At 73.3% G+C, this 46,769-nt stretch carries 37 protein-coding genes and 3 pseudogenes; 20 read left to right on the top strand and 20 right to left on the bottom strand.

The features are described 5' to 3' along the window. Window positions 1-183: 183 nt before the first annotated feature. On the top strand, window positions 184-1,473 hold the full coding sequence (gene tyrS / locus FRAQA3DRAFT_RS25600; RefSeq protein ID WP_035923508.1) for a tyrosine--tRNA ligase: 1,290 nt from the start codon (window positions 184-186) through the stop codon (window positions 1,471-1,473). 97 nt (window positions 1,474-1,570) lie between these two features. Here tyrS and FRAQA3DRAFT_RS25595 read toward each other — a convergent pair whose 3' ends face one another. Continuing rightward, the gene (locus FRAQA3DRAFT_RS25595; RefSeq protein ID WP_009741950.1) at window positions 1,571-2,482 is read right to left on the bottom strand and encodes a glycosyltransferase family 2 protein; all 912 of its coding nucleotides are present in this window, start codon (window positions 2,480-2,482) and stop codon (window positions 1,571-1,573) included. Between the two features lie 90 nt (window positions 2,483-2,572). Continuing rightward, window positions 2,573-3,796, bottom strand: coding sequence for a glycosyltransferase family 2 protein (locus tag FRAQA3DRAFT_RS25590; protein WP_035921499.1), 1,224 nt, complete (start codon window positions 3,794-3,796; stop codon window positions 2,573-2,575). 289 nt (window positions 3,797-4,085) lie between these two features. On the opposite strand from FRAQA3DRAFT_RS25590, the gene FRAQA3DRAFT_RS25585 reads away from it, so the two are divergent. Further along, window positions 4,086-5,294 carry a glycosyltransferase gene (locus FRAQA3DRAFT_RS25585; RefSeq protein WP_009741948.1) on the top strand — a complete coding sequence of 403 codons (1,209 nt, stop codon included), beginning with the start codon at window positions 4,086-4,088 and terminating at the stop codon, window positions 5,292-5,294. A gap of 73 nt (window positions 5,295-5,367) precedes the next feature. Here FRAQA3DRAFT_RS25585 and FRAQA3DRAFT_RS25580 read toward each other — a convergent pair whose 3' ends face one another. From FRAQA3DRAFT_RS25580 to FRAQA3DRAFT_RS25535, 9 genes are all read right to left on the bottom strand, one after another. Further along, complete coding sequence (locus tag FRAQA3DRAFT_RS25580) at window positions 5,368-6,018, bottom strand: PIG-L deacetylase family protein (protein WP_035921498.1); 651 nt, start codon at window positions 6,016-6,018, stop codon at window positions 5,368-5,370. A 351-nt stretch (window positions 6,019-6,369) separates the two neighbouring features. Then, the gene (gene pth, locus FRAQA3DRAFT_RS25575) at window positions 6,370-6,963 is read right to left on the bottom strand and encodes an aminoacyl-tRNA hydrolase (protein WP_009741946.1); all 594 of its coding nucleotides are present in this window, start codon (window positions 6,961-6,963) and stop codon (window positions 6,370-6,372) included. A gap of 66 nt (window positions 6,964-7,029) precedes the next feature. Beyond that, window positions 7,030-7,653: a 50S ribosomal protein L25/general stress protein Ctc gene (locus tag FRAQA3DRAFT_RS25570; RefSeq protein ID WP_009741945.1), complete on the bottom strand. Its 624-nt coding sequence runs from the start codon at window positions 7,651-7,653 to the stop codon at window positions 7,030-7,032. Window positions 7,654-7,833: 180 nt separating this feature from the next. Continuing rightward, on the bottom strand, window positions 7,834-8,427 hold the full coding sequence (locus tag FRAQA3DRAFT_RS25565; RefSeq protein ID WP_009741944.1) for an alkaline shock response membrane anchor protein AmaP: 594 nt from the start codon (window positions 8,425-8,427) through the stop codon (window positions 7,834-7,836). Further along, entirely contained in the window at window positions 8,424-9,242 is an 819-nt protein-coding gene (locus tag FRAQA3DRAFT_RS25560; protein WP_009741943.1) for a DUF6286 domain-containing protein, read from the bottom strand. Before FRAQA3DRAFT_RS25560 ends, FRAQA3DRAFT_RS25565 begins: the two co-directional genes overlap by 4 nt. A 161-nt stretch (window positions 9,243-9,403) precedes the next feature. Beyond that, on the bottom strand, window positions 9,404-9,814 hold the full coding sequence (locus FRAQA3DRAFT_RS25555) for an Asp23/Gls24 family envelope stress response protein (RefSeq protein WP_009741942.1): 411 nt from the start codon (window positions 9,812-9,814) through the stop codon (window positions 9,404-9,406). After that, on the bottom strand, window positions 9,811-9,999 hold the full coding sequence (locus FRAQA3DRAFT_RS25550) for a DUF2273 domain-containing protein (protein WP_009741941.1): 189 nt from the start codon (window positions 9,997-9,999) through the stop codon (window positions 9,811-9,813). Before FRAQA3DRAFT_RS25550 ends, FRAQA3DRAFT_RS25555 begins: the two co-directional genes overlap by 4 nt. Before the next feature lie 571 nt (window positions 10,000-10,570). Beyond that, window positions 10,571-11,251, bottom strand: coding sequence for a hypothetical protein (locus tag FRAQA3DRAFT_RS25540; RefSeq protein ID WP_009741939.1), 681 nt, complete (start codon window positions 11,249-11,251; stop codon window positions 10,571-10,573). Next, entirely contained in the window at window positions 11,248-11,775 is a 528-nt protein-coding gene (locus FRAQA3DRAFT_RS25535) for an Asp23/Gls24 family envelope stress response protein (protein ID WP_009741938.1), read from the bottom strand. Before FRAQA3DRAFT_RS25535 ends, FRAQA3DRAFT_RS25540 begins: the two co-directional genes overlap by 4 nt. A gap of 648 nt (window positions 11,776-12,423) precedes the next feature. On the opposite strand from FRAQA3DRAFT_RS25535, the gene FRAQA3DRAFT_RS25530 reads away from it, so the two are divergent. Beyond that, complete coding sequence (locus tag FRAQA3DRAFT_RS25530) at window positions 12,424-13,539, top strand: 4-(cytidine 5'-diphospho)-2-C-methyl-D-erythritol kinase (RefSeq protein WP_232291766.1); 1,116 nt, start codon at window positions 12,424-12,426, stop codon at window positions 13,537-13,539. Beyond that, entirely contained in the window at window positions 13,536-15,416 is a 1,881-nt protein-coding gene (locus tag FRAQA3DRAFT_RS25525; RefSeq protein WP_009741936.1) for an ABC-F family ATP-binding cassette domain-containing protein, read from the top strand. Before FRAQA3DRAFT_RS25530 ends, FRAQA3DRAFT_RS25525 begins: the two co-directional genes overlap by 4 nt. A 142-nt stretch (window positions 15,417-15,558) precedes the next feature. On the opposite strand, the gene FRAQA3DRAFT_RS25520 is transcribed toward FRAQA3DRAFT_RS25525, so the two are convergent. Further along, window positions 15,559-16,446: an acyl-CoA desaturase gene (locus tag FRAQA3DRAFT_RS25520; RefSeq protein ID WP_009741935.1), complete on the bottom strand. Its 888-nt coding sequence runs from the start codon at window positions 16,444-16,446 to the stop codon at window positions 15,559-15,561. Window positions 16,447-17,447: 1,001 nt separating this feature from the next. Between FRAQA3DRAFT_RS25520 and glmU the strand changes: the two genes are divergently transcribed. The 3 genes from glmU (at window position 17,448) to FRAQA3DRAFT_RS25500 (ending at window position 21,540) form a co-directional block, all read left to right on the top strand. Further along, window positions 17,448-19,049, top strand: a complete 1,602-nt coding sequence (gene glmU, locus FRAQA3DRAFT_RS25510; protein ID WP_083873679.1) for a bifunctional UDP-N-acetylglucosamine diphosphorylase/glucosamine-1-phosphate N-acetyltransferase GlmU — start codon at window positions 17,448-17,450, stop codon at window positions 19,047-19,049. Window positions 19,050-19,442: 393 nt separating this feature from the next. Further along, window positions 19,443-20,417 carry a ribose-phosphate diphosphokinase gene (locus FRAQA3DRAFT_RS25505; protein WP_009741933.1) on the top strand — a complete coding sequence of 325 codons (975 nt, stop codon included), beginning with the start codon at window positions 19,443-19,445 and terminating at the stop codon, window positions 20,415-20,417. Between the two features lie 97 nt (window positions 20,418-20,514). Next, a complete protein-coding gene (locus FRAQA3DRAFT_RS25500) occupies window positions 20,515-21,540 on the top strand; it encodes a tryptophan--tRNA ligase (protein ID WP_009741932.1) in 1,026 nt (341 codons plus the stop codon). A gap of 112 nt (window positions 21,541-21,652) precedes the next feature. Here the strand turns inward: FRAQA3DRAFT_RS25500 and rsmA are convergent, their stop codons facing one another. Both rsmA and FRAQA3DRAFT_RS25490 read right to left on the bottom strand, forming a co-directional pair. Next, window positions 21,653-22,465, bottom strand: a complete 813-nt coding sequence (rsmA, locus tag FRAQA3DRAFT_RS25495; RefSeq protein ID WP_009741931.1) for a 16S rRNA (adenine(1518)-N(6)/adenine(1519)-N(6))-dimethyltransferase RsmA — start codon at window positions 22,463-22,465, stop codon at window positions 21,653-21,655. A 107-nt stretch (window positions 22,466-22,572) separates the two neighbouring features. Beyond that, the gene (locus FRAQA3DRAFT_RS25490) at window positions 22,573-23,397 is read right to left on the bottom strand and encodes a TatD family hydrolase (RefSeq protein WP_009741930.1); all 825 of its coding nucleotides are present in this window, start codon (window positions 23,395-23,397) and stop codon (window positions 22,573-22,575) included. A 114-nt stretch (window positions 23,398-23,511) separates the two neighbouring features. On the opposite strand from FRAQA3DRAFT_RS25490, the gene FRAQA3DRAFT_RS25485 reads away from it, so the two are divergent. Next, window positions 23,512-24,636 carry an ABC transporter substrate-binding protein gene (locus tag FRAQA3DRAFT_RS25485; protein ID WP_009741929.1) on the top strand — a complete coding sequence of 375 codons (1,125 nt, stop codon included), beginning with the start codon at window positions 23,512-23,514 and terminating at the stop codon, window positions 24,634-24,636. A 200-nt stretch (window positions 24,637-24,836) separates the two neighbouring features. Beyond that, window positions 24,837-25,391 carry a YdcF family protein gene (locus tag FRAQA3DRAFT_RS25480; RefSeq protein WP_009741928.1) on the top strand — a complete coding sequence of 185 codons (555 nt, stop codon included), beginning with the start codon at window positions 24,837-24,839 and terminating at the stop codon, window positions 25,389-25,391. Window positions 25,392-25,409: 18 nt separating this feature from the next. Here FRAQA3DRAFT_RS25480 and FRAQA3DRAFT_RS37705 read toward each other — a convergent pair whose 3' ends face one another. Together FRAQA3DRAFT_RS37705 and FRAQA3DRAFT_RS37700 are read right to left on the bottom strand one after the other, a co-directional pair. Further along, the gene (locus FRAQA3DRAFT_RS37705; RefSeq protein ID WP_232292193.1) at window positions 25,410-25,688 is read right to left on the bottom strand and encodes a hypothetical protein; all 279 of its coding nucleotides are present in this window, start codon (window positions 25,686-25,688) and stop codon (window positions 25,410-25,412) included. A gap of 133 nt (window positions 25,689-25,821) precedes the next feature. Further along, window positions 25,822-26,430: pseudogene (locus tag FRAQA3DRAFT_RS37700) on the bottom strand (16S rRNA (cytidine(1402)-2'-O)-methyltransferase); the annotation flags it as partial. Between the two features lie 115 nt (window positions 26,431-26,545). Here FRAQA3DRAFT_RS37700 and FRAQA3DRAFT_RS25470 point away from each other — a divergent pair. Both FRAQA3DRAFT_RS25470 and FRAQA3DRAFT_RS25465 read left to right on the top strand, forming a co-directional pair. Then, on the top strand, window positions 26,546-28,198 hold the full coding sequence (locus FRAQA3DRAFT_RS25470) for a dolichyl-phosphate-mannose--protein mannosyltransferase (RefSeq protein ID WP_369809378.1): 1,653 nt from the start codon (window positions 26,546-26,548) through the stop codon (window positions 28,196-28,198). 375 nt (window positions 28,199-28,573) lie between these two features. Then, entirely contained in the window at window positions 28,574-28,774 is a 201-nt protein-coding gene (locus tag FRAQA3DRAFT_RS25465; RefSeq protein ID WP_009741926.1) for a hypothetical protein, read from the top strand. A 110-nt stretch (window positions 28,775-28,884) separates the two neighbouring features. Here FRAQA3DRAFT_RS25465 and FRAQA3DRAFT_RS25460 read toward each other — a convergent pair whose 3' ends face one another. Continuing rightward, window positions 28,885-29,448: a hypothetical protein gene (locus FRAQA3DRAFT_RS25460; RefSeq protein ID WP_035923504.1), complete on the bottom strand. Its 564-nt coding sequence runs from the start codon at window positions 29,446-29,448 to the stop codon at window positions 28,885-28,887. Between the two features lie 414 nt (window positions 29,449-29,862). Between FRAQA3DRAFT_RS25460 and FRAQA3DRAFT_RS25455 the strand changes: the two genes are divergently transcribed. From FRAQA3DRAFT_RS25455 to FRAQA3DRAFT_RS25430, 6 genes are all read left to right on the top strand, one after another. Then, a complete protein-coding gene (locus tag FRAQA3DRAFT_RS25455; protein ID WP_009741924.1) occupies window positions 29,863-31,647 on the top strand; it encodes a glycoside hydrolase family 15 protein in 1,785 nt (594 codons plus the stop codon). A 234-nt stretch (window positions 31,648-31,881) separates the two neighbouring features. Next, window positions 31,882-33,372: an FHA domain-containing protein gene (locus FRAQA3DRAFT_RS25450; protein WP_035921493.1), complete on the top strand. Its 1,491-nt coding sequence runs from the start codon at window positions 31,882-31,884 to the stop codon at window positions 33,370-33,372. Window positions 33,373-33,564: 192 nt separating this feature from the next. Then, window positions 33,565-34,560 carry a DUF305 domain-containing protein gene (locus tag FRAQA3DRAFT_RS25445; protein ID WP_009741922.1) on the top strand — a complete coding sequence of 332 codons (996 nt, stop codon included), beginning with the start codon at window positions 33,565-33,567 and terminating at the stop codon, window positions 34,558-34,560. A 336-nt stretch (window positions 34,561-34,896) separates the two neighbouring features. Further along, window positions 34,897-36,483, top strand: a complete 1,587-nt coding sequence (locus FRAQA3DRAFT_RS25440) for a SulP family inorganic anion transporter (protein ID WP_009741921.1) — start codon at window positions 34,897-34,899, stop codon at window positions 36,481-36,483. A gap of 264 nt (window positions 36,484-36,747) precedes the next feature. Next, on the top strand, window positions 36,748-38,028 hold the full coding sequence (locus FRAQA3DRAFT_RS25435) for a family 43 glycosylhydrolase (protein ID WP_009741920.1): 1,281 nt from the start codon (window positions 36,748-36,750) through the stop codon (window positions 38,026-38,028). Window positions 38,029-38,132: 104 nt separating this feature from the next. Beyond that, window positions 38,133-38,882, top strand: coding sequence for a YceI family protein (locus tag FRAQA3DRAFT_RS25430; RefSeq protein WP_009741919.1), 750 nt, complete (start codon window positions 38,133-38,135; stop codon window positions 38,880-38,882). Window positions 38,883-39,044: 162 nt separating this feature from the next. Here FRAQA3DRAFT_RS25430 and FRAQA3DRAFT_RS25425 read toward each other — a convergent pair whose 3' ends face one another. After that, the gene (locus FRAQA3DRAFT_RS25425; protein WP_009741918.1) at window positions 39,045-40,823 is read right to left on the bottom strand and encodes a permease; all 1,779 of its coding nucleotides are present in this window, start codon (window positions 40,821-40,823) and stop codon (window positions 39,045-39,047) included. Between the two features lie 162 nt (window positions 40,824-40,985). Beyond that, window positions 40,986-41,693, bottom strand: a pseudogene (locus FRAQA3DRAFT_RS25420) (cysteine hydrolase family protein); the annotation flags it as partial. A gap of 590 nt (window positions 41,694-42,283) precedes the next feature. Here FRAQA3DRAFT_RS25420 and FRAQA3DRAFT_RS25415 point away from each other — a divergent pair. After that, entirely contained in the window at window positions 42,284-43,075 is a 792-nt protein-coding gene (locus tag FRAQA3DRAFT_RS25415; RefSeq protein ID WP_232291765.1) for an acyl-CoA thioesterase II, read from the top strand. 113 nt (window positions 43,076-43,188) lie between these two features. Here FRAQA3DRAFT_RS25415 and FRAQA3DRAFT_RS25410 read toward each other — a convergent pair whose 3' ends face one another. Then, a complete protein-coding gene (locus FRAQA3DRAFT_RS25410; RefSeq protein WP_009741915.1) occupies window positions 43,189-44,802 on the bottom strand; it encodes an MFS transporter in 1,614 nt (537 codons plus the stop codon). 120 nt (window positions 44,803-44,922) lie between these two features. On the opposite strand from FRAQA3DRAFT_RS25410, the gene FRAQA3DRAFT_RS25405 reads away from it, so the two are divergent. Then, window positions 44,923-45,768, top strand: a complete 846-nt coding sequence (locus FRAQA3DRAFT_RS25405; RefSeq protein WP_009741914.1) for a TetR/AcrR family transcriptional regulator — start codon at window positions 44,923-44,925, stop codon at window positions 45,766-45,768. A gap of 87 nt (window positions 45,769-45,855) precedes the next feature. After that, window positions 45,856-46,769: pseudogene (locus FRAQA3DRAFT_RS36340) on the top strand (hypothetical protein); the annotation flags it as partial.

The raw sequence follows: 46,769 nt of genomic DNA, 5'->3' as shown, positions 1-46,769 counted from the left end.
CGCGCACCTGCTGTCCGCCCGCCTCGGCCGCGCACGCCCGCGCGGTCCCGGGCGGACCCGGCGGACCTGGCGGACCCGGCGGACCCGGCGCCTGCCCGTCCATCCCCGCCCGCCCCTCGGCTGACCCGCCCCGCGAACCACGACGCCGGGGAGGGCAGCCCGGCCACTCCTAACATGGCCTACATGACACACGCGCTCCTGGACGAGCTGTCCTGGCGTGGACTCATCCACGACAGCACCGATCCCGCCGAGCTACGGGACCACCTCGACAGCGGCGGGCGGCGTTGCTACATCGGTTTCGACCCGACCGCCCCGTCGCTGACCATCGGCAACCTGCTGCCGATCACGCTGCTGATCCGGGCCGCCAGGGCCGGGATCGGTGCCGTAACCCTGTTCGGCGGCGGCACCGGCCTGATCGGCGACCCGTCCGGCAAGTCCGCCGAGCGCACCCTGCTCACCGTCGAGGACGTGCGGGCCAACGTGGCCCGGCACCGCGAGATCATGGAGACGATCTTCGGGCGGGTGCTGGCCGCCGACCAGATCCCGGCCTTCGTCGACAACGGCGACTGGCTGGGCGGGCTCGGCCTGATCGAGTTCCTGCGGGACGTCGGCAAGCACTTCCCCGTCACCGAGATGATCAGACGGGACTCGGTGCGCCGCCGCCTCGACGACCCCGACATCGGCCTGACCTACACCGAGTTCAGCTACTCGCTGCTGCAGGCGTACGACTACCGCCGACTGTGCGAGGACCACGGCGTGACGCTCCAGATGGGGGCGTCGGACCAGTGGGGCAACATCGTCGCCGGGATCGACTACGTGCGCCGGGTGCTGCGCACCCAGGTCCACGGGCTGACCTGCCCGCTGCTGCTGCGCGCGGACGGCACGAAGTTCGGCAAGTCGGAGAAGGGCGCGGTGTGGCTGACGGCCGACCGCACCTCGCCGTACACGCTGTACCAGTTCCTGATCAATCTGTCGGATGACGAGGCGCGACGGTTCGCGCTGTTCTTCTCGCTCACCGACCGCGAGCCGCTGGAGCGGCTGTTCGCCGAGCATGCCGAGACGCCGGGCCGCCGCGCGCTGCAGCGCCATCTCGCCCGGGAGATGACCGCGCTCATGCACGGCCAGCCCGCCGTCGACGCCGCCGAGGCCGCGTCCGCGGCGCTGTTCAGCGGTGATGTGAAGGCGATCGGGGCGGACCTGCTCTCGGACGTGTTCGCCGACGTGCCGACGGTCACCGAGCCGCTGGCCCGGCTCGCGGCCGACGGCGGCTGGCCCGTCGTCGACCTCCTGCTCGCCACCGGCCTGGCCAGCAGCCGCCGCGACGCGCGCGAGCACCTCGGCAACCGCGCCGTGCTGGTCAACGGGGATCGGATCGACGCCGAGGCCACCGTGACCGAGAAGGACCTGCTGCACGGCTCGGTGATCCTCATCCGCCGCGGGCGCCGCGAGTGGCGGGTCGCCCGCTTCACCTGAGCGCCGCACCCCACCCGCCGGCCCCAACCCCGCCCGGCACCGGCACGCCGGGCGGGGTTGGGCGGCCGGGCCGGGACCGGCCGGGCGGTGCCTCGCCTCAGGGGGCGGGCGGCCCGACGAGCAGCCCCTTGATGTAGGCGGCGTGCTCGTCGGCCGCCGCCTTCTTGCCGCGGGCGCGGGAGAGCACCGTGCGCCCGGCGTACCCGGCGACGAGCATCGAGCGCATCACGTTCACCCTCGCCGGGGCGTTGTGCTTGCGCAGATAGCGGACCATGGACGCGCCGCGCATCTGGAGCATCCAGGTCTTGCCCGCGCCGCTGCCGCCGGCACCGTGCGGCACCAGCAGGTCGGTGTGCAGCTTCTGGCGCAGGCCGGCCTCGCGGATCGCCCGGCCGAGCGCCATATCCTCGTTGTAGACGTAGAACGTCTCGTCGAAGCCGCCCAGTTCCAGGAACGTGGAGCGGCGCACGGCCATGCAGGCGCCGGTCAGCCACTCGGGGTTCATCGGCCGGCCGGGGGTCGGGCGCGCGAACAGCGCCGAGGTCGGCGCCACCTTGTGCGCGCCGAGGACGTGCAGCAGCACCCGGCGGGGCGTCGGCTCCCACCCGCCGTTGCCGAGCTCGGGCTTGTCGTCGTGACCCTTCATCGTCGCCGCGCTGGTGACCAGCTCCGGGTCGGCGATGAGGTCGTCGACGAGGACGTCGATGACGTCGACGGTGGGCCGGCTGTCCGGGTTGCCGAGGACGATGTAGTCGTACCTGGACGAGCGGATGCCCATGTTCGCGGCCTTCGCGAAGCCCTTGCCGCCGCCGGAGTCGAGATAGCGGGTGTTCGGCCGGTCCACGAGCAGCTCGTCGACCCGGTCGGCACCGTTGGCGTTGTCGATGACCACCACCGGCATGTCCAGCGGCAGCGTGGCGAACAGCCCTTCGAGCTGTTCCCTGCTGTGGTAGCTGACCAGCACAAGCTCGTACTGCCACGTGGACCGCTTGGGTTGCTCGACCGACACGGCGGCACGCTCCTCACTACGTGTGTTCACGCGAACTTCCGATGTACCGTGCGGCCCGGCTGCCGACGGCGCTGGCCTGCGGTCCTCGGCTCAGCTGCCGGCCGAGGTCAGCTCGCTGGACGAGCTGGACGAGCTCACCGGGTCGGCTCCGTCCAGCGCGTCGGCGCCGGGCGGCGGGGCGACCGGCTGACGATCCGGCTTCGGCCACACGGCCGGGCGGTCCCGGGCCGCGAAGCGGCGCACCCCGCCGAGCGCGACGGCCTGCAGGAAGAAGACCTGTGCGACCAGCCGGCTGGGCCCCGGCGGCGTCCGCCCGGTCATCAGCGCGGCGGTGCTCGCGGCGCCGGCGGCGTTGCCGGCCAGGAACACCCGGGCGGCCCAGCTGTGCCGGGCGGCCGGGACGGCCAGGGCGACGAGGACGACGTGCGCCATCGGCCCGAACGACGAGCGGACCAGCCGGTGCCCCCACAACTGCGGGGTGACCGGCAACGCGCCCGGCACCAGCGCCGCCCGGCGGCGCCAGAGCATGTCCAGGTTGCCGGCGACGATCCGGGTCCGCCGCTCCCACTCACCGGTGTAGTCGGGGGCCGCCGACTCGATCGAGTACGCCTCGGGCTCGTAGACGACCCGCAGCCCGCCTTCGAGGATGTCCAGGGCGAGCCAGGCGTCGTCGACCGCCGTGTCGGCGGGCAGCGGCCGGAACGCCTTCCGGCGGAAGGCCAGCATCTCGCCGACGACGCCGATCGTCGCGCCGGTCGCCGACTCGCAGCGCTTCAGCCACGACTCGAACTTCCAGTAGAAGCCCTGGGCGCCGTCGGGGTCGTCGACCTGCTTCTCCCCCGCGACCGCGCCGATGGTCTCGTCGGTGAAGTGGCGGGCGGCGGCGCGCAGCGCGCCGGGGGCGAGCACCGCGTTGGCGTCGGTGAGCACGACGATCTCGTGGGAGGCGGCGGCGACGCCGCGGTTGACCGCGCGGGCCTTGCCCAGCCGCTCCCCGGACGACAGCACCCGCACGCCGGGCCGGCGCGACGCCTCCGCGGTCTCCGGGTCGTCCGCGACGACGATGACCTCCATCGGCCCGGGATAGTCCGTGCCGGCCAGTTCATCCAGTTTCGTACCGATAACCGCTGATTCCCGGTAGGCGGAGACGACGACACTCAGGCCCGGCCAGATCTCGGGGTCCGGCGGTGTCGTCGGTTCCAGGCCACGGCTGCGCAGTCCGATATAAACCGGATACAGAACGTGACCGTAAACAGTTGCGGCTCCGAGCGCCGCGACGGCGGCTCCTCGACCGATGGTCCGGACACCTGTCATGACAGTAACCGTAGCGTTCCGCCGGAACGCCACGGCGAACGGCTCCACCCCGGTCCGAACACGCGATTGACCCCATGACGCTGCGCGGCCGTGATGTGCGGCCGGACCACGGCGGCGGCGTTGTGCGGCCACAACCACGCGCCGGCTTTCGGCTGACATACGAAACCATCCGGTTTATTCACCCGGGGCGACGCCATCGTGACCAGGCGGCCACGCGTCGGATTCCACGGCGGACGACCGCGCGGACCCTCCCCCATGTGGGTGAACCCGGGTCGTTACAGTGGGACCGGTGAGCGACTCCACGCGCTGGATCGTCGTTGTCGAGGAACCGTTTCTCCCGGCGGACGCCGGCGGCCGGGTGGAGACATTCAGCTTCCTCACCGCGGCCTCCGCGGCCGGTATTCGGATGCAGATCCTGGTTCCCTCGCGGGAGGATCTGGACATCGCCGCGTACGAGGAGGCAGTTCCCGGTTCGGCGGTCATCCGGCTGCCCCGGGACGACAGCCCGCGCGCCCATCTGACGTCGAGGCCGTTCATGCACGCCTCCCGGCCGGTCGGGCCGCTGCGCCGCGCGTTGGAGTCCACACCCCCGCGCGCCGACGCCGTGATCAGTTACAGCTGCCGATCGTCGCATCTCGGCGAGGAGATCGCCCGGATCTGGAAGCTGCCGCACCTTGTGCGCGCGCACAACGTCGACTCGGAGTTCTTCCGGGTGCTGGCCCGCAGCAGCTCTGGCCCCCGGGCCGTGGCCTACGAGCTGGAGTACCACAAGCTACGCCTCGCCGAGCTCGCGATGCACCACTCCCCGCTGGTCACCTGCATCGCGGACATCTCGCTGGAAGACCACGAGTGGCGGCGCACCCGGGCCAGCGTGCCCACGTTCCACCTGCCGCCGTTCCTGCCCGTCGGTGCGCTGCGGGCGGCGGCTTCCGCCGAACCGGCCGCGGCGGCCGGCGCGACCGTGGCCGGCGACCAGCGGCTGATCTTCGTCGGTTCGCTGGACACCCCGACGAACATCGAGGCGCTGCGGTGGTTCCTCGGGGGATGCTGGCCGATGATCCGGGTCCGCCATCCGAAGGCGACCTTCCAGGTGGTGGGACGGCGACCGGAGGACGGCCTGGCCGCGTGGCTCGGCGGTTTCGACGGCGTCGAGCTGCACACCGACGTGCCGAGCGTCGCCGGCTACCTCACCGCGGCGACGCTGTCGGTGAACCCGATGCGCTCCGGCTCCGGTGTGAACATCAAGGCCATCGAGGCGATGGCGACCGGCACCCCGGTGGTCAGCACCCCGACCGGCAGCCGCGGACTGGGTTGGACCGCCGGCACCGACCTGCTGGTCGCCGAGGAGCCGGGCGCCTTCGCCGCCGCCGCGTGCGAGCTGCTGGACAACCCGGTGCGGGCGGTCGAGATCGGCTTCGCCGGCCGGACCTTCGTCCGCCGCGAGCTCGACCACGCGGCGCTGATCGGCCGTATCCAGGAACACCTGAAGCCGTCCTGACCCGCCAGCCCTGCCCACCCCGCGGCGGTTCGCCGGCCCGCGCCGGCCGCCAGCCGCGGGGCTGAGCAGGTGATCAGAAGGTGAGCGTCAGGCTGCGGGCGTCGAACGCCTCGGCGTAGCGGGTCCCGCACTCGACGCCGCGCAGCCGCATGCTGGCCCGCACGATCTCGTCGAAGCCGTCGACCTCCCCCCAGCCGCGCGAGTGCCGCTTGAGATGGTCGAGCTTCGCCCCCACGGTGTCCGCGGGAACGGGGACGTACAGGCTCGGCGCCAGCCGCTCGCCCGGCCCGGCCGGCAGCTCATAGCCGAGGACGAGGGCCTCGCGGAAGACCTGCCAGGCCAGCTCGCCGAGCACCCGGTGGTCACCGCGGGCCTGCGCCGGCGTCGGGGCGAACACGACGTCCGGGCGAACCCGGCGGCCGATCTGGAGCAGGACCTCCTTCACGCCGCTCCACTCCCGCGGCAGGAACCCGGCCCGGACCTCGTGCAGGTGCAACGAGCCGAGGCAGGCCCCGAGCAGCTCCCGGGCGCTGTCCTCGGTCTGCGGACCGCGCTCCCCGTCGCTGGCGAAGACCATCCAGTGCACGGCCGCGTCGGGATGCGCGGTCAGCAGCTGCATGATCGTGGCTCCGGCGCCGATCTCCACATCGTCAGCCTGGGCCCCGAGCGCCACGACACGGTACGGCCGACCGTCCCGCGGCAGCCCGGCCATCAACGCCATCATCCGCCACTCCTCCGTCTCCCTGGCCGCACGACCGATCGACGCCGGCCGCCCGCAGACCCGCGCCGTCCCGCGCGGCCCGGCCACGCGAGCCTCGCGCCGACTGCGCACGCGACGCAGCGGATCGCCGACGTCCCGTCAGGGAACGTCGCGATCAACGGCCGGCGTTCCACCGGTGCCAAGCCAAGGACAGGAAGGTGATCAGAAAGGTGATGTGGACCCGGGCCATCCGGCCCATCGCGAGACGGAAGGGCGGCCACAGCATGACGGGATGACCACAGCATGACGGGATGACCACAGCGTGGTGGAGTGACCGCTGGGCGGGAGGATGGCGCGCGGCGGGAGGCGGGAGGCTCAGAGCAGGGCGTGGTAACGGTTCTGCGTGGGCTCCAGGCCGTCGGTGATCAGCATCTCGACCGAGTCGGCGGCATGCTCCAGCAACAGGGGCAGTTCGCGCCGCTCGGCCGTGCCGAAGTCCCGCAGCACGAAGTCGGCCGGGTCCAGCCGGCCGGGCGGGCGGCCGATGCCGACCCGGACCCGCAGGTAGTCGCGGGTGCCGAGGGCAGAGGAGATCGATCGCAGCCCGTTGTGGCCGTTGTCTCCGCCGCCGCGCTTGAGCCGGACGGCCCCGAACGGGATGTCCAGCTCGTCATGCACGACGATGACCCGAGCCGGGTCGATCTTGTAAAAGGTGCGCACCGCCGAGACGGGCCCACCGGAGAGGTTCATGAAGGACAGCGGACGGGCGAGGACCGCACGCTCGCCAGCGAGGCGGACCTCGGCGACATCCGCCCGGGACCGGTGCGACTTCAGCCGCGACCCGGCCCGCTCGGCGAGCAGATCGACGACCATGAAGCCGGCATTGTGCCGGTTGCCGGCGTAGCCCGGACCCGGATTGCCCAGTCCGACGACGAGCCACGGCCCGTCGTCGGTCGGCATGTTCGTCATCGACAGCTCATCCGCAGATCATCGGCAGGTGAGTCGACGAGGGGGTCGACGGGGAGAGCCGTCCGCCTAGGCGGACGCGCTCGCCGCGCCGGCCTCCTGGGCCACCTCGGCCGTCTCGCCGAGCTCGGCCTCGACCTGGGCGACGGTCCGCTTGGCCAGGCACTGCACGACGACCAGTTCGGGGTCGGCGTCGAGCTCGGTGCCCTCGGGCAGCGGCAGCTGACGGGCGAACACGGCGGTGCCCGCCTCCAGGCCGGTGACGTCCACCTCGATCCCGTCCGGCAGGCGCGACGCGTCGGCCTTCACCGCAATCGAGGTGACCTGCTGGTCGACCAGCGTGTCGGGGTGAGCCTCCCCGACGACCTGCACGGGGATGTCGGCGACGACCTTCTCGCCCCGGTTCACGAGAACCAGGTCGAGATGCTCGAAGCTGCCCCTGATCGGGTGGCGCTGGACGTCCTTCGCGAGCGCGAGCTCGGTGCCGTCCGCGAGCTCGAGCGTCAGCAGGACGTTCGTGCCGGCGTTGGTCTTGAAGGCGTGCATCAGGTCGTGCGCGGGCAGGGCGATGTGGCGCGGCGGCTTGCCGTGACCGTAGAGAACAGCGGGTACCTTGCCGGCGCGGCGGGTGCGACGAGCACCGCCCTTGCCGAACTCGGTGCGCGGCTCCGCGGCGATGCGGACCTCGGACATGGCGACGCTCATCCTTTCGAGAACATGGGATTCCATCGCCGGAGGGCGGGAGAACCACCGCGGCGCGGTCCTTCACAGTACCGGACGCTTCGCGGGAGGGGGACGACCACCCCGATCTGTCAAGACCCCGCGCGCAGGCAAGCCGTGGCAGCGGCACCGGTCGCGGCGGTGCGGGCGGCGTCAGCGGATGGGGAACCGACGCCGGCCGGTGCCGGCGGGTCGGATGTCCACCTGAGCCGGCAGGTCGGGACGGCCGAGCGCGCGCCGGGCCCGTCCCAGCACCGGACCGCACACCTCGCCGAGCACGCCGGGCACGTCGGTGCCCCGGGTCACCCTCACCGCGATCTCAAGCGATGGTTCGCGCCGGCCGCGCAGCTCGGCCCGGGCCCCTTCGACGCCCGCGATCCCGGCCACGTCGTCCACGACGGCGTCGGTCAGCGCGGTCGCCGGCAGGTGCACGTCGCCGAGCGCATCGTGGGTCACGTCCAGCCCGTGGGAGCGATCGGTGCGAAACTGCTGGGCCAACCAGACCAGCGCCAGCAGGGCGATCAGCCCGCAGCCGACCGCGACAACCGGCCAGAACCAACCGTGGTCCGCGGCGAAATCACGGACATTTGGGTCGAGTATCGGCCGGTCTGCCCGGCCGTCCCCGAACACGCCGACCCCGACGAGCAGCGCCACCACGCCGGCCGCGGTGAGCAGCAGGCCCAGGGCGGCCAGGACGACCCGGTTGCGCCGGTCGGTCTGCGGCGAGTGAGGCCCGGGCCCGGTCACGGCGCTTCGCCTCCTCGCCGAGCCGCGGCGCCGACCCGGGAGCCGCCCGGACCGCCGCACCCGCCGGGACCGTCGGACCTGGCCCGACCGTCATCCCCGGCCGGGGGGCCGTCACCTCCGGTCGGGCCATCCCACTCGGCCGGCCCCTCTGGTTCGGGCCCGACCGGACCGCCGGGCCCGGCCCGACCGTCATGTTCGGAGGGCCCGGCGTACCCGCCCGGACCGCCCCGCTCGGCCGGACCGTCATGCCTAGCCGGCCCGTCGCCACCGGCCAGTTTGTGCCGTCGACCGGCCGTCGGCGTGGCCGCCCGGACGATCAGATCGGACGGCTCGACCAACGCGAAGGCGTCGAGCTCCTGGCGCAGCAGGGCGCCCACCCGCTGCGGGGCACCGCCCGCGGTGCGGGGACGCAGGCGCAACCGGACGTCCGCGACCCGCCGGTCCACCCGGACCCGGGCCCGCTCCACCCCGTCGACGGCGAGTGCCGTGGCCCGCAGGTCCCGGGCCAGCCCGCGCCGGTTCACGAACACCCCGGCCCGCGGGCAGTCCCAGCGGGTACGCAGCCGGGCGGGCGTGCCGCGCCGAAGCGAGGTCCCGATCAGCAGCAACCCGACCAGCGCGACGAACCCGGCGGCCAGCAACGCCGGCCCCTCCGACCGGGCGGTGTCGCTCAGGCCGTCCGCCCAGCTCCGCCAGTCGACCAGGACGTGACCACCGCCCGCGGCTGCAGCGATGATCTCGATGACGGCGATGACACCGGCAGCCGCGATCAGCGCGGCGAGCAGCCCGGCGACGATCCGGCGTCCAATCCGCACGATGTCCACCCCCCCACCGAGTCCACCCCTATCCACTACTCGTGCCCAGTTGAGTACGAACAGACACTGCCCCTCCGCCTCCCCGCCTTTCCACAGGGACGAAACGGATACGGAAGCCTGCGGAAAGACATGGGCGTGAGGCCGTGGGCAGCCGTCGGGGATCAGCCGTCCGGTTCGCCGCCGAGGCTCAGGGAGGGCACCTCGATGTCGAGGTGGGCGACCCGCACACCGGCGAGCGCCGCGACCCGCTCCCGCACCTCGCCCCGTACCCGCTCGGCGGTCTCGCCGACGGGGTTCGGGTACCGCACGGAGAACGTCATGGTCAGCCGGGCCGTGCTCCCCTCGACCCGGGCGTCTACCCGGGGTCGGCGGGCATGCCCGCGCCGCCGGGCACCGCCGTGGCGCGAGAGCCGCCGCGGCGGCCCGGTGACCCCGGCCACCTCCGCGGCGGCCATCGCGGCGATCTTCTCCACGACCCGGTCGGCGACGCGGAGCGAACCCGTCCCGGCCGCGCCCCCGCGCCGGGTGCCGGCCGGCTCGGTGGTGTCGTCGGGCCGGGACGGCGTCGTCACCGCCGACTCCGGCGCCGGTCTCCGCCCACGTAGCGGGTGATGTCGAGATCGCCGTCGACCACCTTGCCGACGACCAGCCCGATCGCCCCGAAGACCAGGACGATCAGGAACTCGCTGAACCCGCCGAAGGCGAGGGCGAGCCCGGCGATCAGGCCGGCGATCAGACCGAGTGCTGCTGCTCGCATAATGACGTCCCTTTCCGGTCCACGACCCGTCCAGTCGGGTGGTACGTCCGGCGTGCCCCTCGAACGGGCCAGAAAGGGGCCATGGGCGCGATCGTCACATGCGGTGAGGCGCCGGCAACGTTCCCTGCGGGGGTGTTGCGTCACCGGACCCGAGAACCACGCTGTGCTCTCGGAGCGTCTCGCCGGTGCACCCATCGGACACCGAGCCGATGGGCCCACTGCTCCCCCAGGCCCGGCCATCGCTCCCCCAGGCCCGGCCATCGCTCCCCGAGGCCCGGCCACCGCCGCCGTGCGGCGCCGCACCAGCCCCGGCCGCGGTCCGCCATCCAGCCGACCAGGTGCTCGGGCACGGTGCGCCGGCGGTAGGCCGTGGGCCGTGAGGCGGCCCCGGTCGACGAGCCCGTGGCCGACGAGCCGCGCAGCGCCCGCAGGCCCTCGGCGAAAGCGTGCGGATCCCCACCGCGGTCCGGGTGGTGCGCCCGGACGAACGCCCGGATCTCCGCCCGGCGTCGGGCCGCATCGGCGTCACACCGGGCCTCCGGAGGGGCGGAGTCCCTCACCTCCCGGGAGGTCATGGGGGCCACACCCATGGCTCCTCGCCGTCCCCCGCCTGCGCCAGCCGAGAATCTCCCGTGCCCCGGGCGGGCGGCCGCACAACCGGCGCCTGCCCCCCGACCGGGGCCCACCCTCCGACCGGGGTGCGCGCACCGGCTGAGGTTCGCGCACCGGCTGAGGTCTGCGCACCGGCTGAGGCCGGCCCGTCCGGAGGGTCGAGATCGCGGATGACCACGTCCACCCGGGGGCAGTCGGGCGCCACGCAGAGCACCGCGGCCCGGATCCGACCGGCGAGGTCGGACAGCGGCTCGCCGTAGCGGCAGTCGACCTGGACGAGGATCTGGTCAGCCCGCACCCGCACCCCCTCGACCCGGCGGCCAGGCAGGTACGTCGCCACCTCAGCCACCTCGAGCCCCTCCCGCGCCGCGTCCGCCCGAGCGTCCTCGGCCGCGTCCGCCACGGCAGAACCGGAAGCCGCCGAGGCCGCATCGGAAATCGCCGCCGCCTCGCCGGAAGAGGCTGGCGCATCGGGGCCGGCGCAGGGCGGCGCGCCGAGGCGGGCGGGGATGATCAGGGGCGCGAGCGTCGGGGCGGCGGCGAGCCGCGCGACCCCGGGGCAGGCGAGTACCGCTGCCGCCACCCGGTCGGGGTCCCAGCGGAACCAGGCGGACGCATCCCCCGTCCCGACCAGGCTCACTCGACCCGCCGAGTCTCTTCCTGGCCGTCGTCGCCTATGTAGACATCGTCGACCGCGATGTTGACCTCGGTCACCTCCAGACCGGTCATCCCCTCCACCGAGCCGACGACGTTGCGCCGGATCGACTGGGACAGGTCCACGATGGACACGCCGTAGTCGCAGATCACGTCGAGATCGATGGCGGCCTGCCGTTCGCCGACCTCGACCGCGACACCTTGCGAAACGCTCGCCGACGCGCCGGGGATGCGGGCCTTCATCGAGGCGACCGCCCGGGAGCCACCGCTGCCGAGGTTGTGCACGCCGGCGACCTCACGGGCCGCCACCCCAGCGATCTTGCGGACCACGGCGTCCGCGATCGACGTCCGGCCCCGGTCACTGAGGAGTTCGGTGGAGTTCTTCCGGTCCGGCACGGTGCTCCGGCGGGCGCCACCGGCGGTGCTCGCCGACGGTGAATCCGCCTGACCGGCGCCGGTCGTGGTCCCGGCACCGGTTGTCGTGGGCCCGGAGCTGGTGGTCGTGGTCATGGCGCTCCCTTTCGTGGTTACGGCGCCGCCCGGGTGGGCCGTGGTCGCGGGGCACCGCCCGGCGGCGGGCCACCGCCCGCTGCCGGGGTCGGGTCCGACCGGGTCGCCGCAGGTCGGCTGCGACGCGGCAGCGACGCAGGCGAAGGCCGGACATCATGGGGAGCCGGGAAAGGTGTGAAGGGCCAGGTCCAACCGGGCGGGGCAGCCCACCAAAGCACGTGTGGGCCCTCCCTGACGGGGTCACCCACGCCGCGAGCCGCCCGATTTCACCAGCCAGGCATCCCGTCCTCCCATGTACCCCGCGGGTGGACGGTCATACGCTCCGAACCCGCGGATAGGTTGGATCCGGCCGGTCGCACTGCCCGTACGGGTGGGGCCGCCCGCACGGGTGCGAGCCCGCTCGACCGGGGTGTCCCGCCCGGTGCGAGCGAGCCGTGCTCGTCCGAGTGGGCCAGCCTGCGCACGTGAGCTCGGGCTGCGCAGGTGAGCCCAGACCGCACGAGTGAGCCCAGACCGCACGAGTGAGCCCAGACCGCACGAGTGAACCCAGACCGCACGAGTGAACCTGAGTGAGTCCGAGCGAAGGAGCATCCGCTGCCTCGATCCCACCCGGGTCCGCGCCATGGCGCGGGAGCCGGCACCGCTGCCGTGACCGTCCGGGCCCCGGCCAAGGTCAACCTGCATCTCGGCGTCGGTCCGCTGCGGCCGGACGGCTATCACGATGTGATCACCGTGCTCCAGGCCGTCTCGCTGTTCGACGACCTCACCGCCACCACGCTCGACACGGCGACGCTCGACGGGCCGCCGACTACCGCCGACGAGGCGGACGACGACGGGGTAGTGGTCACCGTCGAGGTCTCCGGTGAGGGTGCCGACCCGACCGCGCAGGGCCCGGCCACAACCACCCCCGACGTGTCCATCGTCCCCACCGGCCGGGACAACATCGCCGTCCGCGCGGCGCACCTGGTCGCCGAGGCCGCGGGCATCACCTCGGAGCGGGTGCACCTGACCCTGACCAAGGGGATTCCGGTCGCCGCGGGCATGGCCGGCGGCAGCGCGGACGCGGCGGCAGCGCTCGTCGCCTTCGACGCGCTGTGGCAGGTCGGCCTCGACCGGGCCACCCTCGCCAGCCTCGCCGCCCGGCTCGGCAGCGACGTCCCGTTCCCGCTGACCGGCGGCACCGCCCTGGGCACCGGGCGCGGCGAGCAGCTCACCGACGTCCTGGCCACCGGCGAATACCACTGGGTGTTCGCCCTCGCCGACGGTGGCCTGTCCACCCCGGCCGTCTACGCCGAGTTCGACAAGCTGTCCGAGGGCCGGCTGCGCACCGGTCCCACCCCCGCCGACGACGTGCTGGCGGCGCTGCGCACCGGTGACCCCGTCCAGCTCGGGGCGGCGCTCGTCAACGACCTGCAGCCGGCGGCGCTGCGGCTGCGCCCGGCGCTGCGCCGGGTCCTGGAGACCGGCCGTGAGCTCGGCGCCGTCGGGGCCATCGTCAGCGGTTCCGGGCCGACCTGCGCCTTCCTCGCCACCGGGGCGACCGAGAGCGTCGAGCTGGCCGCGAGCCTGGCCGGAATGGGGGTCGCACGGGCCGTGCGCCGTGCCTCCGGGCCGGCGGCCGGTGCCCGGGTGGTGGAGGAGGGCCCGAATGGAGCAGACGGCTCGGGTGGCTCAGGCGGCACGGGTGGCCCGAGCGGTCCAGGCGGTGTGGCCGGCGGGGCCCGGTCGAGCGGTGGAGCGGACGGGCCGGGCGGCGGACCGTGAGCGCCGTCCTGGTCAGCCTGGAGAACGTCGACGCCGCCTTCGGTACCCGCGCCCTGCTTGATCGGGTGAGTCTGGGCATCAGCACCGGCGAGCGGATCGGCGTGGTCGGGCGCAACGGCGCCGGCAAGTCCACCCTGCTGCGAATCATCGCGGGCGAGGCGGAGCCGGATGCGGGCCGGGTCGTCCACGCGGGTTCGACCCGGGTGGGCTCGCTGGCCCAGGCGGACGTGCTGCCCGCCGACCGGACGGTCCGCGAGGTCGTGGTCGGCACCGGCGCGGAGCACGAATGGGCGGCGGACCCGCGCCGCCGCGGCGTGCTTGCCGGCCTCGGCCTGCTGGACCGCCTCGACGACGTCCTCGGCCCGATGTCCGGCGGCGAGCGCCGGCGGGTGGCACTGGCCCGGCTCCTGGTCCAGGATCTCGACCTGCTGATCCTCGACGAGCCGACGAACCACCTCGACGTCGAAGGGGTCGCCTGGCTCGCCCGCCACCTCGCCGCCTGGCGCGGCGGCCTGCTCGTGGCCACCCACGACCGCTGGTTCCTCGACGAGGTGTGCGGCCGGGTCTGGGAGGTCGTCGACGGGCGGGTCGACGCCTACGACGGTGGTTACTCCGCCTACGTCCTCGCCCGCGCCGAACGGACCAGGCGGGCGGATGCGACGGAGGCCCGCCGGCAGAACCTGCTGCGCAAGGAGCTTGCCTGGCTACGCCGCGGACCCCCCGCCCGGACCAGCAAGCCGCGGTTCCGCATCGACGCCGCCAACGACCTGATCGCCGATGAGCCGCCGCCCCGCGACACGATGGCGCTGCGCAGCTTCGCGGCATCCCGGCTCGGCAAGGACGTCTACGACGCGGAGAACCTCACCGTCCGGATCGGGGACCGCACCCTGTTCGACGGCATCACCTGGCTGCTCGGCCCGGGGGACCGGATCGGGCTGGTCGGCGTCAACGGCGCGGGCAAGACGACGCTGCTGCGGGCCCTGCTCGGCGACGTCGTCCCGGACGGTGGGCGGGTGAAGGTCGGGGCGAGCGTCCGCCCGGCGCTGCTGTCCCAGGAGGTCGCCGAGCTCCCGGCGTCGCTGCGCGCGCTGGAGGCCGTCGAGCAGGTCGGCCGGGTGCTGGAGGTCGAGCGCGGCCGGGAACGCAGCGCCGGACAGCTGCTGGAGCAGTTCGGCCTGCCGTCGTCGCGGCAGTGGACCCGGGTCGGCGACCTCTCCGGTGGCGAGCGACGCCGTCTGCAGCTCCTGCGCCTGCTCATGGCCCGCCCGAACGTGCTACTCCTGGACGAGCCGACGAACGATCTCGACACGGATACCCTCACCGCGTTGGAGGACCTGCTCGACTCCTGGCCCGGCACCCTGGTCGTGGTCAGCCACGACCGGTATTTCCTGGAGCGCACCTGCGACGTGACGATGGCTCTGCTCGGCGACGGCCACCTGCGGATGCTGCCCGGCGGCATCGAGGAGTACCTGGCCCGCCGCGCCGCCGCCGGCTCGGAGGCCGCCGCATCGGCCCCGCCGGCTCGGGCCACCACCGCCACAGGCGGGGCGGGTGGGGCGGGTGGGGCGGCGGTCCGGCCGGGCGGGACGGCGCCCGGCACCACCGCGTCCTCCACGGCAGCGACCGTCACCGGCGCGGCGACCCGGCCAGCCCTGTCCGGCAGCGAGCTGCGGGCCGCCCGCAAGGAGCTGACCCGGCTCGAACGCGCCCTCGACCGGCTGACCCGCCGGGAGCAGGAGCTCCACCACGCCCTCGCCGAGGCGGCGACCGACCACGAGCGCCTGCTGGCCCTGGACGCCGAGCTGCGCGCAGTCGTCGCCGACAAGGACAACACCGAGGAGGCCTGGCTCACGCTCGCCGCCGATCTGGAGGGCTGAGCGGCCACCCGCTACCGGCGCCACCGCCCGGGGCGGGGGCGATGATGCCGCCCGCCCGCCCGGGTCAGGCCGGTGCCGCTCGCCGCCCGCCCGGGTCAGGGCTGGCCGCTGACCCGGGGCAGGCGATGGACCCGGCCCGCGGTCAGGCGGTGACGCGCTTGGCGGCGAGACGGTCAGGGTCGGGCCAGTGGACGTCCCAGACCAGGTGCAGCGTCTCCATCAACGTGATGATGTAGAAGCTGGTGTCGATCTGCCAGGGGCGCACGCCGTGGCGGGCCGAGGTCGGCTCGGCGTGGTGCAGGTTGTGCCAGGACTCGCCCATCGACAGCAGCGCCAGCGGCCAGACGTTGGCCGAACGGTCCCGCGACCGGTACGGCCGGGAGCCGACCACGTGGCAGATGCTGTTCACCGACCAGGTGACGTGGTGCAGCGTGGCGACCCGGACGAGGCCCGCCCAGAAGAACGCCTGCGCGGCGGCCTCGAACGAGCCGCCCCAGAGGCCGCCGATGATCGCTGGCGCGGCGAGGCTGACGAAGGCGCAGCCGGCGAACGAACGGCTGACCTTCACGATGTCCGGGTCGTCGAGCAGGTCGGGGGCGAAGCGGCGCTGGTCGGTCTGCTCGACGTCGAACAGCCAGCCGACGTGGGCGTGGTAGAGGCCCTTCAGCATCGACCAGGTGCCGGGGCCGTAGCGCCACGGCGAGTGCGGATCGCCCTCGGCGTCACTGAAGGCGTGGTGGCGCCGATGGTCGGCCACCCAGCGGATCACCGGGCCCTCGATCGCCATGTTGCCCGCGACGGCGAGCGCGATACGCATCGGCCGAGACGTCTTGAAACCACGGTGGGTGAAGTAGCGGTGGAAACCGACCGTCACCCCGTGCCCGCTGATCCCGTAGAAGATCAGGGCAAGGATGACGTCGCGCCAGGAGATCCACCGACCCCACAGCGCGGGTATCGCGGCGACCACGGCAGCGAGCGGAACGATGATGGTCGCCACCATGATGATCTGCTCGGCCCGGGCCTTCGCCATCGACCTGGGCCTGGTGGCATTGCCCCGGCTGTTGGCGGGATCGGCACGGCCGACAGCCTGCCCCGCAGTCGTTTCCCGGTCGTCATTCGGCGCCCGATTGTCGCTCGGTGTCACCGTGTCGGTAGCGGTCATCGCCTCGTCCCGTCCATCGCGGCAGGTCCACTGCGCCGGCACTCCATCGGTCACGGTAGCCCGCCGATGTGACAACAGTCCCGATTGCCGGCGTCCACCACGCAAACGGGCCACACGTCACGCCGGTCCGGCCGCCCGGCCACCAGCACCGGCCGTCCACCGCCGGCCGTCCACCGCCGGCCGGAGCCCGCCCGAATGGTCTACGTCTCGTGGGGGTACCCGCCCCGCCCGATCTCCCCACCCGGACCACCCCGGCCGGCGGCCGGCGGGCCGGCGGCCGTATCCGGGACATCCCCGGACCGACCCCGCCAACACCCGGTGCCATCTCGGGCGACACGCCCCGCGGCGGCGCATCGCGGCGGCGGAAGGTGACCCGCCGATCGTCCCGTGTCACCAATGCACAGGACTGCGCCCTGCCGGCGGGGACCGCGACGCGACCCGACCCGCGGGGCAGTGGTCCGCGGCCCAACTTTTACCTTCCGAGCCACCCCACGATGGTAGAGTTGGCATGTTTTCCCGCGGTCCGCCGTAGTGTAATCGGCAGCACAGGAGATTTTGGTTCTCTTAGTCCACGTTCGAGTCGTGGCGGCGGAGCACTACTGGAGTACCACCAGTAATACCATCACAAAGAATCGCCGGGAAGTACCGCCGCGCCGGCCGGACCACTGCCGCCCGCTTTCATCCGCGATCAGCCGCGTGCTTCCCGGCTGATCGGCGCGATGTTCCCCGCCGATCAGCCGGAGTGTTCCCCGAGGATGGCGCCCGACGTGTTACCGCCGCCGTCACCTCCCCCGGGCCGAACCAGTACGCCACGGTAGTGTGGTCCCCGTCGCCCCATCGTCGTGCAGGCCGAAGATTCGGGAGATCGCGTGACATCACCACGTCCGGCGGCCGTCATCATCCTGGCAGCGGGCGAGGGTCGACGGATGCGCTCGACGACGCCGAAGGTGCTGCACCGCATCGCCGGGCGAACCCTGCTCGAGCACGTGCTGCACGCCGCCGGGACCCTGGCCGCGACCCGCACCGCCGTCGTCGTCGGCCACGGCCGGGAGCAGGTCGCGGCGATGCTGGCCGAGCAGGCCCCGGCGGTCGTCACCGCCGTGCAGGACCGCCAGCACGGCACCGGCCACGCCGTGCGGGTCGCCCTGGCCGCGCTCGACGGGCTGGACGGGCTGGACGGGCTCGCACCCGACGAAACGGTGGTCGTGCTGCCCGGCGACACCCCGCTGCTCACCGGGGAGACGCTGGCCGCCCTCACCGACCATCACCATGCCCAGGGCGCCGCGGCGACCGTGCTCACCGCCGTCCTCGACGACGCCACCGGCTACGGCCGGGTCGTGCGCGACGCCGCGGGCGGAGTCAGGGCGATCATCGAGCATCGCGACGCCGATGCCGCCACGGTCGCCATCCGGGAGATCAACACCGGGGTCTATGCCTTCCGCGCCGGCCCGCTGCAGGCGGCACTGGCCCGGCTGACCAGGGAGAACGCCCAGGGCGAGGAGTACCTGACCGACGTCGTCGGGCTGCTGGTCGGCGACGGCAGCCCGGTGGCGGCGCGGGTCGTCGCCGACCCGGTCGAGGCCGGCGGCGTCAACGACCGCGTCCAGCTCGCCGCCGCCGGCCGGGCGCTGCGCGACCGGATCGTCTCCGCCGCGATGCGCGCCGGAACCACCGTCGTGGATCCGCACACCACCTGGATCGACGCGGACGTCACCCTGGAGCCGGACACGACGATCGCCCCCCACACCTTCCTGCACGGGCGCACCCATGTGGCCCGTGGCGCCGCTGTCGGCCCCGAGTGCACCCTCACGGACACGGTCGTCGGGGCTGAGGCGAGCGTCGTGCGGACCACGGCCGACCGGGCCGAGATCGGTGCCGGCGCCACCGTCGGCCCCTACAGCCACCTGCGCCCCGGCACCCGACTCGGCCGCGAAGGCAAGATCGGGTCCTTCGTCGAGACAAAGTCCGCCGAGTTCGGCGACCACACGAAGGTCCCCCATCTGGCGTATGTCGGCGACGCGGTCGTCGGTGAGCGGAGCAACATCGGCTGCACGACCGTCTTCGTGAACTACGACGGGGTCGCGAAGCACCGCACGGTCATCGGCTCGGACGTCCGCATCGGCAGCGACACGATGCTCGTCGCCCCGGTCACCGTCGGGGACGGCGCCTACACGGGAGCCGGCTCCGTCATCCGGGAGGACGTGCCGCCAGGTGCGCTGGCCGTGCGCGAGGGGCGGCAGCGGATCATCGAGGGCTGGGTGGCGCGGCGCCGACCCGGCAGCCCCGCCGCGCGGGCTGCGGGTGCCGCGGGCGCTCCGCCGGTCCCCGGTGTCCCGGACGCGGCGGGGCCGGTCGACTCCGTCCGAGCAGACGCGCACGGGGCCGACGCGCATGGCCGGGGTGACTTGGCGCACACCCGCGGAGGCGAGGCCGGGATCGCTGGCGTTCCGGAAGCGGGAAGCAGAACGTAGAGACGTCGGCCCAACCTTCTGACCAGCGGGGGGATGCACACCGCCCCATTTACCCTGCCCCCTGCGGTAGGCCGGCGGGTCGTGCGGAGCAGCGCTCTACGCACGCAGGCACGCCGCCGGCGGCCCCGCGGCGGCAGCGGACGCGTGACAAGGCGCGTCGCGCTTACGGGCGCTGGACCGGGTATGCCCGAGACACGCCCGCCCACAACCCATCCCTGATCGCCCGCCGTCCGATCGCCCGCCCATCCGACGCCGCGACCGGCCAGCCGACGGCTCGCCCGCCGCAAGGCGCCGGTGCCCGACCCGGCCTCGGCGATCGGCGTCGGTGCGGCTCGCCGGAGCGGCACGTCGCGCACCCCAGCCTGATCATCCGTCACGTCCGAGGAGAACGCGGTGGCCTACCAGACCGAGAACCGGCGCAACCTGATGCTCTTCGCGGGACGCTCGCATCCCGGCCTCGCGGCGGAGGTGGCGGCCCAACTCGACGTCGAACCCGTGCCGACGAACGCCTACGAGTTCGCCAGCGGCGAGATCTTCGTCCGCTTCTCCGAATCGGTCCGCGGCTGCGACGCCTTCGTCCTGCAATGCCATTCGGCCCCGGTGAACACCTGGCTGATGGAACAACTGATCATGGTGGACGCCCTGAAGCGGGCGAGCGCCAAACGGATCACCGTGGTCGCGCCGTTCTACCCGTACGCCCGCCAGGACAAGAAGCACCGCGGCCGCGAACCGATCTCCGCCCGGCTCGTCGCCGACCTGTTCAAGACCGCCGGTGCACACCGGCTCATGTCGGTCGACCTGCACACCGCGCAGATCCAGGGCTTCTTCGACGGCCCGGTGGACCACCTGTTCGCACTGCCGCTGCTCGCCGACTACATCGAGAACAAGCTGGACACCTCGGAGGTCACCGTCGTCGCCCCCGACTCGGGCCGGGTGCGGGTGGCCGAGCGCTGGACCGACCGGCTGGGCTGCCCACTGGCCATCATCCACAAGCGGCGTGACCCGGACGTGCCCAACCAGGTGAAGATGTTCGACGTGGTCGGCGAGGTCCGCGGCCGCACCTGCGTCATCGTCGACGACATGATCGACACGGCCGGCACGATCACGAAGGCGGCGGAGTCGCTCAAGGAGCACGGCGCGGCCCACGTCATCGCGGCGGCGACGCACGGCGTGCTGTCCGGGCCGGCGGCCGACCGGCTGAAGAACTCGGAGATCAGCGAGGTTGTCCTCACCAACACCCTGCCGCTGCCCAGCGAAGCGCGCATCGACAAGATCACCGAACTGTCGATCGCCCCGCTGCTCGCCGCTGCGATCAAGGCGGTCTTCGAGGACGGCTCCGTGACCGGCCTGTTCGGCGGGGACGCCTGACGGCTGCGCCGCGCGTCCCGGGTGCGACCCGGGACGACGCCGGCCGGCGCGGCGCCGCGAGCCGCCGGCACGGGTCGCCTCCGTAGACTGCGCAGCCATGGCAGCGCAACAGCCGAAGGTCTCGCTGACCGGCATCAAGCCGACGGGCGAGCCGCATCTCGGGAACTACATCGGAGCGATCCGGCCCTCGCTGGAGCTCACCTCGACCTACGAGTCGATCTACTTCATCGCCGACTACCATGCCCTGACGTCGATCCGCGACCGCAGGGAGCTGGCGAGCTACACCCGGTCGGTGGCGGCCACCTGGATCACGCTCGGCCTCGACCCGGCGCGCACGATCTTCTACCGCCAGTCCGACGTTCCCGAGATCTTCGAGCTGTCCTGGGTGCTGTCCTGCGTCACCGGCAAGGGCCTGATGAACCGGGCGCACGCCTACAAGGCCGCCCGCGACCGCAACGCCGAGTCCGGCGTGGCGGATCTGGACGCCGGGATCAACATGGGTCTGTTCAACTACCCGATCCTGATGGCCGTCGACATTCTCATCATGAACACCGACGTCGTGCCCGTCGGGCAGGACCAGTCGCAGCACGTTGAATACGCCGCCGACATCGCCGGCTCGTTCAACCATCTCTTCGGCGACGTGTTCAGCCTGAAGATTCCGGAAGGGATCTACCCGGCCGGCATCTCGGCGCGGGCACTGCCCGGGACCGACGGCCGCAAGATGAGCAAGTCCTACAAGAACACGATTCCCCTGTTCGCCCCGGAGAAGCAGCTGCGGAAGCTCATCCGCGGCATCGTGAGCGACAGCACACCGGTGGAGCAGCCGAAGGACCCGGACGCCTCGGCGGCCTTCGCGCTGTATGAGAACTTCGCCACTCCCGAGGCGGTCAAGGAGATGCGGACCCGCCTGGAACAGGGCGGCACCGGCTGGGGCGAGCTGAAGAACGCCCTGTTCGAGACCGTCAACGCCTGGCTGTCGCCGCTGCGCGAGCAGTACGAGGCGCTCGTCGCCCCCGGCAGCGAGCTCGACGCGATCCTCGACGCCGGCGCCGAACAGGCCCGCGACCGCGCCCGCCCCGTCCTCGAAGGCGTCCGCCGCGCCGTCGGCATCTCCCCCCTCTGACCGCCCCCCTGCCGCTGTCAGGGTGTCCGACCGCTTGTCCAGAGGGATGAATCGGGCGTGGAACCCTCCGGATCAGCAGAAAGCCCGGCGCGGTCCCGACGGCGCGGCCTCGTCAGTCGAGCGGGCCGGGCTCGGCAGACGGGCCGGGCTCGGCGAGCGGGCCGGACTCGGCGGACGCGCGGGCGGCGGCGAGGCGGCAGAAGGCCTCGACGTCGAGGGTCTCGCCGCGGGCGCCGGGATCCACCCCGGCCGCCTCCGCCAGGGCCGACGCGGCCGCGCGCGAGCCGGCCCAGGGGGCCAGGGCCGTGCGCAGCGTCTTGCGGCGCTGGGCGAACGCGGCGTCGACGGCGGCGAACACCTCGGCGCGCAGTTCCGCCGGCCCCGGCGGGGTCCGGCGGGTGAAGGCGACCAGCCCGGAGTCGACGTTCGGCTGCGGCCAGAAGACCGGGCGGGGCACGCCGCCCGCCGGCCGGCTGTGCGCGTACCAGGCCAGCTTCACGCTGGGCGCGCCGTACACCCGGCTGCCGGGCGGCGCCGTCAGCCGGGCGGCGACCTCCGCCTGCACCATCACCAGGCCGCGGCGCAGCGACGGCAGCCGTTCGAGCACGCCCAGCAGCAGCGGCACCGCGATGTTGTAGGGCAGGTTCGCGGCGAGCACGTCCGGGGCGGGCACGCCCGCGGGCAGGTCGGCCGGTCCCAGCCGCAGCCCGTCGGCGAGCACCACGTGCAGCCGCGCCGCGGCCTCGGCGGGCAGCCGGGCGGCCACGGTCACCGGCAGGGCGGCGGCCAGCGGCGGGTCCACCTCGACGGCGACCACGGCACCGGCGGCGCCGAGCAGCCCCAGGGTCATCGAGCCGAGACCCGGGCCGATCTCCAGGACCGAGTCGCGCGGACCGACGTCGGCCAGGCGCACCAGGCGGCGCACGGTGTTCGCGTCGACGAGGAAGTTCTGCCCGCGGCGCTTCGTCGGGCGCAGGTCCAGCGCGTGCGCCAGCGCCCGCAGCTCGGCCGGCGCGAGCAGCGCGTCGGTGTCTACCAGGGCCCGAACACCCGCTCGGCGTTGGCGGCGATCGACGCACCGAGCTCGGCGACACCCACGCCGCGGGTCTCGGCGAGCACCCGCAGTGTCAACGGGATCAGGTAGGGGCCGCCGGGCCGGCCACGCCAGGGCGCCGGGGTGAGAAACGGCGCGTCGGTCTCGACGAGCAGCAGCTCGGCCGGGGCGACGGCGGCCGCCTCGCGCAGGTTCGCCGCGTTCTTGAAGGTCACGTTGCCGGCGAAGGACATCACGTAGCCGGCGTCGGCGCAGACCTTCGCCATCGCGGCGTCGCCGGAGAAGGCGTGGAAGATGACCGTCTGCGGCGCGCCCTCCTCGGCGAGGATGCGCAGCGTGTCCTCGTGCGCCTCCCGGTCGTGGATCATCAGGGCGCGGCCGGTCTCCTTGGCGATCGCGATGTGCCGCCGGAAGCTCTCCTGCTGGGCGGCGTGCGCCTCGGGCGGGGTGCGGAAGTAGTCCAGCCCGGTCTCGCCGACGGCCCGGACCTTGTCCCGGCGGGCAAGCTCGGCGACAGCGGCGAACGTCTCCTCGCTCACGCCGTGGGCCGCTTCGTTCGGGTGGATGGCCACGGCCGCGTAGAGCTCCGGATGGGCGTCGGCGACGTCGGCCTGCCACCGGCTCGTCGGCAGGTCCACCCCGACGGTCACCGCCCGGGTGACGCCGACGGCGACGGCGGCCGCGATCGCGGCGTCCACCTCGGTGTCCATGAGGTCGAGGTGGCAGTGGCTGTCGACGACGGCCACCGGCAGGGGATCGGGCGGCGGCGGTGGTTCACCTGTTCGGCCAGAGTTTCGCGCCACCTCACCCGTCCTTCCGCGTCCGGTGAAGTCTACGGCCGCGACCGGGCGCGCCGAGGAATGCGCCTATCCAGCATGGGACGCTTATCTCGTGAGCGACTGCGAGGATTCCTGCCGATGACGACGCCGTTGACCGTGGCCCTCGTCACCCCGCTGACCGGTCCGGACGCCGCCCAGGGCCTGGCCGGTCTGCGCGGCGTCACCCTGTGGGCGCGCGACGAGCGGCTCCCCGCTCCCTGGGACGAGGTGAGCCTGACCGCGTACGACGCCTACCCCGACCCGGCGGCCGCGATGCGCGCCGCCGTCGCCGCCCGCCCGGACGCCCTGCTCGGGCCCTACGGCCACCGGGCAGCCCTGGCGGCCTGCGCGGCGACGGACCGCGTGGTGTTCAACACCGGGGCGCCGTCGACCAGGTTCGTCCGGCAGGCGTTCCCCAACGTCGTCAACATCGCCGCGGCCACCTCGACCTGGCCGCGGGGGGTCCTGGCGGCGGTGCGGGCGGCGGATCGGCGGGCCCGCAAGGTCGTCCTGCTCGCCTCGGGCGACACCGCAGTCGAGATCACCTCGGTGGCCAGGGCCGCCGCCACGGCCCAGGCGTTCGAGGTCGCCTCGCACGTGTTCGCGCCGGGGAAGGCCACCCTCGCCGCGCCCCGGCTGCCCCCGGGCGACGTCCTCATCGTGCACGCGAGCCCCGACGACGAGCTGGCGGCGGCGAACATCCTGCTGCGCCGGCCGTGGCGGGCGGCGGCGTTCTCCACCGCCGTCAGCGCGCAGGCCACCGCCAGCCTCGGTGACCTGCGCGAGCGGCTGCTCGCCCCGGGCAGCTGGATGCCGGAAAGCACCCAGGCGACCGCCACCGGGCCGACCGCGCGCGAGTTCACCGCCGACTTCACCGCCCTGCACGGCGTCGCGCCGACGGAGACGGCCGCCTGGGCCTACGTCACCGGCCTGATCCTGGGCCGGGCGATCCGGTTCTGCGGGGGCGTGCAGGACGCCTCGGTGCTCGCCGCCGCCCGCGGCATCGACACGACGACGCTGCTCGGCCGGTTCCGGCTGGACGAGGCGACCGGGCTGCAGGTCGGCCACCAGATCCCGATCGTGCAGTGGCAGGACGGGGCGTCGCGCACGGTGTGGCCCCGGGAGGCCGCCCGGGCCACGTTCGCACATCCGCGCCTGATCACCAGCCGGCCGGCCCCGGCGCCCCCGACCGCCCGGCCGACCTCCACGTCCCCGTCCACGTAGGGGCCCCCGGACGGCAGCGGACCACCTGGACGCGAGCGGGCCGCCCGCCGGCAGAATCCGCCGCCGCCGCCTCCCGGTGTTGTCCGGGGCGGCGGGTTGCGGCGGGTGGGCCCACCCGGACCGGGTGAGCCGTGATTGGCTCGGGTCACGCGGTGGAACGACGGCCACGGTGGCGCCGCCCCGCCCACGAAGGGAGGGCTATGGCGGCGGCTCCGCTCGATCACGCACCGGCCGGCCCGTCGCGCCGCCGGGCCATCGCCATCGCCATGATCGGCACCCTGGCGATCGCATTCACGGCGGCCACCGCGCGGCTGTTCGTCTTCCCCCATCGGGACCCGCCGGCGCCGGTCGACGCGATCGTCATGTTCGCGGGCAGTCCCGGACGGCTCGAACGGGCGGTCGCCCTCGCCCGGGCCGGTTACGCCCCGGTCCTCGCCATCTCGACGCCGACCGCCACCGATCCGTGCCCCGACACCATCCCCGGTGTGGAGGTGATCTGCTTCGCGCCCAGCCCGCTGACGACCCAGGGCGAGTCCCGCTGGGTGGGTGCCGCGGCGGCCCGGCGCGGGTGGCACTCCCTCATCGTGATCACTTCGACGTCGCAGAGCACCCGGGCCCGGCTGCGGCTGGGCCGCTGCTACCCCGGCGAGGCCCGGATGATCGGCGTGGCTCCGCCCCGCCATCTGTGGCCGTACATGATCGCCTACGAGTGGGCGGCGATGGGCAAGGCCCTGCTGCTCCAGCGAAGCTGCTGAACCGCGCCCAGGGGGAGTTCAGGGCCCGGGTGGACCAGCGCCCGGCTCGGGGCCGCCGGACGGGGCGGGGCGGGCGGACGGAGCGGGGCGGGCGGGACGCGCAGCGACTTCGGCGGCGTAGACCTCGTTGCGGGAGACGCCGTGATCGGCGGCGACCGCCCGACGTGCCTCCTTGGGCGTCATCCCGGACGCCGTGCGGCGGGCGACGTCGGCGGCCAGCACCCGGGCGTCCACCGTGTCGCCGCCCGCGGCACCGGAAACGGCACCCGCGTCGGCGGGTGGGGGGGCGTGCGACATCAGGGGCGGCGGCATCGCGGGCGGCGGCATCGCGGGCGGCGGGGCCGAAGTCGACCGTGACCGGCCGGCGCCCGGCGCCGCCGGCGACCACCAGGGTGAACTCCCCGCGGATCACCCGGCCGTCGGTGGCCCAGGCGAGCAGGGCCGCGAGGTCGCCGCGGACGATCTCCTCGAAGGTCTTGGTCAGCTCCCGGCACAGCACCGCGGCGCGGTCGGCGCCGAAGGCGGCGATCAGGTCGCCAAGGCCCGCCGCGAGCCGGTGCGGGGACTCGAGGAACACCATCGTGCGGGTCTCGCCGCCGAGTTCGCGCAGCCGGGCGCGCCGGTCGGCGCCCTTGCGCGGCAGGAAGCCATCGAAGGTCCAACGGTCGGTGGGCAGGCCACTGACGGCCAGTGCGGCGGTCACCGCGGACGGGCCGGGCACCACGGTGACGGCCATGCCGGCGGCGGCGGCCGCGGCGACCACGCGGAAACCGGGGTCGGACACCGCCGGCATCCCGGCGTCGGTGACCAGGGCGACCGTGGCCCCCTGGCGCAGGTAGTCGGTCAGGAGCGCGGCGCGGGCGCCCTCCACCGCGTCGTAGCAGGACACGATCCGTCCCGAGATGGTGACGCCGAGCGCGTGCGCCAGCCGGAGCACCCGTCGGGTGTCCTCGGCCGCGACCACATCCGCCGAGGCGAGGATCTCACCGAGGCGTGGGCTCGCGTCCCGGACATCACCGATCGGAGCGCCGCACAGCACCAGGGTCCCGGACACCTGCCCAGTCTGTCAGGAGTCAGGACCTACCCTGATCGGTGTGACGGCGACGACGGCCCACGTGCCCTTGAGTGCGAGTGGAGGGGGCGACACGCCGCGGGTGACCGGTCCGGACCCGCTCGGACCGCAGCGGTCACGGTCCCAGGCCCTGCGCGAGCGGCTGTGCCCGCCGATGCCGGGCTCGCCGCTGGCCGGCTGGCTGGCGACCCTGTCGGTCGCTGTCGTGGCCGGGCTGCTGCGCTTCTGGAACCTCACCCAGCCGCGCGGGGTGTACTTCGACGAGGTCTACTACACCAAGGACGCCTGGGGCCTGCTCACCGCCGGCTACGAGATCAACTCGACGACCTGTTCCGGCCCGGCGTACGTCGTTCATCCGCCGTTCGGAAAGTGGCTGATGGCCGCCTCCGAGGGCCTGTTCGGGTACACGAACTGTGCGGGCGCTCCGCACGGCGACCCCGAGCTCGGCTGGCGGTTCTCCTCGGCGTTGTTCGGCACGCTGGCCGTGCTAGTCCTCGCCCGCGCCGCCCGGCGGATGTTCCGCTCGACCCTGCTGGGCTGCTTCGCCGGCCTGCTGCTCGCCCTGGACGGCCTGGAGTTCGTGCAGAGCCGGATCGGGATCCTCGACATCTTCCTGATGACCGGCATCGTCGTGGCGCTGGCATGCCTGCTGCTGGACCGCGACGACGGGCGGGCCCGGCTCGCCGACCGCCTCACCGCTGCCCTGGCCCCGCGTCCCGGTCCCGCACCCCCGCCAGGCGGCGGCTCGTTGGGCGCGAACGCGGACGGCGCGCACAGCGCGGACGCGGACGCGGCGGTGGCCGCGGCGGGCCGGGAGGATCGGCTGCGCGAGCTGTACGGGCCACGGCTGGGGTTGCGCAAGTGGCGGCTGGCCTGCGGGGGGGCGCTCGGCCTGTCGATGGGCGTGAAGTGGAGCGCGCTGTACACGATCATCGGCTTCGCGGCGCTCGCGATCGCCTGGGACATCGGCGCCCGGCGCACCGGCGGCGCGCGGCAGCCCGTGCTGGGCGCGCTGCGACGGGACCTGCCCGCCTGGGCCGCGGCGTTCGTCGTCGTCCCGATCGTGACGTTCCTGGCCACCTGGACGGGCTGGTTCATCACCGACGGCGGCTACTACCGGCACTTCTACGGCGACGGGTTCGGCGCGGCGGTGCACGGCTGGTGGAAGTACCAGATGGCGGTGCTGAAGTTCCACGAGGGCCTCGACCAGGGGCACGCCTTCGCCTCGCACCCGATGAGCTGGCTGGTGATGGCTCGGCCGGTGGCGTATTACTACTCGTCGCCCGCCTACGGGACATCCGGCTGCCACGATCCGGCCGGCTGCTCGCGGGAGGTGCTGGCGCTGGGCAACCCGGCGGTGTGGTGGGTGGGCACCGCCGGCCTGCTGGGGATGCTCGCCTGGTGGGTGGCGCGGCGGGACTGGCGGGCCGCCCTGGTGCTGGTCGGCTTCGGCTCGGCCTTCCTGCCGTGGCTGCTGTTCCCGAACCGCACGATGTTCTTCTTCTACGCGCTGCCGTGCCTGCCGTTCCTCGTCCTCGGGATCACGGCGCTGGCGGGGCTCGCGCTCGGCCCGCGGGAGGCCTCCGACGCCCGCCGGCTGACCGGCGCGCTGACGGTCGGGGTCTACACGATCGTCGTCGTCCTGCTGTTCGCGTACTTCTACCCGATCCTGGCCGCGCAGGTGATCCCCTACTCCTCGTGGCGGGCGAGGATGTGGTTCCCCGGCTGGATCTGAGCCGGGGAACCACAGGCGGCGCGCCGACCCAGCGATGTGGGCTCAGTGTGAGCTCTCTCACGCGGTCCACCACGATCCTCCGCACGACCACCGAAAGCGATGCCATCATCACAAGCGGACACTCCTGTCCGGATCGGCACGCAGGTACGGGGGCCATCGCAGTTGACTGATCACTCAGAGTCGGAGCAACGCACCGCTAGCAGCTTCACCGGTGGGGATGACAGGGGGGGTCACGTACGGCGTGAGATCCCGATCGGGGATGGTGGGGCGGTCATGCCCCGAGTCCGTACGGCAGGCAGCGCCCGTGCGGGTCTCCCTCCGACCTCCAACCACCGGAGCCGGGTGTCGGGCGGACCGAGACTGGGAGGAACCACCATGGCCGATGTGTCGGTGCGCTTCGCAATGACCGATGACAGCGAGATCGTGCTGAACCTGTCCCTCACGCAGGCGATCCGGCTCACCGAGGCGATCGCGTCGAAGGTCAGCCAGGCGATGACCGAGCAGCCGCGCGCCGGCATGAACGGCAACGCCTACGGCCCGGGCGGAGTGCGCCCCGGGCCGTACTCGACGTCCTGACCCGGACGTCGCGACGGCGGCGGCCGGACGTCCCCGCCCGGCCTCGCCCGCCAACCGTCCGCGCCCCCAACCATCAGCGCCCGCCAACCATCAGCGCCCGCCAACGCCCGTCAGCGGGGTTCGGGCGCGCCCCCGGTGAGCTGCGCGATCAACGCCCGCAGCAGGTCGAGGTCCCGCCGGCGCAGCTCGGCCGCGGAGGCGGGGTCCGGCCGGGCCGGGGTCAGCGCCGCCCGCACCCGGCGCAGCTTGTCGCGCAGCGACTCCACGACCGCGGGCGGGACCAGGCCCTCGCGCAGCACCAGCACGACGTGCCCGCCGTGCTGCACCACGTCCACCGGCTCGGCCATCGGCAGGGTGACGACCCGCACGCCGACGGGGGCCTCCTGGTCGTAGACGAGGCAGAGCTGGTCCTCGGCCAGCACCTCGGCGCTGCCGTCGTCCCAGAGGACCGTCGCCCGCGCGGTGACCGGCGCCGCGCTGCGGGTCGACTCGACCCGCACCGGCCCGGGCTGCTCGGCCGGCTCGCGGCGCCCGGCCGCGTGCACGGCCAGCACGGTTCCGCGCCGCGACCAGATCCCGCCGCCCAGATCGTCGACCGGGAAAACCCGGTCACCCCGAGCGAACATCACCAGCGCGGCACGACCGTCCTCGGCGGTCGGAGGGTGGGCGGCCATGGCGTGATCGTAGGTGGCGGCCTCGAACGCCCAAGCGGCGAGACCCCCACCGGGGTGCGAACGCCGCCGCCGCCGCCGCCCGCGGCCACCACGGACCGCCGGCGACGGCGACGGTTCCAGCGGCCCGGTGACCTCCACTGACGCGGCGTGGACCCGATGCCGACGCATCGCCGACATCGCGAATTCACACGGCGGGTCGGGCCCTTTTCGCGGCTTGTCGACAGTCGTGGGCGCGGACCGCCGCGGCGGGTTACCTTCGCCTGGTTGCCATCGATCGGGTGGCGACCGGCGGCGGCCGGGAGGACGCGAGCGGCTCCCGGCGGGTCGTGATCGCGCGGTGGCGTCCTCCCTGACCCGTCCCCCGCAGAATCCCTGGCCGGACCCTCGGCCAATCACGCCTCGCGGAGCCTACGAATGCCCGATACCGACTACCCGCCCATCGAGGAGCACGCGGTCATCGGCGACCTGCGTACCGTGGCCCTGGTTGCCACGGATGGCACGATCGACTGGTACTGCCCGCAACGCTTCGATGCGCCGTCGGTCTTCGCGAGCCTGCTCGACGCCGACCGTGGCGGATCGTTTCGCATCCACTGTCCGGACTCGCGGGCGAAGCAGCTTTACCTGCCCGACTCGAACGTCCTGATGACCCGCTTCCTCACCCCGCGGGCGGTCGGCGAGGTCGTCGACTTCATGGTCCCGGTGGACAGCGACGTCGCGGAGACGCCGCACGTCGTCGTCCGCCAGGCCCGGGCCGTGCGCGGGACGGCGACGTTCCGGCTGCGCTGCGACCCGCGGTTCGACTACGGGCGGGCCGCGCACACGGTGACGCTGGTCCCCGGCTCGGGGGCGGTGTTCGAATCGGTGAAGGGCACCCTGGTGCTGCGCACCGCGCTGCCGCTGCGGGTCGACGGCACCGCCGTGTACGCCGAGTTCGACCTGGCCATGGGCGAGACCGCCGACCTCGTGCTCGAATGGAACTCGACGATCCGTCCGCTGATCACCGGCGAGGCGGACACGCTGTTCACCCGGACGCTGAACTACTGGCAGGCGTGGCTACGGCGGAGTCGTTACCACGGCCGCTGGCGGGAGATGGTCCTACGCAGCGCGCTCGTGCTGAAGCTGCTGGTCTACCGGCCCACCGGCGCGCTGGTGGCGGCGCCGACCACCTCGCTGCCGGAGGAACTCGGCGGCGTGCGCAACTGGGACTACCGCTACACCTGGATCCGGGACGCGGCGTTCACCACCTACGCGTTGATGGCGCTGGGCTTCACCGACGAGGCCGCCGCGTTCATGGACTGGCTTGAGCAGCGCTGCCACGAGGCGCCGAAGGACTCCGGGCTGTACGTGCTGTACAGCGTCGACGGCAACGCCCACCTGGACGAAATAGTCCTGGACCATCTGGCCGGCTACCGCGGCTCGAAGCCGGTGCGCATCGGCAACGCCGCCGCCGAGCAGCTCCAGCTCGACATCTACGGCGAGCTGATGGACTCGGTCTACCTGTACAACAAGAAGGTCCCGATCTCCTTCCAGCTCTGGGAGGCCCTCGGCCGCCAGCTCGACTGGCTGGCCAAGCACTGGGACACCCCGGACGAGGGGATCTGGGAGACCCGCGGCGGGCGCCAGCGCTTCACCTACTCGGCGCTGATGACCTGGGTGGCCTTCGAGCGGGCCTGCCGCATCTCGCGCCAGCGGGGCCTGCCCGGCCCGACGAACGACTGGAAGGACTACGCCGGTCAGGCCTACCGGTTCGTCCAGAACGAGGCGTGGAACCCGGCCCGCGGTGCCTACATGGAGTTCCCCGGCTCACCGCGGCTGGACGCGTCCCTGCTGTGCATGCCGCTGGTGAAGTTCTCCGGGCCCACCGACCCGCGGTTCCTCTCGACGCTGGACCGGTTCGGCGAGGACCTCGTGAGCGACAGCCTGGTGCGTCGCTACGCCGCCGACGGCAGCGACGGGCTGACCGGTGACGAGGGCACGTTCAACCTGTGCTCGTTCTGGTACGTGGAGGCGCTGACGCGGGCCGGCCGGGTCAGCGAGGCCCGGATGGTCTTCGAGAAGATGCTCACCTACGCCAACCACGTGGGCCTCTACGCCGAGGAGATCGGCTCCTCCGGCGAGGCGCTCGGCAACTTCCCGCAGGCCTTCACCCATCTCGCGCTGATCAGCGCGGCGATCAACCTCGACCGCGCCCTGGCGTAGCCGCCGCCCCACGGACGACCCGGCGGGCGGGCGGCGCGCCCCGCGGCGCGCACCCGCCTGTCGGGACCCGGACATCGCCGGTTGCGGAGACGGTAAGGCGGTATCGGCCGGCCCGCGGGCACGGCAGGATAGGACCCGTACCGGACGGGCCGCACGCAGCGGCGAGGATGTGCCATGAGGCCGCCGGCGGCGCAGACCGGCTCGGCGCGTGGTGTGGGGACGAGGGGCGAGGTCATGGCGGGACTGGACCATTTCCGGGTGGTCGTGGAGTCCGGGCACCCGGATCGGACCGGGGTGGTCGTCCGGCTGCCCGGCGCGCTCATCGTCGCCCGTGCCGGCCGGCCCGAGACCGCCGAGATCACCAGCAGGTTGCTCGGGCTGTGCGCCGAGGTGGCCGCGGAGGTGGGCACCACCGCGTCGACCATGGGTCGCCGGCTCGTGCGCCGGGTCGCCGGGGTCCTCGCCGATGCCGACCCGGACCGGGTGCCCGACTTCAGCCTGCTGACCACCGTCAACGACCGCGTCGCGGCGCTCGTCCACGGGGCGATGGACGTCGTGGCGTCCGGCGCGTCCGGGGTGACGCTGTCCGGCGTGGACTCGGCCACCTGGGTCGACCGCCTCCTGCCGACGGAGATCGCCCGGATCGACGTCGGGCCGACCGGCATCGTCGGCCCGACCGGCTTCCCCAGCGGCCTCGGCGACCTCGGCTTCCCCCTCGACCTGCGGATCGGCGCGGTGCCCGGGATCGGGGTGAGCCTGCTGCTCAGCGACGCGCCCGCGCTGCCCGCCCCCAAGGCGTCGGCCGAGCAGCTGCTCGCCGGCTTCGATCCGCTGCGCGACCCGATGACCGGCGCCGCGGCGATCCCCACGCCGGGCGCGCGCGCCCCCGACCCGATGTCGACCACCCCGCCGGCGCTGGCCCCGCTGCTCAGCGAGGAGGAGGAGGCCCACCGTCGCCGGGCGGCGGCGGAGCCCACGCAGGCCGCCGACCTCGATGAGCTGGACGAGCTGGACGAGGACCCGCCGACCGAACTCGCCGGGCGCGAGGCGCTCGGGCATGCCGCGGTCGACTCGGGACCGGGCGGCCACATCGGCCAGCTCGGCGGGCACGCCGAGCCCCTGACGGACGGCCTCGGCGACGACCTCACCGACGACGAGCACGACGCCCTGACCCAGCTTCCCGGGCAGACCTTCACCGTCTCCGACCTCATCGAGGACGACGACGCCCCGACGATGCTGCCCAGCAACTCCGAGCCCCAGGTCGAGGGGGTGCTGTGCGCGAACGGGCACTTCAACCACCCGCAGGCGCCGTACTGTGCCGAGTGCGGCCTGTCGCTGGCCCAGCAGGGCACCCGCACGGTGTGGGGCCCGCGGCCGACGGTCGGGGTTCTCGTGTTCGACGACGGTCAGACGATGAACGTCGACATGGACCTCGTCATCGGCCGCCAGCCCGACCGGGACGACGCGGTCCGGGCCGGTAAGGCGCGGGCGCTGCCGGTCGAGGACGGCGAGAGCGCCGTCTCCCGGGTGCACGCCGTGATCACCCTGACCGGCTGGGACGCCGTGATCACCGATCAGGGCTCGGCCAACGGCACCTACATCGCGCCGCCCGAGGCGACCGTGTGGACCCCACTCAACCCGCACCAGCCCGCCCCGCTGGTGCCCGGGACCCGCGTCCAGGTCGGCAAGCGGACCTTCGTCTTCAACTCCCACCTGCACGTCTGACCCGCCCCGTCCACCGCCCCTGCTTATCCAGAGGGACGAAACGGACACAGAGGCCTCCGGATCAGCAGGGAGGTCCCGGGCGGCGAGCGGGTGGCGCGGGGCACGATCGGGGGGCGGTCCCCGCGGCCGAAACGGCGAGGCCCGCGGGGGCGGCGCGCGAAACGTCGCCACCTACGTCAGACTTGACGGACGATGAGCGATTCAGAGCTGCGCGCCGGGGGCGGCCTGCCCGCCACCCCCACCGCGCCCGCAGACGCACCCCCCGCGCGGCACGGGCAGGACGACCGACCCGCACCAGGCGGTCCCAGGCCGGCCGGAGCCGGACCGAGCGCGGCCGCGCCGGATGCAGCCGCGCCGGATGCGGCCGCGCCGGGCCGGGCCGACCTGGACGGCGCCGCCGGAGACGGGACGACCCCGGATGCCGAGGCCGGAGCCGACGAGGCCGGAGCCGACGAGGCCGGCACCCCGCGTCGGCGTCGCCGCGGCCGGGCCGCCCTGTGGTGGACCCCGGTCGTCGTCGTGGTGGTGGCCGGCCTGCTGGCCGCCGGCGCGGCGCTGGGCGACCTGATCGACCGGGCGCCGGGCGAGAGCTCCGTCGACGTCGGCTTCGCCCGCGACATGTCCGAACACCACGCGCAGGCCGTGCAGATGGCGATGATCGAGTTCGACCGCGGCGGCGACGCGTCGACCCGCAGCGTCGCGCAGGACATCGCGCTGACCCAGCAGCGCGAGATCGGCGTCATGTCGGCGTGGCTGTCCGGCTGGGGGCGAGCCCAGACCACCGGCGGCCCGCCGATGCGCTGGATGGGCGGCACGGGCAAGGCCGCGGGCACCGGGCACGACGCGCACGGCGGCACCGGCTCGGCGGCGATGGGCGACATGCCGGGGATGAACGGGACCGCCGACGACGCCGCGGGGACGGCCGGCGACACCGCCCGGATGCCGGGCATGGCGACCCCGACCGAGCTGCGGCGGCTCGCGACGATCCGTGGCCGTGACCTCGACGTCCTGTTCCTCACCCTGATGGTGCACCACCATCGTGGGGGATTGGCGATGGCGCAGTACGCGGCGCAGCACGCCGACCAGGACCGCACCCGCAGCGTGGCCCGGGCGATGGTGCTCAACCAGTCGATCGAGATCGACCAGATGCAGCAGGATCTGGTCCGTCTCGGGGCACCCCGGGCATGACCGGCCGAACCCACCCGCAGTCCCACCGACGCTGACTTTGTATCGTCAGATCCAATTAACCGGACCGTACCGCCGATCGTCCACCCGAGCGTGGGGAACACCGTCCCCGCAGCTACTTCCAGGGTGATGGCGTCGCCGCGCTCCGTTCCCCGGAGATCCGTCGCGCCTGCCCACGGGTGCGTCTCCCCACGGGTGCGTCGCCCCCCGATGGATGCGTCGCCTCCCGGTGGATGCATCCCGCGATGGGAGAGGTGGCGGGCGAGGAATGGTCCGGTCCCGCCACGGTGGCTGCGGCTGCGCGCCGACGCCGCCGTCGATCCTCGAGGGTCCGCTTCCATGACAGGTGTTTCCGCCCGTGAGGCCGCCGACGCGGTGGCCGGGAGCCGTCGTGCGGTCGTCGGGGGACTACGCCTTCCCGCGCTCGCCCGACGCTGGCCGGGCGCGCGCTACGTCCGGGTGGAGCTGCTCGCAGGCCTGGTGACGGCGCTCGCGCTGATCCCGGAGACGATCTCGTTCTCGGTGGTGGCCGGGGTCGACCCGAAGGTCGGCCTGTTCGCGTCGTTCACCATCTCGGTGATCATCGCGTTCACCGGCGGACGGCCGGCGATGATCTCCGCTGCCGCGGGCTCGATGGCCCTCGTGGCCGCACCGCTGGTCCGCGAGCACGGGCTGAACTACCTGCTCGCGACCACCGTCGGCGTCGGGTTGCTGATGGGAGTGCTGGGCGTGCTCGGGGTGGCGCGGCTGATGCGCTTCGTACCGCGAACCGTGATGATCGGCTTCGTCAACGCGCTGGCTATCCTGATCTTCACCGCCCAGATGCCGCACGTGATCGGCGAGTCGTGGAAGGTCTACGTCCTGGTCGCGGGGGGCCTGGCGATCCTGCTGACGGTTCCCCGGCTCACGAAGGCGATCCCGGCGCCGCTCGTGGCGGTGGCGATCCTGACGCTGGTCACGGTCTGTTTCCACGTCTCGGTGCCGACGGTCGGGGACGAAGGCCGGCTGCCCAGTTCGCTGCCGGTGCCCGGCATCCCCGACGTCCCGCTCACCTGGGAGACCCTGCGGATCATCGCTCCCTACGTGGTCGCGCTGACCGCCGTGGGTCTGCTGGAGACGCTGCTGACCGCCCAGATCGTCGACCGGATGACCGACTCCACCCACGACCCGAACCGCGAGTCCTGGGGCCTGGGCATCGCCAACGTCGTCAACGGCTTCTTCGGCGGGATGGGTGGCTGCGCGATGATCGGCCAGACCATCGTCAACGTCAACTCCGGCGGTCGCGGCCGGCTGTCGACCTTCGCCGCCGGCGGCTTCCTGCTGATGCTCGTCGTGCCGCTGCGCGATCTCGTGTGCCACATCCCCATGTCCGCGCTGGTCGCGGTGATGATCATGGTCTCGGTGATGACCTTCGAGTGGCGCAGCGTCGTGCCGTCCACGCTGCGCCGGATGCCCTGCGGCGAGACCGCGGTCATGGTCGCGACGGTCGCCGTCGTGGTTCCCACCCATAACCTGGCGTACGGGGTGCTCGTCGGCGTCGTCCTGGCCGCCCTGCTGTTCACCCGCAGGGTCGCCCACCTGGCCCTGGTGACCAGCGTGCTCGATCCGGAGGGCGGCGAGCGGATCTACGCGGTCCAGGGCACGCTGTTCTTCGCCTCGACGGGCGACCTGGTCAACGCCTTCGACTACGCCCGCGACCCGGCCCGGGTGGTCGTCGACCTGTCCCAGGCCGACGTCCTCGACTCCGCCGCGGTCGCCGCCCTCGACGACGTCCGCACGAAGTACCGCGAACGTGGCACGGAGGTGACCCTCGTCGGGCTGAACCCACGCAGCGCCACCCTGCTGCGCGGGCTGTCCGCCGAGCCGGACCTGCTGCAGCCTCGGGAGGCGGGACGACCGGAGAGCCGCCCGGCCGAATCGGGCTGAACCGGCCGGCCGTACCACGTCCCCACCGGCCGGTTCCGAGGCGACGCCTTCTCTACTTCCCAAAACGACTTCCCAAAGCGACGACCCGAGGCGACGACCCGAGGCGACGACCCGAGGCGACGACCCGAGGCGACGACCCGAGGCGACGACCCGAGGCGACGACCTAAAGCGACAGGGAGTGTCCGTAGAGTCGATTGACGCCCAACTTCACCCCACCGTGAATACACTCTGCCATCAGATACTCACAATGAGGATGGTGGCGGCATGGGCGAGAAGGGCCTCACCGGTGGTCTGGTCGACTTCGCCCGACGCCAGCCGGCCGTGGTCGTCATCGTGATCGTCCTGGTCGGGCTGTACCTGTCCAAGGCCAGCTCGGGTGCCTCGACCCGGGCCGTGCTCGTCCCCGGCGTCGACTTGCCGGCGCCGTTCCTGCTGACCCGCAACCGGACGACCTACGCCGTCGGCGTCGACCCGCGCTCCCCCGGCACGATCAGCCTGTTGTCCAGCCGGGACCGCCGGAGCTGGACCACCGAGCCCGACGCCCTGAAGGCGCTGCCGGGCTGGGCCGACCCGGGCGGCGGGCTGGGGCCGGCGGCGATCGGCGCGTTCGACGGCTCGTACGTCCTCTACTACACGACGACCGTGCGCGGACTCGGGATCCGCTGCATCTCGGCGGCGACCTCGGACGACCTGGACGAGCCGTTCGTCGACACGTCATTGGCCCCGTTCGTCTGCCCGACGGCGGACGGCGGCAGCACCGACCCGAGCCCCTTCGTCGACGACGCCGGACGCGCCTACCTGGCCTGGAGCAGCCCAGGACGGCCCGGCGGCTCGGGCCCGACGCTGTGGGCCCAGCGGCTGCGCTCGGACGGGCTGGTGCTCACCGGCGAGCCGGCGGTGCTGCTGCGCCCGAGCCTGCCCTGGCAGCAGAAGCGAGTCGCGAGCCCCTCGATGATCGTCGAGGATGGGCGCCACCACCTGGTGTACTCGGCCGCGCCGGAGCTCAACGGTCGCCAGGTGGTGGCCAGCGCCTCGTGCACCGGCCCGCTCGGACCCTGCAGGCCGGCACCGAAGCCGATGGTGACCGGCGGGAAGGTCGGCTTCGGCCCCGGCGGCGCCCACGCCTTCACCGACTCCCGCCACCGCTGGTGGTTGGGCCTGCACAGCTGGGACTCGCCGCCGGCAGGGGCCTACCTGCCGACCGGGCGGTTCGTCGTGGTCCCCCTGCGCGTGCGCGACGACGGGCTGTCGGTACACGTCAACTCGCTCACCCAGGGCCGGGTCCGGGTGTCCGACGAGCGCGACTCCGACCGCAGCGACCGCGAGCACGACGGCCAGCGCGACGGCCAGCGCGACGGCCAGCGCGACAGCGACGGCACCGGCCGCGGTTCGGACCCCGGCTCCGGTTCCGGCTCCGGTACGGACTCCGACTCCGGTGCAGGCTCGGGCTCGGGCTCGGGTGCAGGCTCGGGTGCCGAGACGGGGGCCGGGGCGAACGGCGCGGGCGGGCGGGAGCGGGCGAGCGGGCAGGGCGCGGGCGGGTGATAGCCCACAAGTGCCTTCCGAAGCCGCCATTCATGGGATAACCAGCAGGAACGGACCTTGGCGGCACCCGTCGCGAGGCCGACGGCGAGAGGGACGACCTTCCAATGACCGAACCCGAGGCGCCGGCTGCACGGTCCCGACGCCGGCGACCGCGCCTGCTCATCGCCCTGCTCGGCGCCGTCGTGGTGCTGGCGATCCTGGTCGTGGGCGGCACCGCCCTCTACATCAACGTGATCAAGGAGGACGCCCCGGAGGAGTTCTCCCTGGCCCAGCCGAGCGGGAGCGAGACGGTGGCGCCGGCCGGCTCGCTGTCCGGCGCCTGGGCGATCGCGCCGGGCTCGGAGGTCGGCTACCGGGTCAAGGAGATCCTCTTCGGCCAGGACACGACGGCGGCCGGGCGGACGAAGGAGGTGTCCGGCTCGCTCACCATCGACGGCTTGCGGGCGTCGCAGGCGTCCTTCACCGTGCGGATGGCCTCGGTGACCAGCGACGAGACCCGCCGGGACAACCAGTTCCGCGGCCGGATCATGGACACCGGCACCTTCCCGACCGCCACGTTCACCCTCGCCGAGCCCGTCGACATCGGCACCGTACCCACCGATTCGAAGACCACCCGGTCCGTCACGGCGAAGGGCGACCTGACCCTGCGGGGCACGACGAACCGGGTCACGATGACGCTGCAGTCACGCTGGGACGGCACCTCGATCCGCACGGTCGGCCAGCTCCCGGTCGTCTTCGCCGACTACGGCATCCCGAACCCGAGCTTCCCCGGCATCTCCACCGAGGATCACGGGATCATGGAAGTCTCCCTGATCTTCACCCGCTCCTCGGCGCCCCCCTCCCCCAACCCCTGACCCGCCCCCGCCCTGCCTTCCCCTGCTTGTCCAGAGGGATAAATCGGACACGGAACCCTCTGGACAAGCAAGGCAGCCCGGCGGACGGCAGGGAGGCGACCGCACCGCCGGTCAGGGTGGAGACCGGCGGTGCGGCGAAGCGCTGCGCGCGCAAGCGGCTGCTCAGGCAGTCCCGGCGCCCGCCGGTGCCGAGGTGGGCGAGGTGGTGGACGAGGTGGTGGACGAGGTGGTGGGCGAGCTGGGCGAAGTGGTGGGTGTGGCGTCCGCGGCGGGCGGCTGCGCGGCGTCGGCGGAGGGCGGGATCTCCTCGGGGGTCCGCCGCGTCTGCGACGGGATGCCGTGCTCCCGCTCCAGCGCGATCTCCTCGGCGTCCGGTACCCGCGGCGCGGGCTTGGTCAGCGCCCAGGCCGCGCAGACCACCGCGAGGAACAGGTAGCCGAGGGCGACCTGGCCCCCACCGGCGTCCCATTCGACCTTCTCGGCATGGATCAGCCCGATGAAGGACAGCACCGCACCGGCGGCCGAGGCGACCGCCGCCGAGATGAACCGTTTGTCGATGATGAACGCGACGATCGAGCCGAGCACCAGACCGGCGAGCACCGCGCCGTCCCCGAGGGTGTGCAGGCCGTGCAGCAGCACGCTGTTGCCCTCGAGGTCCGCGTCGGTGACCTTCAGGTTGACCGCCGGGTTCAGGCTCGACGCGACTCCGACAGCCGTGGTCACCGTGTTGTCGATCAGCCCGGCCGCCCAGGAGGCGATGTTCGGGATGATCGCGGCCACCACGGCGGCGCCGTGCGCCTTCGGCGAGACCTGGAACGCCTGGGCCCCGATGAGCAGACCGATGTAGAGCAGGATCGGCACGATCGCCGGCAGCGGCAGCACCGCGTTGAGCAGGCCGAACAGGCCGAGGAAGCACAGGACCGCGATGACGACGCCGGTGGCCAGGGAGTAGCCGGTGCGACCGCCGGCGGCCTTCCAGCCGGGATGACCGATGTAGACGGCGGGCGGGAACGGCGAGCCGAGCGCCGAGCCGATGATGGCCCCGAAGCCGTCGGCGAGCAGGATCGGCCGCAGGTTGAAGTTGTCCCCGGCGGACGCCGCGCTCTCCACGTTGCTCATGCCCTCGGTGAAGTTGTAGACGCCGAGCGGGATCGCCGTGGCGAGCAGCGGGGAGATGTCGGACAGGCCGTCGAAGAGCTTGTCGAAGTGGAAGGTCGGCAGCGACACCGCGATGTCCTTGGCCGCCTCGGACACCGCCGGGGTGTCCATGAACCCGCCGATCCAGCCGATCGCCGTGCCGAGCGCCAGCGCCACCGCGCCGATCGGCAGGTTCCACGGCAGCTTCAGGTCGGTGAGCATGCCGATGAGCAGCAGGCCGAAGACGGGCAGCGCGATCCACGCGGCGTCCCACATCTGGGCGGCCGGCCGCATCGAGATGAACGCGATCGAGATGCCGGCGAGCGTGCCGAGCATGGCCGCTCGGGGGGCGTACCTGCGGATCGTCGGCCCGACGAAGGCGCCGATCACCACGATGATGCCGATGATGAACGCCCAGGCCAGCCCCGCCTGCCAGGCGGCCACCGGGTCCTTCGTCTTCAGGTAGATCGGCAGCATGATGACGAAGACGACGATGAACATGTGCGGCACGCTCGGCCCGTAGGGCATCGCCGTGACGTCGTCGCGGCCTTCCTTCGCCGCCAGCCGGCGGCCCAGGTAGGCGTAGAACAGGTTGCCGAGCAGCATCGCGATGCCGAGTGCGGGCAGGATCGCGCCGAAGACGTCGTCGGAGGGGATGTTGACGACGAACAGGCACAGTGAGCTCAGGACGATGACGTTGACCAGCACGTTGATGCCCAGGCCGAAGAAGGCGTTGGTGTCGCCCTTCGTCCAGTAGGGCAGGGCCGGCGCGGACGACGCCGGCCGATTCCCGATCTTGACCATGGTGGGACCCGTCCTCTTTCAGGAGGCCGTGACGGCGGGTGCGGGCACGGTGGAGTCGGCGGCAGCGACGGTGTCGGTCGGCGCGGCGGTGCCGGTCGGCAGGGCGGTGTCGGTCGGCGCGGCGGTGCCGGTCGGCAGGGCGGTGTCGGAAGGCGGAGTCACGGCCGCGGGCGTCAGGGGGGCGAGCGCGGCGAGGAAGTCGGCGGACGGGGCAACCCAGCCGAAGATCCCGCCCTGGGCGGCGACCATCTCCAGCGCCACCCGCTGGAACTCGGGGAAGTACGAGCCCACGCAGTCGCTGAGCACCAGGCACTCGAAGCCGCGGTCGTTGGCCTCGCGGACGGTCGTGTGCACGCAGACCTCGGTCGTCACCCCGGCGACGACGAGGCTGGTGATCCCCTTCTCGGCGAGGACGTCACCGAAGGCGGTGGCGTAGAAGGCGCCCTTGCCGGGCTTGTCGATGACGTACTCGCCGTCGACCGGCGCGAGCTCGTCGATGATGTCCTGCCCGTACTCACCCCGGATGAGGATGCGACCCTTGGGGCCGAGGTCGCCGATGCGCAGCGCGGCGTTGCCGCGGTGCAGCTTCGCCGACGGGAGGTCGGACAGGTCGGGCAGGTGACCCTCGCGGGTGTGGATGACAGTGAGTCCCGCAGCCCGCACACCCGCGAGCACCGCCTGCAGCGGTTCGATCGTGCTCCGCAGCTGGCTGACGTCGTTGCCGAGGCTCTCCCCGAATCCGCCCGGTTCGAGGAAGTCGCGCTGCATGTCGATGACGACGAGCGCGGTGGTTGCGGGGTCGAAGGTGAAGTCGTACGGTCGGGCGCTCACGGTCAGGGGCGCGGTCAGGGTCGTTGCGGTTTCGCTCATGCCAGCTCTCGCCATCGGAGTCCACGGGTTTCGGGTCCGCGCAGGTCGGATCCACGTGTCTGGAGTGCGTCGAGGGAGCTCGCCACGCCTGGCCCGGTCGTCCGGTGCCTCCCCCGTCGTGTCTGGAGACGAGGGTCAGGGGGTGTCGTTTCAGACCACCGCCCAGCACGTAACGCGACGATGAACTCTGTATCCCAGGCCGTATCCGGGTTCGTATACAGATCGCGAGCGCGAACGGTCTCGACGTTTTTGTGGCTTTTGCGCTGGTCAGCGGTTCATGGGGACGTGGCGTACGCCACTGCGAGCCGCCCACGGCACCGAACGGGTCGATATTGACCCGCGAGGCTCCGCGCCGGGCGGAGTCGTGATCCACGCGCGACGGCCCGTCGGCATGCGCGGCGACCGGTCACCTGCCCGCGCCGAGCCGCGGCGCGGGGCGATCGCGTCCCTGGCCGCGCCGCCCGGCGGCCGTCGCAGGAAAGGGGTGCGATGTGGGTGGACGGTCCGTGGAGACGATCGATCCCCAGCGCAACGGTTCCTCGATTGCGCAGCCCGAGCCGGGGCTACCGGTTAACACGCCGACGCCGGGCATGTTTACGCTGAGCGACCTGCTGGCGGTGCTGGACCTTGGCGGCGACGTCCCTCCGGTGCCGGCCCGATGTCTGGTGAGCGCGCACGGCGGGATCCTCGGCGCGCAGCTGCTCGGTCAGCAGATCGTCCTCGCGGAACGCATGGCGCCGGGCAAGACGGTGCACTCGCTGCACGCGATCTTCTCCCGCCCCGGGGACTGCCGGCAGCCGCTCTGGGTCGACGTCGAACGCCTCGCGCACGGCGGGTCGATCGACGCGCTGGCGCTGTCCTTCCGACAGGGTTCACTGCATATCTGCCGGGCGGACGTGATGCTGCGCACCTCGGAGCCCGACTTCCTCAGCCTGCAGACGAGCCGCGCGGACCTGCCGGGGCCGGCGGCGGGGGTGCCGCGCCCGGAGCGGCCGATGATGCCGTGGGAGGTCCGGGTGCTGCCGCGGGCGGAGCCGCACCGGCTCGATCAGTGGCAGCGGATTCCCGACGCGGGCGAGGACCCGACGGTGTGGCGGGCTTTGCTGGCGCATTCCTGCGAGCTGCTGCCGCTCGCCGATCTGCTCACGGCCTCGGGCATCCCGCCCATGCCGGGCGAGCGACCGCAGGTCGCCGCGGCGGTGCTGTCCCAGACCGTCACGTTCTTCGATGAGCTGGACGTCCGGGACTGGCACCTGTTCCAGGTCCGCTCGGTCCACGCCGGGCACGGCCGCGCGGTCGGCCGCATCGAGATCTTCGGCCCGGACGGGGTGCAGCGGGCCGCCGCCGAGGTCGTCGGGCTGCTGCGCTCAGCCCGCCCCTGACACCGAATCCCGCCGGCCCCGGCGCCGCCGTAGCGGCGCGGGAGTTCCTTGCCTTTCCAGAGGGGGTTCTGTGCCCGATTTATCCCTCTGGAAAGGCAAGGCGGACCCCGGGATCAGACCTCGGCGGACTTGGCGACCGCCTGCTGGTCGTCGGCGGCCGGCCGAGCGGGCGGTGCCGGCAGCCCGGCGGCGGCCGGTTCGGGCCGGCGCAGCCGTGGCAGGAGGAACGCCACCGGGACTCCCACGGCGAAGACGCAGCCGCCGATGAACAGGCCGAGCGAGTACCCGGAGGTCAGCGCCTCGGGCGGCGCGACGCCATGCCGGAGCCGGCCCTCGGTGTGGTGCGTGGCGATCGTCGTCGTGGCGGCGAGGCCGATGGCCGCGCCGATCTGCCGCCCGGTGTTGATGAGCCCGGAGGCGAGCCCGGCGAGCCGGATCGGCACGCCCGCGGTGGCCGCGGCGACCATCGAGACTATCGTGCATCCCATGCCGAAGCCCATCATCGCGATGGGGCCGAACACATGCGACCAGTACGAGCCGTCCGTCGTGATCGCCGACAGCCACAGCAGCCCCGACGCGCCCACCGCGGCGCCGAAGACGACGATCCGCCGCGGGCCGAGTTGACCGATCGTCCGCGTGACGAGCTGCGACGCCACAATGATCATCAGTGGCATCGGCAGCATCGCGAGCCCCCCGCGTAGCGGGCTGTAGCCCTGGACCCGCTGCATGAACAGCGTGAGGAAGAAGAACACCGTGAACATCGCGGCGCCGAGAAGCGCCGCAATCACGTTCGCCACCGCGAGCCCGGGATAGCGGAAGATGCTCAGCGGCACCAGCGGATTGGCGGTGGTGGCCTCGATCGCGACGAAGGCGCCGAGGAGCACGACCGCCCCGGCCAGCATCCCGATCGTCACCGGCGACCCCCAGGAGGAGGTCTCCGTGCGGACGATCGCGTAGACCAGCAGCACCAGGCCGCCCGTCACGGTCAGCGTGCCCGGCATGTCGAGGTCGCGCAGGCGGCTGACCTGCCCCCGCGACTCCACGAGCACCACCCGCGCCGCGGCCACGAGCGCCACACCGATCGGCACGTTGACGAACAGCACCCACCGCCAGTCGGCGATGTCGGTGAGGACGCCGCCGACGACCGTCCCGAAAGCACCGCCACTGGCCGCCGTGGCGCCCCAGGCGCCGAGCGCCCTGGTCCGCTCCCGGCCCTCCGCGAACGAGGTCATCAGCAGGCTGAGGGTCGCCGGGGCCAGCACTGCGCCGCCGAGCCCCTGCACCGCCCGGGCGACGATGAGCTGAGTCTCGGACTGGGCGAAGCCGCCACCGAGGCTCGCCAGCGTGAACAGCCCCAGCCCGAACACGAAGACCCGGCGCCGGCCGAACAGGTCGGCCGCCCGGCCACCGAACAGCAGCAGCCCGGCGAAGGCGAGGGTGTAGGCGTTGACCACCCACTGCAGACCGCCAGCCGACATCTCGAGATCGGTCTGCATCGCCGGCAGCGCGACGTTCACGATCGAGATGTCGAGCACCACCATGAACTGGGCCAGGCAGCACACCGCCAGCACGGCCCACTTCGCCCAGGGGGCCGGCGGGGCCGCACCGGCCACGCCCCGCCCACCCGCGACGGAGACCCCGGCGGACGATGCGCCCCCGGGCGCCCGCGCCGACGACTGTTCGGGACCGCCGACGCCGCCTGCGTCCGTTCCCTCCGAATGCGCCATTCCCAACATCCCCTCCCACCAGCCGTCGTACACCGTACGAGGACCAGGGGCAACACTACGCCGTACGATGTACCAACGGCAAAATTGCTGTTCGGCTGCGTGTTCGGAGGTGACGAGATCATGACCGCGCCGGCGGAACCGGCCGTCGGGCCGGGCGGAAGGCGCCGGGCGGGGCAGGCTCCCCCACCTGGATACCGGTCCAATCTGAGCCCCCAGCGGCTAGCTCTGGCAGCCATCGAGATCGCCGACGCCGAGGGGTTGGCGGCCGTGTCGATGCGCCGGCTCGCCGCGAGCCTGGGCGTCGGGACGATGACGCTCTACTACCACGTCCGCGACAAGGACGAGCTACTCGACCTGATGTGGAACGAGTTCCTCGGCGGCCACCTGCTCGACGAGATCCCGGCCGACTGGCGGGCGGCGCTGACCGAGATCGCCCAGCGGACCAGGCAGTCCTTCCAGCGGCACCCGTGGGCCCTCAACGTCGCGGTCCGCCCCGCCCGCGGGCCCAACAAGCTGCGCCACATCGAGCAGTACCTCGCCGTCGCATCGCGCGTCACCGACGATCCTGACGAGCAGCTGCGCATCATCCACTCCGTCAGCGACCTGGTGGTCGGCTGCACGCTGCGGGAGCTCAGCAGCCAGGCCTACCGCAACCCGGACGAGCACGCGGACGAGCACGCGGACGCCGACGTCGACGGTCCTGCGTCGCCGTTGGAACCGCAACCGGGTTTCGACGCGCTCGCCACCGCCGAGGAGCTGCCGCGGCTGCAGTCGCTGCGGACCGCCGGCTGCCGGCTGCACTCGCCCCGCTTCGAGCAGGCCCTGGGCTGGCTTCTCGACGGGATCGAGGCAGCCCATCCGGGCGCCCGGCGGGCGGACGCGCGCCCCGTCGACGCGGCCGCGCCCAGCCCGGACCACGTGGGCATGGCGGTCACGACCCGGATGCTCCCGAAGAAGGGGGCGTAGCAGCCTTCACGGACACGACCTGAGTAGCTACCGTCGGAGAGGCTAGATGCCGCCGGCCATCCGCGAGTCGCATTCGGGGCACCCACCATGACCGCTCGACTACCTCGCCACGTCGCACCGCTCGCCGCCGGTGAGTCCTCGGCACTCGGGCCATATCAGCTGCTCGGCCGCCTCGACGCGGGCATCACGGGCATCGTCTACCTGGGCCGCGCTCCGGGCGGCGCGCAGGTAGCCATCCGCGCGCTGCACCCGGGTGACGCCCTGCGCGCCGACATGCGAGCCCGCTTCGCGGCGGCCGTCGACCGGGCCCGGGTGCTGTCCGGGCCGCACACCTGCGGCGTGCTCGACGCCGCGCCCGACGCGGACCGCCCGTACGTGGTCACCGAGTTCGTCGGCGGCCCCACCCTGGCGCGCGAGCTCACCGAGCGGGGGCCGCTGTCCGCCGACGAGATCGACCGACTCGCCCGGACCCTGCTGGAGACCATCGACGCGGCCCACCACACGGTCGGCGCCCTGGGCGACCTGACGGCCACGGACGTCGTCCTTTCCGTCGTCGGCCCCCGTCTGGTCGATCTGGGGATCGCCGCCGCCCTGCGGCCGCTGCTGCTGTCCACGGCCGCCGCCGGGCAGGGGGCTCCGGCCGGCGGCGGCTACGTGCCCGGTTACGGCTACGGACCGGCAGCGGGCGGCTGGGACGGGCCGGCGGCCGACATCGTGGCCTGGGCCGGCATCGTCGACCTGGCCGCCGCGGGCAAGCCGTCCGGTTCGGTGGAGCCGGCGGGCCGCGGCGGCTGGCGGCGCGCGCAGCGGCCAGAGCAGGACAGCCCGACCAGCCCCGGGGTGCGCCGCGCGCTGGCCCGGGTGCGGCAGGCCGACGGCGCCTCCCTGCCCGACATCTCCGAGCTGCTGGCCCTGCTCGCCGGTACGCGTCCTCGCTCGGGTCGCGGCGGGCGCGACCGCCCCCGCGGCACGACCACCGGCATTCCACGCCAGCAGCCCGT

The sequence above is a fragment of the Frankia sp. QA3 genome (assembly GCF_000262465.1).
In the GTDB taxonomy this organism is placed as follows: domain Bacteria; phylum Actinomycetota; class Actinomycetes; order Frankiales; family Frankiaceae; genus Frankia.
The sequence above is the reverse complement of the archived record's forward strand: the minus strand, read 5'-3'. Positions and strand labels throughout refer to the sequence as shown.

Bases quoted from the DNA above. Each gene is read 5' to 3' on its own strand.
- tyrS (WP_035923508.1), top strand. From the start codon at position 184: ATGACACACGCGCTCCTGGACGAGCTGTCCTGGCGTGGACTCATCCAC.
- FRAQA3DRAFT_RS25590 (WP_035921499.1), bottom strand. From the start codon at position 3,796: ATGACAGGTGTCCGGACCATCGGTCGAGGAGCCGCCGTCGCGGCGCTC.
- FRAQA3DRAFT_RS25580 (WP_035921498.1), bottom strand. From the start codon at position 6,018: ATGATGGCGTTGATGGCCGGGCTGCCGCGGGACGGTCGGCCGTACCGT.
- pth (WP_009741946.1), bottom strand. From the start codon at position 6,963: ATGACGAACATGCCGACCGACGACGGGCCGTGGCTCGTCGTCGGACTG.
- FRAQA3DRAFT_RS25570 (WP_009741945.1), bottom strand. From the start codon at position 7,653: ATGTCCGAGGTCCGCATCGCCGCGGAGCCGCGCACCGAGTTCGGCAAG.
- FRAQA3DRAFT_RS25550 (WP_009741941.1), bottom strand. From the start codon at position 9,999: ATGCGAGCAGCAGCACTCGGTCTGATCGCCGGCCTGATCGCCGGGCTC.
- FRAQA3DRAFT_RS25535 (WP_009741938.1), bottom strand. From the start codon at position 11,775: ATGACCACGACCACCAGCTCCGGGCCCACGACAACCGGTGCCGGGACC.
- FRAQA3DRAFT_RS25520 (WP_009741935.1), bottom strand. From the start codon at position 16,446: ATGGCGAAGGCCCGGGCCGAGCAGATCATCATGGTGGCGACCATCATC.
- FRAQA3DRAFT_RS25500 (WP_009741932.1), top strand. From the start codon at position 20,515: ATGGCAGCGCAACAGCCGAAGGTCTCGCTGACCGGCATCAAGCCGACG.
- FRAQA3DRAFT_RS25485 (WP_009741929.1), top strand. From the start codon at position 23,512: ATGACGACGCCGTTGACCGTGGCCCTCGTCACCCCGCTGACCGGTCCG.
- FRAQA3DRAFT_RS25480 (WP_009741928.1), top strand. From the start codon at position 24,837: ATGGCGGCGGCTCCGCTCGATCACGCACCGGCCGGCCCGTCGCGCCGC.
- FRAQA3DRAFT_RS37705 (WP_232292193.1), bottom strand. From the start codon at position 25,688: ATGTCGCACGCCCCCCCACCCGCCGACGCGGGTGCCGTTTCCGGTGCC.
- FRAQA3DRAFT_RS25465 (WP_009741926.1), top strand. From the start codon at position 28,574: ATGGCCGATGTGTCGGTGCGCTTCGCAATGACCGATGACAGCGAGATC.
- FRAQA3DRAFT_RS25460 (WP_035923504.1), bottom strand. From the start codon at position 29,448: ATGGCCGCCCACCCTCCGACCGCCGAGGACGGTCGTGCCGCGCTGGTG.
- FRAQA3DRAFT_RS25455 (WP_009741924.1), top strand. From the start codon at position 29,863: ATGCCCGATACCGACTACCCGCCCATCGAGGAGCACGCGGTCATCGGC.
- FRAQA3DRAFT_RS25450 (WP_035921493.1), top strand. From the start codon at position 31,882: ATGGCGGGACTGGACCATTTCCGGGTGGTCGTGGAGTCCGGGCACCCG.
- FRAQA3DRAFT_RS25445 (WP_009741922.1), top strand. From the start codon at position 33,565: ATGAGCGATTCAGAGCTGCGCGCCGGGGGCGGCCTGCCCGCCACCCCC.
- FRAQA3DRAFT_RS25440 (WP_009741921.1), top strand. From the start codon at position 34,897: ATGACAGGTGTTTCCGCCCGTGAGGCCGCCGACGCGGTGGCCGGGAGC.
- FRAQA3DRAFT_RS25435 (WP_009741920.1), top strand. From the start codon at position 36,748: ATGGGCGAGAAGGGCCTCACCGGTGGTCTGGTCGACTTCGCCCGACGC.
- FRAQA3DRAFT_RS25430 (WP_009741919.1), top strand. From the start codon at position 38,133: ATGACCGAACCCGAGGCGCCGGCTGCACGGTCCCGACGCCGGCGACCG.
- FRAQA3DRAFT_RS25425 (WP_009741918.1), bottom strand. From the start codon at position 40,823: ATGGTCAAGATCGGGAATCGGCCGGCGTCGTCCGCGCCGGCCCTGCCC.
- FRAQA3DRAFT_RS25415 (WP_232291765.1), top strand. From the start codon at position 42,284: ATGTTTACGCTGAGCGACCTGCTGGCGGTGCTGGACCTTGGCGGCGAC.
- FRAQA3DRAFT_RS25410 (WP_009741915.1), bottom strand. From the start codon at position 44,802: ATGGCGCATTCGGAGGGAACGGACGCAGGCGGCGTCGGCGGTCCCGAA.
- FRAQA3DRAFT_RS25405 (WP_009741914.1), top strand. From the start codon at position 44,923: ATGACCGCGCCGGCGGAACCGGCCGTCGGGCCGGGCGGAAGGCGCCGG.